The following is a 56,325-nucleotide window of genomic DNA, read 5'->3' as shown; positions in this document are numbered from 1 at the left end:
CGGCCATTGTCGCCTTTTCCTCAGACGAGGTCTATGCGATTGCCGAACTGATCCGCCGTCAGCGCGGCGGCGCGGCCGTGGTGCTCGGCGCGCTGTCGCCGCGCACCCGCAATGCGCAGGTCGAACTCTATCAGAACGGCGATGTCGAATACCTGGTGGCGACGGACGCGATCGGCATGGGGCTGAACCTCGATGTCGATCATGTCGCCTTTGCCCAGGACCGCAAGTTCGACGGACATCAGTATCGCAATCTCAACGCCGGAGAGCTTGGCCAGATCGCCGGTCGCGCCGGCCGCCATATGCGTGACGGCACGTTCGGCGTCACCAGCCGTGTGCCGCCCTTTGACGACGAACTGGTCGAGCGGTTGGAAACTCATCAGTTCGACCCGGTGAAGGTGTTGCAGTGGCGTTCCAAGGCGCTTGATTTCACCTCGCTGCACGCGCTGAAGGCCAGTCTCGATGAGGTGCCGCGCGTTCAGGGGCTGACACGCGCATTGCCGGCCGTCGACCAGCGCGCGCTGGAATTTCTCGCCCGAAGCCACGCCGTCGCCGGAAAGGCTGATCGGCGCGACAGGATCGAGTTGCTGTGGGAAGCCTGTGCGCTGCCCGATTATCGGCGGATCACGCCGGCCCAGCATGCCGACCTGATCGCCTCGCTTTATCTCGATCTGGTCGAGCACGGCACGGTGGACGAGGATTTCCTTGCAAAACAGGTCCGCCATGCCGACCGGACCGATGGTGAAATCGATACGCTTTCCGCGCGTATTGCCCAGATCAGAACATGGACCTATGTGTCGAACCGGCCCGGATGGCTTGCCGATCCGACACACTGGCAGGAAAAGACACGGAAAATAGAGGATCGGCTGTCGGATGCCCTGCATGAGAGGTTGACGAAACGCTTCGTTGACCGCAGGACTTCCGTGCTAATGAAGCGCCTGAGAGAGAATGCGATGCTTGAAGCTGAAGTGAGCGTGAATGGGGATGTCTTTGTCGAAGGACATCATGTGGGGGAACTGGCTGGCTTTCGTTTCAAAGCCGTGTCCGGAGCCGAAGGGCCGGATGCCAAGGCAATCGAGGCGGCGGCGCTGAAGGCGCTGGCGCTCGAATTCGAGGCGCGCGCCGCGCGTCTTCATGCCTCCGGCAATTCCGATCTGGTGCTGGATTCGTCCGGCACGGTGCGCTGGCTCGGCGATCCGGTGGCGCGTCTGGTCTCCACCGACAACATTCTGAGGCCGCGCGCTGTGCTGTTGGCCGACGAACAACTGACCGGTACGGCGCGTGACCATGTTGTCGCCCGCATCGAGCGTTTCGTCGCCCATACGATCCAGACGGTTCTGAAGCCGCTTGATGATCTCGCCAATGCCGACGATATCGAAGGGCTGGCGCGGGGGCTGGCTTTCCAGCTCGTCGAAAATTACGGCGTGTTGTTCCGCCGCGATGTTGCAGCCGAGGTCAAGGCGCTCGACCAGGATGCGCGTGCGTCGCTGCGCCGCTATGGCGTGCGGTTCGGCGCCTATCATGTGTTCATGCCGGCGCTGCTGAAGCCGGCGCCCGCCGAGATGATCACCCTGCTCTGGGCCCTTGCCAATGACGGTCTCGACAAGCCTGGTTATGGCGAACTTATTCCGGTGCTCGCAGCAGGCCGCACATCGGTGGTCACCGATCCCGGCTATGAACGGGCCTTCTACAAGCTGGCCGGCTTCCGCTATCTGGGAAAGCGGGCCGTCAGGATCGACATTCTCGAACGGCTTGCCGATATCATCCGGCCGCTGACCCAGTGGAAGCCGGAAGCGGGCGGTGCGCGTCCAGAAGGTGCCTTTGACGGCCGCCGTTTCGTCACAACACCGGCAATGATGTCGATCCTCGGCGCAACGCCGGACGATATGGAAGAAATCCTGAAGGGTCTCGGCTATCGCGCCGACGTTGCCTCGCCGGAAGATGTCGCCCGGATCGAGGCAGCACAGGCCGAACGGGACGCCGAAAAGGCTGCAAAACAGCATGCCGGCGTGGCCGTTGAAACCGTTGCCCGGCGCGCGGAAAAGCCGGCGGACGGCGAAGCTGGGGCGGGCGAAACGCCGGAGAACCCCGTTGCTGCCGAAACCGCAGTGGCCGAAACCTCGGAAAGACCTGCCGAAGAACAGGCGGCAGCGACCGAAACGGCTGACGACACGACTGCGGACACGGCCGAGACCGCGCCGGCACAGCCTGAAAAGGCTGATGAGGCTGCGGTGAAGGACGAGGCGGCGAAGGAAGAGGAAGAGCCCAAGCCGGTTCTGCTGTGGCGTCCGGGCGGGCGCAGCCAGAACGAGCGGGGCCGCCAGCATCAGGGGCGCGGACCGCGCAATGAGGGCCGCGGCCGCGGACAGCCGAACCGCAAGGGTGGCGACGGCGAGCGGGACCGTGCTGCCGGCAAGCCCGGCGGCAAGGGTCCCAAGGGGCCGCATCGGGCAAAGAAGGACGGCGAGGGCAAGCCACGCGATCAGCGCCGCGAGCGCGACAAGCCCGTCGATCCGGATTCGCCTTTTGCCAAGCTGGCCGCGCTGAAGGCCCAGATGAAGCGGTAGGCGGATGGCTGAAGGCGAAGCACCTGCAGGCCGTCAGCGCGTCGACAAGTGGCTGTTTTTTGCGCGGATCGTCAAATCCCGTTCTCTGGCCCAGAAGCTGGTGCGCGATGGTCATGTGAAGCTCAACGGCTCGCGGATCATCCGCCCGAGTGTCGATGTGACCGCCGGAGACCGGCTGGTGGTTGCGCTTCAGCGGCGTGATGTCCATCTCGTGGTGCGTGCGCCCGGCCATCGGCGCGGGCCGTTTGCCGAGGCGCAGGAGCTTTACGAGGATGTCAGCCCACCACCGGAGGCCCGCGCCAAGCTTTCGGCTTTCGAGCAGGCCCAGCGCGTACCCGGCGCCGGACGGCCGACGAAGAAAGAACGCCGGTCGCTGATGCGTCTGCGTGGCGATGAATGAGGCTTTACGACGGTCTTTGGAAACTTCTACCCGCAGACGGCCGGTTTGTGGAACGAAATAATCTTGCGACAGGGACGGAAAGCCGTTACCTCACGCTTTGACTGCCGCCGGGTGACGCCCGTCGGTATCGGGCCGTCCGGCCCGAAAATGATCTCTGGAGTCTTTCATGACCTATGTCGTGACCGATAACTGCATCAAGTGCAAATATACCGACTGTGTTGAAGTCTGCCCGGTGGACTGTTTCTACGAGGGCGAGAACTTTCTGGTCATTCATCCCGACGAATGCATCGACTGCGGCGTCTGTGAGCCGGAATGTCCGGCCGAGGCGATCAAGCCCGACACCGAGCCTGGGCTCGACAACTGGCTGAAGATCAACGCCGACTACGCCGAAACCTGGCCGAACATCACCATCAAGAAAGACCCGCTGCCCGATGCCGATGACATGGACGGTGTCGAAAACAAGTTCGAGCAGTTCTTCTCCGAGAAGCCGGGAAGCGGCGACTGAGCGCAGGCGGGGCGCAGGTCCCGCCGCCGGCCATGCCGTGGCTTGTCCGGATTTTTGAGTGCTGTTGCAATTTGGGGCTTGGCGTAGCCCGACAATTCGGTTAGGTGTCGGCCAATACTCCCGCACGCCGGCGACGACTTGTCGCGGGTGCATGGCTCATTGATTTCTGCTACTTGTTGTGCTATATAGAGTGCACTGACCCAGAAAACGGCAGATTTGCCTTAAAGCCCAAGAAAGCAATCAACCCTAGCGTCGACAAAATATCATTCGAAGTGCGGATGCCTTTCGAACCAAGGAATGCGTCGCGTCTTTCGTTGTCCGTTTGATGGTTACAGTGGGTGTGGCCCTCCATTCGTCTCACCCTCCGGATCATGCATGTCCGGGACCGGCGCCCGCCGGATGCGTAACAGGGAGTTTTTAAAACTTATGACAGTACAACAGAAAAAGTCTGCCGGCCGCCATGGTTTCAAGACCGGTGAGTCCATCGTCTACCCCGCTCACGGCGTTGGCACGATCAACGCGATCGAAGAGCAGGAAGTGGCCGGCATGAAGCTCGAGCTTTTTGTCATCGATTTCGACAAGGACAAGATGCGCCTGAAGGTGCCGGTTGCCAAAGCCATGAGCATCGGCATGCGCAAACTGTCGGAAACCGATTTCGTCGAGCGCGCTTTGAAAGTTGTGCAGGGCAAGGCCCGCGTCAAGCGCACCATGTGGTCGCGCCGCGCCCAGGAATATGATGCGAAGATCAATTCCGGCGATTTGATTTCGATTGCCGAGGTTGTTCGCGATCTCTTCCGTGCCGACACCCAGCCCGAACAGTCCTACTCCGAACGCCAGCTTTACGAAGCGGCGCTTGACCGCATGGCGCGTGAAATTGCCGCAGTCAACAAGATGTCGGATACCGAGGCCGTCCGTCTGATCGAAACCCACCTTGCCAAGGGTCCCAAGCGCGGCAAGGGTGCGGACGAGGAAGACGACGCCCGCGAAGAGGCCGCCTGAGGCCTTGCGACAGACCGCTCCCGGCGGTCATTGATTGGAAAGGATCCGGCCCCAAGCGGCCGGATTCTTTTTTTACAGAGCCGTTCCACTCTCTGCGTCATCCTCGGGCTCGACCCGAGGATCCAGGGCAACACGGAGTACGCTTGCTTGAAGAGGCTTTCTCCTCAAAGGCTTGTGCGGAATGGATGCTCGGGTCGAACCCGAGCATGAAACCTGTAGAGACGGCTGACAGAGACAACGAGCTGCACATCTGCGGGTTTGTCAGAACTTTGAATCCGGCCCCAAGCGGCCGGATTTTTTCGTTTTGGCGCCTGTTCACATTTTTGTGCCCGAAAACCCGCTGCCGGCATGAACCAAATCGCTATCCCGCGCGTTGAGATAGGCAGGGAGCGCTGTGGGCGTTGCGGCGGAAGCCGGAACGTCAACTTTTCAGCGCTGGATAATGGCCTTGATTGTCTTGCCTTTTAGGGAGTGAGCCATGGATGTCGACGCACAGGATCATCGTATTGCAAGCGCTGCAATGGCGGCGCCCTATCTGACGCGGGAACAGGAAACCGAACTCGCGACGCGCTGGCGCGTCGGCGACGACAGCGACGCGCGCAATGATATTGCAATGGCTCATCTCAGGCTTGTGGTCGCCATGGCCGGCAAATTCCGCGGTTTCGGTCTGCCGAAGTCCGATCTGGTTCAGGAAGGCTATGTCGGTCTTCTGGAAGCGGCGGCCCGTTTTGATCATGAGCGTGGTGTCCGGTTTTCGACCTATGCCAGCTGGTGGGTTCGCGCCGCGATGCAGGATTATGTCCTGCGCAACTGGTCGATCGTGCGCGGGGGTACCAGTTCCAGCCAGAAGGCGCTGTTCTTCAAGCTCCGTCGCCTGCGCGCCAAGATCGCCGCGCGCGACCGCGAGCTGAGCGCCCAGTCGATCTATGAGGAAATCGCCAAGAACCTCGGCGTTGCCGTTTCGGATGTGCAGGTCATGGACGCGCGTCTTTCCGGCAACGATACATCGCTGCAGGCGCCTGTCGGCGGAGACGGGGAAGACGGGACCGAGCGCATCGACCTGCTGGTTTGCGATCAGCCGCTTCCCGAAGAGCAGGTCTCCGGCATGATCGACGGTGAACGTCTCAGCCTCAGGCTCAAACGGGCGCTCTCCAGGCTTTCTCCGCGTGAAAACCGGGTGATCCGCGCCCGCAAACTGGCCGAAGATGGCGCCACGCTTGCCGAACTCGGCATGGAACTCGGCATTTCGAAGGAACGGGTGCGGCAGATCGAAACCCGGGCTCTGGAAAAGCTGAAATCGACCATGACGGCCGATGGCGGCATGATCGCGCTTCCCAGCTGAAGCTTGCGCGTCAGCGCAATTCCTTGAGAAAGAACACTTCCCGCTCCCGCTGGAACGAACCCAGAGCAAGAGTTCCGGCTTCCGTGAAGCCTTGCGCCCTGTGCCAGGCCTGCGGGACCCTCTCGCTTGCGACGCTGGAGCTGACAATCACCTTTTCACCTGTCTGCCGCATCATCGTTTCCCAGCCCTGAAGCAGGCGGCTGCCGATATTCTGCCGCCGAAAGGGCGGCGCAACCATGATCAGCTCCATGAACGGCAGGGTGCCCCAGATGCGACTGAACCGCAGGAAGCCGACGATCTGTCCGTCTTCCGTCTCTGCCACAAGATAGGCCTGAAGCGCGATGAGCTGCCTGATCCGGTCATGTGACAGATGCGTATCGTGAGCGCTCAGCCAGTCGAAATGCCTGTCTGCCGCAATCAGGATTGTCGTCCGGTGCTGCATGGCCGCTCCTTTCGCGGCGTAACCGGCGGCCGGCCGCTATTGCGAGACGATCTTGACCTCTTGTCCGGCCGACAGTGTTGCCCCGGGGCCAAGCGCATTCAGCACCCGGAACAGCGCCAGCTTGCGGCTGGTTCCCATCATCTTCTCCGAAAGGCTTGCCACCGTGTCGCCGGGCTGAACCGTGACGACCCTGATCCTCAGTGGCTTCAGGCTGGAAAGTTCCTGCGCCGACATTTTGTGGAAGGATGAGCGGACGGAAAAGGCGATGTCCTGAAGCTGCCCGCTGCCGCGCGGGGCGGCTGTCAGCAGTCTGTAGATCTCGCCGCCATCGCGGATCACCGTCACGTCGAACGACCAGTCGCCGGCAATCGCTCTTGCCGTTGCCGCGGGCATGCCGTTGACACTGGTGGTTTCGACGGAACCGGGAACAAGGCCGGTCACCCAGCCGCTCTGGATATAGTCTTCAAGATTGCGCCGGCCCTTCGCCTTCACCCCGTCGAAACGGATGGCGACATCGCTGGGTCCGGTTGCCACGACCGCGTTTGCCTTGTCGGTCATCGAGAAGCCTGCCGGCACCGTAAAGGCGATCTGGAGCTTGGGATGATAGAAGTTCCGGTCGCGGATATAGCCTTCATCGGCATTGCTGCCGTAAAGCAGCCCGTTGATGCCGTTCAGGAAATACTCGCGCCCGACCTCTTTCGAGCCGACATTGGCGTAAAGGGCAGCCTGCTCGTCTGCAAGCTGGACACGGCGCGGCGTATTGGGATGGCTGGAGAGAAAGTCGAGGCTCTCGTCCTTCGAACTGGCCGATTCATATTTGGCAAAGGCTGCCATGGAACGCAGGAAACGCGCCGCAGCCGAAGGGTCGTAACCGGCTTCGGCCAGCATGCGGATGCCGATCGCGTCGGCTTCCAGTTCCTGCTGGCGCGAGAATGCGGCCAGCCGCATCTTGCCGCGCGCGGCAATCTGCTTGACCTCCTGGCTATCGGGCAGAACCTCGGCGATCACTTCGCTGGAAATGGCTTCGGCTTCTTCCCGGCGCTGGCGTTCGATGCCGTGATTGGCCGTCACATGCGCCATTTCATGGGAAAGCACGGCCGCGATCTCGGAGGCGTCATTGGCCAGCGCCAGAAGGCCGCGGGTAACGTAGAGGTAGCCGCCGGGCAGCGCAAAGGCATTGATGCTCGGCGAATTGAGGATGGTGATGCGGTAGGTCTGCTGCGGATTTTCCGAAACCGCCGTCAGCGCCCCGGCAATGCGGGCAACAAGCTTTTCAACCTGCGGATCGCGGTATTGCCCGCCATAGGTCTCCAGAATGCGCGGATGTTCGCGCGCGCCCATGGCGGCGTTGGGGTCGTTGCGGGTGAGCGCATCGACGGTCTGCTCGCCGCCTGCCGTTTCCGGCACGATGAAATAGGTGTCCGTCGACTGGCAGGCTGAAAGCGCAAGCATACTGGCAAGGGCAAGAATTGCCCCGTGCCTGCCCCATGCGCGCGTTCCTGACTTCAGGCGGCCGAGGATGGTGTTCATGCTTGTTGCGCCTGTCAAAACGCGACCCTTGTCCGGTATGTCCATGACGGCTGTCAAGCCGTTACTTGAGAGCCATATTTGGCGTTCGCGGCCGCAACGGTCAATAGCGCGCCGAAATCGCTTCATTTTCGATGACAAGGCGATGATCTGCAATCGCCTCCACCTCGTCCGGCTCATGCGAGACGATCATCACGGTATTGCCGGTTTCTGCATGCAGTTCAAGCAGAAGTGTACCCATTTCCCCGCGCATTTCAGGATCGAGCGCGGCAAAGGGTTCATCCAGCAGCAGGATCGGGCGATTGCGCACCAGTGCCCGGGCAAAGGCCGCCCGCTGGCGCTCGCCGCCGGAAAGCGAGGCGGGCATGCGTTTTTCAAAACCCGCAAGACCGACGCGCGCAAGGGCCTCGCTGATTCGCTGCCGACCGTTTTCGTCGAGCCTGAGGCCCGGGTCCACGCCGAGCCCGGTATTGGTGAAGATATCGAGGTGGGCGAAAAGATTGTTTTCCTGAAACACGACCGTGACCGGACGGTTTGCGACATGAAGATCGTTCATCACCTGCCCGCCGATCAGCACGCGGCCGCTGTCGGGCTTTTCGAAGCCGGCAATCAGGTTCAAAAGCGTGGTCTTGCCGGAGCCGGAACGGCCGGTTACCGCCGTCACGCTGCCGCCGGCAATCGTGCCGTTGAACAGGAAATCCTTGCCGCCGAGTTTCAGCGCTGCGTCTTCCAGGGTGATGCCGGGGGCTTTTGACACATCGGCGCCTTTCTCAGTTTTTCGCCGCCGGCGCGCGGGTGCCGGCAATCATCAGGACAAGGCAGAGCGCGCCGAGGATCAGCGCCAGCCCGTTGGCATCCTCCGTGCGATAGCTGCCAAGGCGGCTGTAGAGCAACCAGGGCAGGGTGGTGAGCTGATCGCCGCCGAAAAGGGCAACAGCGCCCAGATCGCCGAGCGACAATGCCATGGCGAAGGACAGCGCCGTCAGTGTTGGTTTTCTCAGGCCCGGCCAGTCGACGATCCGCAATCGGGCAAAGCCGTCAAGGCCGAGGCTGGCCGAGAGCCGGGCGGTGCGGGCGCGGTGGACGGCAACAGCCGGCCGGAGCACGCGCAGCACGAAGGGCAGGGCCATCAGCGCATTGATGCTGGCGACGATTGCCGGCGCGGCGGCATCGGTCAGCCCGAACGGGCGCAGCAGCAGGAACCAGCCGGTGCCAAGCACGATCGGCGGCACCAGCAGTACCAGCGACCCCATGGCCGACATCGATCCGGCAAGGCCGCGTTCAAGCGCGCCGGGCGCGCGCAGCGTTTCGATTGCGCCGGTGGCGGCGATGAAGGAAAGCGCCAGGGCGAGCGAAACCAGAGCCGCCGAAAACGCAATGGCGAGACTGGTGGCCGTGGCCCTGAGGAAGGCGGGTTCGCGCAAGAGCCCGGGCAGGTCTGCGCCCGCGCCCTTCACCACGATCATCGCCAGCGGCAGGGCGAGCCAGACCAGAAACACTGCAATCAACCCGGCATCGATGCCGCGCGAAAGGCGGTGGTCGCCGTCGGGGCGCCGGCTGACATCGCTGCTGGCGCTGGCGCCCGGGTCTTTCGCCTTCGGAAAAAGGGCAAGGGCGGCAAGCACCAGTGCCGTTACGGCAATCTGCATGCCGGAAAGGGCGACGGCGCGTGCGGGATTGAAATCGAAGCGAAGCGCCTGATAGATCGCGACCTCGATCGTGGTCGCCGCCGGCCCGCCGCCCAATATCAGCACCAGCGTGAAAGAGGTGGCGCACAGCATGAAGACCAGTCCGGCAACGCCCGGGATCAGCGGCGCGATCACCGGCCATTCGATGAAGCGAAAGATGCTGCGTTGCGGCATCGACAGCATTGCGGCGGTCTTGAAATATTCCTGCGGCACGCGCTCGATGCCTGCCAGAAACAGGCGGGCGGCCAGCGGCAGGTTGAAATAGACATGGGCAATCAGGATGCCCTGCAGGCCGTAGATCTGCAGCGGGCGGCCAAAGTCCGCAAAAGCCAGCGCATCGTTGAAAAGGCCCTGCCGTCCCCATATGCCGATAATGCCGAGCGCACCGATCAGCACCGGCAGTCCCAGCGGCACGGCCATCAGCCGGACAATCCATATCCGGCCGAAAAAATGCGGCCGCCGCGCCATCGCACGGGCAACGGGAATGGCAAGCGCCACGGACAGCACGGTGGACAGGAAGGCCTGATAGAGCGTGAAACGCAGAATGCGCCAGACATAGGGCTCGTTCATGACCGAGACCGCATCGCCAATCCGCCCGAAGCCGGAAAGGGCGGCCACCGCCACGGCAATGAAGCCGATAACGCCCGCAAGGGACATGATGCCGGCGGAAAGGCTCCGGCGAAACTCTGCCGTGGTCAGATACAAAACCGTCGTCCCGCAGCGCTCACCGCGCGCTCATCGCGTTCAGCCATTCGTCGATCCAGGCCTGCCGGTTTTCAGCCACGACATCCGGGGCGAATTGCAGCGTCCTGTCCGGCGTGACGGCATTCTGGAAGGCATCCGGTAGCGGCTCGGAGGTTGCGGCAGCCGGCATCATCCAGTTGTGGGTCGGGATTGCATCCTGAAAGCCGGGCGTAAGCATGAATGCGAGGAAGGATCTGGCCAGCGCCGGATCGTCCGCCATCGTCGTCATGCCAGCCACCTCGATCTGGATATAGAGCCCGTCCTCGAAGTCTGCGGCCTTGTAGCGGTCGGTTTCCTCGGCAATCTGGTGATAGGCCGGCGAGGTGGTGTAGGAAAGCACCATCGGCGCCTCGCCGCTGGTGAACAGGCCGTAGGCTTCCGACCATCCGGGCGCGACCGTCAGAATGCGGTCCGAAAGCGCTTCCCACTTTGCCGCCGCCTCGTCGCCATAGACGGATTTCATCCACAGCAGCATGCCAAGGCCCGGCGTCGATGTGCGCGGGTCCTCGATCACGATCTTTTCGTCAGCCGGTCCGTTGACCAGTTCGTCAAGCGTGGTCGGCGGAGATGCGATGCTCTCGCTGTCGTAGACGATGTCGAAATAGCCGTAGTCGAAAGGGACGAAAATGTCGTCTTCAAACCCGCCGGGGATGTCGAGATTGTCGGTGGAAACGCCGGAGGCGGCAAAAAGCCCCGTCTCCTTTGCCTCGTGGATCAGATTATTGTCGAGGCCGAGCACGATGTCTGCGGGGCTTGAACGGCCCTCGAGCTTCAGCCGGTTGAGCAGGGCAACGCCATCTTCCGCGCCGACGAATTTGACGGTGCAGCCGCATTCGGCCTCGAAAGCCTGCTTGACCAGCGGGCCCGGGCCCCATTCGGTGTTGAAGCTTTCATAGGTATAGACGGTCAGCACCTTGCCGTCTTCAGCCAGCGCGCCGCCTGCAGCCAGCAGCGCCAGCGCTGCAATCGAAATCGAAAGATGATGGCCGGGCATGACGCCTCCTTCGTGGTGTCTCAATCAACATGGGAAAAGGGCGTCGGATCGTTCACGCGTCTAATCCCTCCGCCGGTGTTAACCGGATCAGGTTCCTCGGGTTGGTTCTTCACCTCTCAGCGGACGACGTCGAAGCCGCGTTCCGCACCCCGTTAGAGCTTTTCAACACCTATCGCGGGCTTCCGTGGAATTCAAGGCCGGACGGATTTGAAAATACACGTGAAAGTGACTAGGTAAGAGGCGCATCCGGTATTTCGGATGTACCCGCCAGTCGTCATGCAGGAAAGTGTGTCGGCTCATCCTCTGGGGCGCTTTCCGGTCGAAGGCCGGAGCCTCAGGAAAAAGAAACGGCGCCTGGGCCTGAGGCCGGTTTGAGCCGGTGCTGTGCCGATGCGCTCAGTGTTCAAAGGAAGGAGCACACCAATGACAGAAGCCAAGAGCGGGGACACCGTTCGTATTCACTATACAGGAACCCTCAATGACGGTTCGACCTTCGATTCTTCCGAAGGCCGTCAGCCGCTTGAGTTTACCGTCGGTGCCGGCCAGATCATCCCGGGGCTCGATCGCGAGATCGCCGGTATGAATGTCGGCGACAGCCGCCAGGTGCAGGTGCCGTCGGAAGAGGCCTATGGGCCGCATGATCCGCAGAAGGTTCAGGTCGTGCCGAAGTCGGCCATGCCGGCCGAGGTTGAAGTGGAACCGGGCATGCAGCTTCAGGCGCGCACGCCCACCGGTGAAACCGTGCCGCTGGTCGTGACCAAGGTCGAGGAAGAGCAGGTAACCGTGGATGCCAACCATCCGCTTGCCGGGCAGGATCTGAATTTCGCCGTCGAGCTCGTTGAAATCGTCAACGCGGCTTGAAAAGAAAGCATATTTTGTTGGCGCAGCCATTCCGACAGCTCGACAGTGAGTTTGTAGATATTGCGGCGCGAAAAAGGCGTATTGCCATGATCTTGCCATTCTTTGGTTGAATGGCTGCCCTAAAAAAGGGGCTGGAATGCTGTATGGCGTCCCAGCCCCTTTTGATGCCCGGCTCTCCGGGCAGACCCTGTTTGCGACCGGATGGATACCGATGTCTGTTTTTTGCGTCAGTGTGGAACCGAAACGGGCTTGCGCCGTTTCCGAAGTGTCTGCGCTTACCGCCGAGACGGTTTTCGCGCGATCTTGCCCGAGAGCGAATACATTCAAAAAACGCAATTCCGGCGCCGGTTTTGGTGCAATGCAACATTTTCGGCCTCCCCTTTTCAACCGACGGGAATTTGAATGAAGAGACGAGTTTTTCTGGCGCAAACGGCCGCGGGAGCGCTGGCTTTCTCCGGTTTGGGAAGCAAGGCATTTGCTCAAGGCGCCGCGGTGGAACCCGGCAAGGTACCGGATCAGAATGCGGAAGTGGAAGCGCAGGCACCGGCCCCCGACGCGTTTACCTTCGATACGCTGACGGCCCGGATGAAGGAAAAGGCGGCGCAGCCCTATGAGGCACCGCCGCAGGATGTTGCCGAACCCTTCAATTCGCTCCACTATGATGATTACCGGGCAATCCGCTACGATCCCAACAAGGCGATCTGGCGGGACCAGTCGAATTTCCAGCTTCAGGCCTTTTCGCTCGGCTGGCTGTTCAAGACGCCGGTGGAGATTTACGAAGTCGCCAATGGCGATGCCGAAAAGCTGGTGTTTTCCGCCGACGACTTCATCTATCGCTCGCCGCTCGATATCGCGCAGTTCAGGGATGCTGAATTTCCCGGCGTTGCCGGTTTCCGCATCAACTATCCGCTGAACCGGCCCGATGTTTCCGACGAGCTGATTTCCTTCCTGGGCTCTTCCTATTTCCGTGCGCTCGGTCAGGGCAATCTTTACGGGTTGTCGGCCCGCGGCCTGGCGGTCAACACCGCCACGGACCAGGGCGAGGAGTTTCCGCGGTTTTCCGCGTTCTACATCGTTCGCCCCGTTGCGGAAGGCGAAAAGATCACCGTTTTTGCCGCGCTCGACGGTCCGAGCGTCACCGGCGCCTACCGGTTCGTGATCACGCCCGGCAAGAATACGCGCATGGATGTGACCGCGCGATTGTTTTTCCGGAACGATATCGCCCGTCTCGGCGTTGCACCTATGACTTCGATGTTCCTGTTCGGGCCGGCCAACCATCATGCGTTTGACGACTATCGGGAACGTGTTCACGACAGCGAAGGGCTGAAGATCGTGCGTGCCGATGGTACAGAGTTGTGGCGCAACCTGCAGAACGCGAAGAAGCTTGCGAATTCCTTCTTCACCGAAACCGATCCGCGCGCCTTCGGGCTTTACCAGCGCCATCGGGAATTCGAGGACTATCAGGACGCCGAAGCCCATTACGAACGTCGGCCCTCGCTCCTCGTCGAGCCGCTCGGCACCTGGGGCAAGGGTTCGATCTCGCTGGTCGAAATCCCGACCGACAAGGAAGTCAACGACAATGTCGTGTGCTTCTGGCAGCCTGAAGCCCCGGCCAAGGCCGGAGAATCGGCCGAATATTCGTACCGCCTGACATGGGGTGCGATCGAGGAAGATCAGGTGCGGCTTGCGCGCGTGGTCGACATCAGAAGCGGTGAAGGCGGCGTCTCGGGCGCACAGGCTGACGATGATGTCCGCAAGATCGTGGTCGACTTTGCCGGCGGCCCGCTGGCAGATTTTGGCGCAGGGTCGGAACTTAAGGAGCGGCTCCACGTTACCAATGGCGAGATTGTTCATTCGACGGTTTCAGCAATCATGGGCGAAGACGTCTGGCGGCTTGCAATCGATGTCCGTCCGGCAGGCGATGCGCCGGTCGAACTGCTCGCTGCTCTGACCGACGGCAACCGCGATTTGAGTGAAGTATGGCTTTATCAATGGAGAAAAGGCGATGACCAACCAGACTGACGGAAACAAGGATTTTACCCGGTTTCTCCCGGCGACAGCCCCGCTGCCAATGCCGGACCAGTTGATCGAACGCCCCCGCCATCAGGGTCTGATTGCGACGATACTGTCACCGGTGTCTGTCCTGCAGCGTCCGCGTGCTGTTCGTTTCTGGTCCAGAGGATAATTCCGGTCGATAAAAGCCAGCACGGTCTTTTGGTGCCGGCGTCAATTTCAGGGAAGCATGATGCTGGCTCTCAGGCGAACCATTTCCATTCTGTTTGCAGTCTTCGTGGCGGTGCTCGCCTCGCGGCTGGCCATGGACGTGTTTTTCGCAGATGGCGTGGACTGGGTCGATTTTGTGCGGATTGCGCTTTGCGCAGCCACTGCCGCCTGGATCGCCTGGGGCGCGTCGCTGGCGCTTGGCGGGCTGATCGGCGCACGGATCAAGATCCCGCCGCGCTCGCAGCTTTCCGACAGCGGCCGCGCGGCGCGCACCGCGATCCTGATCCCGGTTTATAACGAGGATCCGCGCGCGACCTTTTCCTCCGCCGCCGCGATGGCCGAAAGTCTGCAAAAGACCGGTCATGCCGAACTGTTCGATATCGCGATCCTGTCGGATACCCGCGATCCAGACGTTGCGGCGCAGGAGGAAGAATGGTTCCTGCGGCTGCATGCCGAGGTGCCTGCGCCGATTGAGGTGTTCTACCGCCGCCGCACGGACAATTCCGGCAAGAAAGCCGGCAATATCGGCGATTTCGTCCGCCGCCACGGCGGGCGCTACCCTTACATGCTGATCCTCGATGCCGACAGCCTGATGGACGGCGAAACCATCGTCGAGATGCTGCGGCGCATGGAAGCCGAACCGAGACTTGGCCTGTTGCAGACGCTGCCGAAGATCGTTGCCGCGCGGTCGTGGTTTGCGCGCGCGCTTCAGTTTTCCGCCGGTCTGTTTTCCCCGATTTTTACCCGCGGGCTGGCCCGCATGCAGGGGCAGGAAGGTCCGTTCTGGGGCCATAACGCCATGGTGCGCACCACCGCCTTTGCCGAAAGCTGTGGCTTGCCCGCGCTGACCGGTGCGCCGCCGTTTGGCGGGCATATCCTCAGTCACGACTATGTCGAGGCCGCGCTTCTGGCGCGCAATGGCTGGATCGTGCGTGTCGACGCCGATCTGGAAGGCTCCTTCGAGGAAGGCCCGCAGAACGTGATCGACTACGCCAAGCGTGACCGGCGCTGGTGTCAGGGCAATCTCCAGCATATCCGTCTCATCCATGGGCCGGGGCTGAAGGGCTGGAACCGGTTTACCTTCGTGCAGGGCGTGATGGCCTATGTCAGCTCGCCGCTGTGGATGATCTTCATCGCCGCCTCGATTGTCGCGCCGCTTTTCGCGCCGCCGCCTGAATATTTTCCTAGCCCCTATCTGCCGGCGATCTTTCCGCGCGCCGAAACGGCACTCGCCGTCACGTTGCTTGTCGGCGTCGGCGGACTTCTGATCGGGCCGAAACTGCTGATCGCGCTGCGCTCCGGCGTCACCGGCGAAGCGCGTCGTTTCGGCGGGTTTATCGCGGCATTTGCCTCGACGCTGGTCGAAATCATCTGGTCATCGATCCTGGCGCCGATCACGCTGATGTATCAGAGCCGCTCGGTGCTGCAGATCATTTTCGGCATGGATGGCGGCTGGCCGTCTTCCGATCGCGAGGGCCAGACGATCGGGCTGGGCGAGGCCTTCAGGGCCAGTTGGTGGATCGTGTTGACCGGCATCGTCATGCTGACGGGTGCATGGGTTCTGGCGCCGGCGCTGTTCTGGTGGCTGACGCCGATTGCCGTGCCGCAGATGCTGTCGCCGTTCCTGGTCGCGGCAAGCTCATCGCCGGCAAGCGGACGCATTGCCGCGCGCTGTGGCCTGCTTTTGACGCCGGAAGAGCTTGATCGCCCGGCGATCATGCGGGTGCGCGATGCGGTTCTGGAGCGCTGGTCGCAGCCTTCCGTCGATGACGGAAACACACCGGAGACCGCAGACAATATCGCGGAGGATCCGCAAACGGGCGAGGCCGAGCCCGCTTATTCGGCCGTGCAGGGATAACGCAGTTGGAGCAGGGAGGCGCGCGCGTCGCAGCGCGGACACCGGCGGATAAGAGTCGCCGCGATCCGCGTCTTGACGTTTTGAGAGGCCTGGCGCTGATTATGATCTTCATCGATCATGTGCCGGAAAACCTCTATTCGTTCTATACGATCCGGATGATCGGTTTTTCCGACGCCGCCGAAGCCTTTGTGCTGATTTCCGGCATCTCGGCCGGGCTTGCCTACAGCCACCGTTTTTCCGGCGCCATGATGGCAACCGCACAGGCGATCTGGAAGCGTGCGCTGACGATTTACGGCGCCCATGTGTTTTCCACCATCATGGCCCTGATGATAACCGTACCGGCGGTCTTTGCCTTCGGTCTGATGGAATTTGCCGAGATCAACGGGGTCGACTGGGTCTGGCGCCGGCCTCTGGCTTCCATCACCGGCATCTTCACAATGACCTATCAGGTCAGCTATTTCAATATTCTGCCGCTCTATGTCGTGCTGTTTGCAGCGGTGCCGGGGCTGTTGTGGCTGGGGCGCAAAAGCATTGCCCTGATGCTCTCGGTGTCGGCGGTGATCTGGCTTGTCGGGCGCTGGAGCGAGTTGAAAATGCCGGCCTATCCGGGCGACTGGGCCTGGTATTTCAATCCTCTCTGTTGGCTGTTGCTGTTTGCGATCGGGTTGGCCGCCGGCATGGCCGCGCGCCGCGGCAACAGGCTGGTGCCGTTTTCGCCGCTGCTTTATGCGGCGGCTGTGGCGTTCGTGATCTATGCCGCCTGGTGGCGGCTGAGCGGGCATTTTGCCTTTCCCTGGCCGGAAACGCTGACGCCGGCCGTGATTGCCGATACCAGCAAGGAAAGGCTCGGCCTGCCGCGCATCGCCCACATTCTGGCACTGGCCTATATCGTCGCCTATCTGCCCGGATTTCGCCGGTTCCTCGAGCATCCGGTGTTTCATCCGGTCAACATCATGGGCCGGGCAAGCCTCGTCACCTTCGTCACCGGATCGCTGATCGCCTTTACTCTGCAGATCGTGCGAACGGTTTATCCGACGGGGCTGCCGGAAGATACGCTCCTGCTGGCCATCGGGCTTGTCGCGCAATATCTGGCCGCCCGCTATGCGCTCGATCGCGCCGGTCGTCTGACCACCACTCCGCCGCCCGAACCGTTGCGGGAGGAGAGCAGCAATCCCATCGACAGGCTGGTTGCCCCGCCGCCGGAAAAGATCGGCCGGTAATGCCCTTTCAGGCCGGCACCTTGGCGGCGCCGGAGGAGCGGCTGCCGAGCGCGACCGGCTTCAGGCTGAGGGCCGCCGCAAGGCCGGTAAAGGCAACAAACGCGGCAAAGGCGAAGATCATCGTGAAGGTTTCGGAATAGCCGGCGATTGCGACCTGATGGGCCTGTCCCGCCAGGTCGTCGATTGCAGTCGGTGTCAGATCGGCAAGCGGCCCGGCGCCGGGAACGGCGGGCGCGGTGTCGAGCCCGTGGGCGAGAAGGGCGCCATAGATCGAAATCGCGGTGGCCGCGCCGATCATGCGCGAAAGCGTGACCGCGCCGGTAGCAGCACCGACATCGCCGGCGCGTGCTGCATTCTGCACACCGAGCACCGGCACCTGCTGGCCGAGACCAACGCCGATACCCTGTATTGCCAGAAGGACGGCGACAACCGCAAGCGGCGCGCCGTTGCCCAAAAGCGCAAGCAGGGTGAAACAGGTGGTGGAAAATGCAAGCCCGATGATGGCATAGGGCTTGTAGCGTCCGGTGATCGACATCAGCCGCCCGCTGCTGAGCGAGCCGACGACGATGCCGGTGGTGATCGGGATGAAGAACAGGCCGGCCGAAGTCGGCGACAGGCCGTAGACCGTCTGCAGGTAAAGGGCGAGATAATTGACCATGCCGATCGCCACCGCGCCGCTGGTGACCGACACCACGATGAGCAGCGCCACCGTCTTGTTGGCAAGCAGCGTTAACGGAATGATCGGCTCGGGAGCACGCCGTTCCGCAAGCACCCAGGCCATCCCGCAGACAAGCGCGATTGCGATCACGCCAAGGCTCGGCGTGGCAAACAGAGAGCCGAAAATCTCGCTTGAATCACTCCACAGCACGATGCCCGTCACCGAGACGGCAAGCAGGATCGCGCCGGCAAAGTCGATCTTGGGCTGGCGGTTCGGCTTCCGGTTGGGCAAGAGGAAGAACACCCCGCACAACACGATGAGGGCGAGCGGCAGATTGATCAGGAAGATCGAGCGCCAGCCGAAGGCGGCCGTCATGGTGCCGCCGAGAAGCGGACCGAGCGCGCCTGAGGTCATGATCACGAGACTGGCGTAGCTTTGATATTTCGGCAGTTCGCGCGGCGGGAACAGGTCGGCATTAAGCGCGAAAATCGAAACCATCAGGCCGCCGCCGCCCAGTCCCTGAAGAACCCGCGCGGCGATCAGCGTGTTCATCGAGATGGCAAGCCCGCAGGTCAGCGAACCGATCAGAAAAATGGCGATTGCCGTCATCAGCACATATTTTCGCCCGATAAGGTCGCCAAGCTTGCCATAGAGCGGCATCACGGCGCATGAAGCGAGCAGATAGGCCGATGCAACCCAGCCGAAACGTTCCACTGCGCCAAACTCACCGACGATTGTCGGCAGTGCGGTCGATACGATCTGGTTGTCGAGCGTTGCCAGGAACATCGCCATCAGAAGAAACAGGAAGGCGAGAATGCGCAGACGCGGGTGTTCGACCAGCGAGATGAAAGGCTGGTGCGCGGAAGACGAATTTGTTGTCATCGTGCAAATCTGTGATAAAGGCAAGTATATGTCAATAGCATTAATGTGATCTTGGCAGGTTTTGAGTCTGCGCGGAATCTGATATAGAAAAAGACATGATGACCAAGAAAACCCCAGCACGTGAAAACCCCGAAAACGCGGCCATCGAACGCATTTCGGGCGCAATGACGCGCAATCGGCTGATGACCCGACGCCGCATTCTCGGACGGCTTGCCATCGCCCGGGTCGCGCCGGCACTGGAAATCACCCATCTCGATGTGCTCGACGTCGTCGCCCGCGTGGAAGCGCCGGACAAGGCCACCATCGGCGCGGTCGCCGAGGGCATGCGGATCGATCCCTCGCGGGCAAGCCGTATCGTTGCCGAACTGGTGGCCCAGGATGTTCTGGAACGGCGCGTTTGCCAGAGCGACGCGCGCCGCTCGATCCTGGTGATCACCAAAAAGGGCGGCAAGCTTCGGGAAGAAATCCGGGCCTTCAAATGGGCAATGCTGGAAAGCGTGACGGAAGACTGGACGCCGGAGGAACGTGAAATGTTTTCCCGTCTTTATGAACGCTTCGTTTGCGGTATCGAAGACTATACCCGCGCACATGCGGGCATGGAGCCGCCTGCAGACGGGGAGCAGCCGGTCCGTTCGGCCGGCTGAAACGCCACCTTTCGCGGGAAACCGCTTTTGTTTGGCCGTGACATTCGTTATGGCCTTAGCGCATGAGACAATCTGAAACCTTCACTCTTCTTCTGGGCGGTGCGCTCGTCGTGGACGATCGCGTCAGGCGGCTGGTCGACGGCAGCCGTGTGATTGCCGCCGATGGCGGCATGGTGCATGCCGAGGCGCTCGGTGTGGTGCCGGAAGTGTGGGTCGGCGATTTCGATTCCACCGATGCCGCGCTTCTGAAACGGTTTCCGGATATTGCGCGCAAGGATTTTCCGCCGGCCAAGAATGCGACGGACGGGGCGATCGCGGCCGAAGAGGCGATTGAGCGCGGGGCGAAACGGATCGTCATGGCCGGGGCGCTGCAGGGCGAACGCACCGACCACGGCATGATGAACATGCTGCTTGCCGTCCGCCTGGCCGAAGCCGGATACGATATGGTGCTGACCTCGGGCGCGGAAGAAGCCCGGCCGCTTCTGCCCGGTGCAACGGAGATCGGGATGCCGGCAGGCGCGCTGTTTTCGGTGCTCGGCTTTTCCGATCTTTCCGGTCTTTCGATCGAAAACGCCGTCTATCCGCTCGACGGTTTCGAAGCCCCGTTCGGGTTGCCGCGCACGGTTTCCAACAAGGCGGGCGATGGTGACGGACCGGTGCGCTTCGGGTTGAAAAGCGGCCGCGGCATTGTCATCTTCCGCCCGCATGATTTTTCGGGAGTTTGAGGCATGGCGCCTCCGATATTGAAGCTTGACGACATTCATTTGAGTTTTGGCGGCACGCCGCTGCTCGCCGGCGCCGGCCTGCAGGTCGAACCGGGCGATCGCATCTGCCTTGTCGGCCGCAACGGGTCGGGCAAATCGACATTGCTGAAGATCGCCGCGGGGCTTGTGGAACCGCAGTCCGGCGAAATCTTCCGCCACCCTTCCGTCACGGTGCGCTATCTCGAACAGGCCCCGGATTTCAAGGGCTATGCGACGGTGGAAGCCTATGTGGCCGACGGTCTGGCGCCCGGCGATGAACATTACCGCGCCGATTACATGATGGAGCATCTGGGCGTCGATCCGAAAGCCGATCCTCACACCCTGTCCGGTGGCGAGGCGCGGCGTGCGGCCCTTGCACGGGTTCTGGCACCCGAGCCCGATATCCTGCTTCTGGACGAGCCGACCAACCATCTCGATCTCAACACCATCGAATGGCTGGAAGGCGAGCTTGCCGGCACCCGTTCGGCGCTGGTGCTGATCTCGCATGACCGCCGGTTTCTGGAAAATATCTCGACGGCGACCGTGTGGCTCGACCGCGGCACGGCACGGCGCATGGATGCAGGCTTTGCCGGCTTCGAGGCGTGGCGCGACAAGGTGCTGGAAGAAGAGGAAGTCGAGCAGCACAAGCTGGCGCGCGCCATTGTGCGCGAGGAGCACTGGCTGCGCTACGGTGTGACCGCACGGCGCAAGCGCAACATGCGCCGGCTTGGCGAACTTCACGACATGCGCGCCCGCCATCGCGATCATCGCGGGCCGCAGGGCACGGTCAATGCCACGGTCACGGAGGCGAAGGACAGCGGCAAGCTCGTCATCGAGGCGGAAGACATCACCAAATCCTTTGGCGAACGCGAGATCGTCAAGCCGTTTTCACTGCGGGTGGCGCGTGGCGACAGGATCGGCCTTGTCGGCCCGAACGGAGCGGGCAAGACCACGCTTTTGAAGCTTCTGACCGGCCAGCTTGAACCCGACAGCGGCTTCGTCCGGCTTGGCGTCAACCTCGAAATCGCCGTTATCGACCAGAAACGCGAGGATCTCGACCCCGACGATACGCTGGCGCATTACCTCACCGATGGACGCGGCGATACGCTGCTGGTCAACGGCGAACAGCGCCATGTCACCGGCTATATGAAGGATTTCCTGTTCCAGCCCGAACAGGCGCGCACGCCGATCCGCAATCTGTCCGGCGGCGAACGCGCGCGGCTGATGCTGGCGCGCATTCTGGCAAGGCCGTCGAACCTGCTGATCCTCGACGAGCCGACCAACGACCTCGATATCGAGACGCTCGATCTGCTGCAGGAGATCGTGGCCGGTTTCAAGGGCAGTGTCATTCTGGTTTCGCATGACCGTGATTTTCTCGACCGGACCGTGACGTCGACGATTGCGCCGGCCAATCCGCTGGCACCCGACGGCGCCTGGCTTGAATATGCCGGCGGCTATTCCGACATGCTGGCCCAGCGCAAGGAAACGGCGGCTGCGGCCAAAGCGGCGGAAAAGCGGGAGAAACAGGCCGCGCAGGAGGACAAGCCATCGGGCGACCGGCCGGCAAGGAACAAGGGCAAGCTTTCCTACAAGCAGAAATTCGCGCTCGAAAACCTGCCGAAGGAAATGGAAAAGATCGAAGCCGAAGTCGCCGCGCTGGAACAGAAAATGGCCGATCCCTCCTTCTTTCAGCGCGACCCGGAAGGGTTCAATACGCTGGCCGGCAAACTGGAAAGCCTGCGGGTAAGCCTTGCCGACAAGGAAGAGGAATGGCTGGAGCTGGAAGTGCTCAGGGAGGAACTGGAAGGCTGATGCCGCAAAGGCTGAATTATTTCGCCTATGGCTCCAACATGCTGACGGAGCGGCTTTTCCGCCGCTGCCCTTCCGCGCGCGCGCTCGGTGGCGCTTTTCTTGAACACCACACGCTCGATTTCGCCAAGCCAGGCCATGACGGTTCCGGCAAGGCGACGATCGTGCCGGCGGCCGATGCACGGGTTTTCGGTGTCCTGTTCACGCTCGAACCTGGCGATTGCGGCCTGCTCGACGGTTTCGAGGGGCGCGGCAGGGGCTATGACAGGCTGGACGATGTCACCGTGTGCCGGATGCCCGACGACCGCGCCGTGTCCGCATTCACCTATATGGCGCCGCCGGCCTTCCGTGATCCGGCGTTTCCGCCCTACGACTGGTATCATGGCCTTGTCATTGCCGGTGCGCATGAGCACGGACTGCCGGAAGACTATATCGCCGGGCTTCTGGAGACCCCCGTTGTTGAAGACCCCGAGGCCGACCGCGCCACCCGCAGGGAAGCGCTCGATATCCTTGCCGGTCACACTTTGACCAGCCGGTCTGTGAGCACTTGAATGCGGGACCGGGAGTACCATAGTTTAAGACGCCGCGTCATTTGACAGCCGGCCGTCATCCATCGTGAAAGCGAAAGCATTAATGCCGGAAGCACCGCACAAGGACCACAAAATGCAACGCTGGATCGGCCAGGCCGCCGCAGGGCGCGCGCCGCTGATCCCGTCAGTCACCGCCGCGCGCTGGCTGCTTCTGGGCGTGGCGCTGGCCGCCGTTTATTTCTTTCACGGCTTTCTGGTGCCGGTGCTGGCGGCCCTCATCATCGCCTTTGCCTCGCAGCCGGTGTTTCGGGATCTAAACCGCAGACTCGGCAACCGGCGCACGCTGGCCGCCACCATCGCCATCTTCCTGATCCTGCTGTTTCTGATCCTGCCGATCGTGTTCGCAGTGATCTACATGTCGCGCGAACTGGAAGCCTGGATTTCCTGGGCGGCGGAGGCCAACCGGGTCGGCGCGCCGGTTCCGGACTGGATTTTCAACCTGCCGGTGATCGGCGCATGGATTGCCGAAAAATGGCGGGATTATCTTGGCCAGCCCGGCGATATCGGCCAGCTTATTCAGGCCGTCAGCGGCGAGAATATCGGCAGCATCTACCGCACCGCGCTGTTTGTCGGCGGGCGGGTGTTCGGCCTGGTCCTGTCGGCACTGTTCATGCTGATCGCGCTGTTCTTTCTCTACAAGGACGGTGACAAGTTCGCCGCGCAGCTCGATATCCTCGGCGAGCGGCTGTTTCCCGATCGCTGGTATCGGATTTCGCGCGTCGTTCCGGCCACGATCTCGTCCACCGTCACCGGCATGACGCTGATCGCCATGGGCGAGGGCATCGTGCTGGGGACCGCCTATTATTTTGCCGGTGTTCCGAATTTCGTGTCCTTCGGTCTGGTCACCGCGGTCATGGCCATGGTGCCGGGCGGCGCACCGCTGACCTTCACCCTGATTTCCGGCTATCTGATTGCCCGCGGCACGCCCGTCCACGGGATCGGACTGCTGATATGGGGCACGATCGAACTGTTCATCGTCGACAAGACGTTGCGCCCACGCCTTGTCGGCGGCCCGATCAAGCTGCCCTTCCTGCCGACCTTTTTCGGCCTTGTCGGCGGTGTGAAGACGATGGGGCTGATCGGCCTGTTCGTCGGCCCGGTGCTGATGGCGCTGATCGTGGCGATCTGGCGCGAATGGGTGCTGGAAGCCGCCGGAACCGCGGAAGCGGCCAATCCGAATGCCAATGTCGCCCCGCCTGCCGGTGGACCGCCGCTGAAGGAGGCCGAACACGTGCCGAAGTCGGGCGCCTATGCCGGCGCGGCGGAGGCGGCCAACCTGCCGGAAAGCGCGCCGCATAGCTGAGGCTCAGGCAAGAACCACAAGCCGTGTGCCGCGCCTGAGATGCGGCAGCAAGACCCGCATGGCCGATGGCGCTATGGCGACACAGCCCGCTGTCGGCGCAAAGTCCGGCCGGGCAAGGTGGAAGAATACCGCCGAGCCCCGGCCACGGACCCGCGAACTGAGGTTCCAGTCCAGAACGATGACGATGTCGTAGATCCCGTCATCGCGCAGCAGCTTTTCGTGGCTGGCGCTAAACGGCAGGCGGACCGGCCGGTTGTAGTTCGGGTCCGAAGGCGCGTCGCACCAGCCGTCTGCCGCTGTGATCCGGCGAAGACGAAGCGGGCTTGCCGGCAGGATCGGCAGGCGGCGCGGCACAAACCCGCCGGTCAGCGTCATGACGCCCGGCGGCGTGGCGCCATCGCCTTCCCGCTTTCGCGCCGAGATGCCGCTGCGGCCGATTGCAGCCTGAAAGCGCAACGGCCCGAAACCGAGAATGGCGCGGTGCCGTGCGCCCGGTGCGCGATGCACGGTAATGGTCGCCGGCTTTCTTGTTCGAATGGTCTTGCGCGTTTTCTTCACATTTTTTTGCTTTGTGCGTGAAATCATATAGTTTCATAGCATTACGCCCGGAGATAGCCTGTCGCAATGGCGATATGCGCGCCAAGCACCAAGCGGGAGACTTTATGGCGAACGATAATAACGCAAGAGGGCCGAGTGTATGACGGAGAGGACGATACTTCTGGTCGATGACGATCAGGATCTGCGCGAGACGCTTGTCGAGCAGCTTGAGCTTTACGACGAATTTGTCATCCTTCCGGCCGACAGTGCCGCAAGTTCGCTGAAAATGCTCAAGGAAGAGCAGGTCGACCTCCTGATCATGGATGTCGGACTTCCCGACATGGACGGGCGCGAGGCCGTGAAGATGGCCCGCAAGAACGGCTACAAGGCGCCGATCATCATGCTGACCGGCCATGATACCGACAGCGATACGATCCTCGGGCTTGAGGCGGGCGCCAATGATTATGTCACCAAGCCTTTCCGCTTCGCCGTGCTGCTTGCCCGCATCCGCGCGCAGCTGCGCCAGCACGAACAGAGCGAGGACGCCACCTTCAATGTCGGGCCTTACGTGTTCAAGCCGGGACAGAAACTGTTTACCGGAGAGGGCAACAAGAAGATCCGGCTGACCGAAAAGGAAGCGGCGATCATCCGCTATCTTTACCGGGCGGGCCAGAAAGTGGTAACCCGCGACATGCTTCTGGAAGAAGTCTGGGGTTATAATTCCGGCGTCACCACCCATACGCTGGAAACCCATGTCTACAGGCTGCGCCAGAAGATCGAGGAAGACCCGTCGAATGCGCGCATTCTCGTGACCGAAAACGGCGGTTACAAGCTGGTGCCGTAACCGGCGGCAAGGCCTTGGGGCAAGGCACGGCAGGGGGCAGAAACATGGCATTGTCGGGTGACATCGTGACACTTCGCCGGACCGATCTTTTTTCCGGCTTTTCCGACGAACAGCTGCGCCTGATCGCCTTCACCGTCACGCGGCTGTCGCTGCAGGAGGGCGAAATGCTCTTTGGCGAGGACACGGACAGCCTCGGCGCCTATCTCGTTGAAAGCGGAACGCTGACGCTTGAGGCGGCCGGTCGTTCCGCCGGGATTGCCGGTGCGGGAAGCCTGCTGGCCGAAGCGGCCCTGATCAGCCCTGTGCCGCACCGTGTCTCGGCGGTTGCTTCAGAACCCGCCGTCCTTCTCCTGATCCGCCGCGACCAGTTCTTGCGCCTGATCGAGGAGTATCCCGATATCGCACAGGAAATGGACCGGCGCCTGCGCCGCAATTTTTCCGAAATGGTCAGCGCGCTTTCCGCCGTGAAAACCCGGCTATCGGATTTTTAGGCGGACGCGTTCATCTGTCTGAAAGCCAGCGTGCGGGCGATCGCTTTCACGCACCCAGATGCCGCTCGCCGCGTTTCCTGGCCAGTGCGATCTGGTGCTGGCGTTCGCGGAAGCGGGCGCGGTCGGCGTCGGAATAGCTGTCGGCGCAATGTGGGCAGGAAACGCCTTCCTCATAATCGGCGGAAAGCTTGTCTTCCGGCGTTACCGGATGGCGGCAGGCGTGGCAGAGTTCGTGCTCGCCTTCCTTCAGGCCGTGGGTGACGGAAACACGCTCGTCGAAGACGAAGCAGGCACCGTCCCAGAGGCTTTCGTTCTCGGGCACTTCCTCGAGATATTTCAGGATGCCGCCTTTCAGGTGATAGACCTCGTCGAAGCCCTGCGCCTTCATATAGGCGGTTGCCTTTTCGCAGCGGATGCCGCCGGTGCAGTACATCGCGATCTTCGGCTTGTTGTGCAGGCCCCTGTTTTCCTCCACCCAGCGCGGAAATTCGCGGAAGGTCCTGGTGTGCGGGTCGACCGCCCCGCGGAACAGGCCGATGGCCGTCTCGTAATCATTGCGGGTGTCGATCACGATCGTTTCGGGGTCTGAAATCAGATCGTTCCAGTCCTTCGGCTCGACATAGGTGCCGACCGTCTTCAACGGATCGATATCCTCGATGCCCATGGTCACGATTTCCTTCTTCAACCGCACCTTGAGACGGTTGAAGGGCATTTTCGAGGCGTGGCTTTCCTTGTGCTCGAGAGCGGAAAATTCCGGCCGCGCGCGAATGAAGGCCAGCACGTTGGCAATGCCCTCGTGACTGCCGGCAATGGTGCCGTTAATGCCTTCATGGGCCAGCAGCAGCGTGCCGCGCACGCCGTTTTCCTCACAGCAGGCGAAAAGCGGCGCGCGAAACGCCTGAAAATCGGCAAACCGCGTGAAGTGGTACAGGGCTGCGACCAGATAGGACCGTTCCATGGTCTCTCTCCGCTTTCTTCAAACTTGAGCTTTTGCAGTTGTTGCGCTGGGCAATACACGGATCGGCCGATTTTGGCAATTACCGGCCATCTTCGGCCCGCACCCGTTTGCGCCACAATGTCCTGATGATTTTCGCTTCCACATCGGCCTCATCGCCAAAGGCCTTGCGCGCCATCTTGATCACGCGCCGGCGCAATTGCGTGCGGGCCTTAAGCGCGGCGGAGCGGCAGGCGGCAAGCGTCACCGGGTCGAGTGGCAGCGCCTCCGGCCCGTCCAGAAGGGCAAGCAGCATGCTGAGATCATGTTCGTGGCCGAGCGCATCGGCCAGCGCCTTGGCATCGCTGCGCTTGCCCTTCAGCGCCGATGGCCAGACCGGCGACAGCAGCGCGCAGAACATCCAGTAGGTCTGGCTTTTCTTGCGTAGCTCGTGAAAATCGTTGTCGTCGCCCTCGGCCTGGGCGGTCATCAGCGCGACCTGGGCGTTGGCGAGCTGTTTTTTCCAGCCTTTGGCAAGGTATTTGGCTGCCGTCTTGCGGTCTGCGTGGAGGTCGATCTTTTCAATTGCGGCAATGGCGTCGTGGCAGTCGTGGATTGCGGCCTTCGCCTTTTTCTTCAAATCCGCCTCGGTGGCGGCAATGGTCTCGCGGCGCTCGCGAAGCGCGGTTTCCAGCCGTGCCAGCGCCATGTCGCGCGCGCCGTCTCCGGCAAGGCCGCGCAGATAGGTCGCGCATTCGATCAGCGCGGTCGCATCGCGTTCGCCGGAAAGCCCGGCGGCGATCGCGCGGATGCGCTCATTCTCCTGTCTTGCGAAATCCGGTGCGGCAGGGCGGATCAGCTTTAAAAGACCGCGCACGCGCTTGAATTTCTTGCGGGCGTCGTGAACGGCCTCGTGCAGGCCGCGCGGCTGTTTCTTCAGCGCCTTGATCGCATCCTCAAGCTGGGAAGTCGCTGCCTTTTTGGCGGCCGCGTCGAACGGTCTGTCGGGGTCGAGCGCGAAAGCCATGTCAGCCGTTCTCCTCGGGGATGGCGCCGGTTTCGGCGAGTGCCTGGTTGATGTAGCGCCGGTCGCCGGTCACCTCGCGTCCGAGCCAGTCGGGAAGCCGCGGGGTTGCCGTCTCGTCCGGCAGTTCCACTTCGGCTACCACAAGCCCCGCGTGATCGCCATGGTAGACATCCACTTCCCAGACGAAATTCCCGTCGGGAACCCGGTAACGCGTCTTGTCGATCACCGAGCCGAGCGCGTGGGTCATCATTTCCAGCGCGTCCTCCAGCGGGATGTCGTATTCGAATTCGTCGCGGCTCATCGCGCTGCCGCCGAATTTCAGCGTGATGCGGGCGCGGCTGTCGTCAAATACGCGGACACGGGCGGAGCGATCCGCTGCGCCCAGAAGATAGGCCTGCTTCAGCCGCACGCCCTTTTCCGCGCCGTCTTTCCAGTCATCGCCGTCAACAAGGAATTTCCGTTCGATTTCTCTGGCCATGTCAGCCCTCTCTCCGTTCTTCGCCGGAACGGAAACTGTTAATCGAGATCAAACCCGAACGACCGAAATACGTTCATAAGACGGCCACTGTCGCAGGCAATGACTCAAGATCGAATATAATCCCTGACGGTCTCGACTTGATGCCTGTGCCGGGGTATTTCAAACTCAGCTTGAGCAAAAATTCAAAAGGCCAGTGCGACCATGGATGCAAAAACCCAAAATCTTCTAGATGCCCTCACCGCCCAGCCCGTCGTTCCGGTGCTGATTGTTGAGTCCGTAGAACATGCCGTACCGCTGGCGCGGGCGCTTGTCGAGGGCGGATTGAAAGCGCTGGAAATCACGCTGCGCACCGACGCCGCGCTCGATGTGATCAAGGCCATGTCCGAGGAAATCGAGGGCGCGGTCATCGGCGCCGGCACCATCCTGTCTGCCCGCGATTATGCCGCGGCTGAAAAGGCCGGTGCCAAGTTCATCGTTTCACCCGGCATTAACGGCGATATTCTCGACGCCGCCGATGACAGTGAAGTGCCGCTTCTGCCGGGCACGGCAACGGCCAGCGAAGTGCTGTCGCTGCGCGAGGAAGGCTATCGCGTGATGAAGTTCTTCCCTGCGGAACAGGCCGGCGGCGCGCCCTATCTGAAGGCGCTGTCCTCCCCGCTTTCCGACATCAAGTTCTGCCCGACCGGCGGTGTTTCGCTCGCCAATGCACCCGATTACCTGAAGCTGCCGAACGTTGTCTGCGTCGGCGGTTCCTGGGTTGCGCCGAAGGATCTGGTTGCCAAGGGCGACTGGGACGGCATCAAGAAGCTGGCCGAGGATGCCTGCGCAACGCTCGGCAAATACTAAACCCTGCGACAGTGACACCCGTCGGCAATGACGGGTGTCACCGTTTGATAACCCGGCATTTTGCCGGTTTTTCTGGGAGGCCGTCTTGTCCGATCTTTCCGGTTTTTCGCCACGGCTCCGGCCGCAGCCCGTGCATCAGCGCGGCGTGCATGTCACGGTCGAGCCCTATGACCAGGGTGAACATGGCGCAGCGCTCTGGGATGCGCTTGGCGGCACGGCCGAGGCGGTCAACACGCTGCTGCGCTTCTTCCCCCAGCCCGATTTTTCCGGTCCTAACGACTTTTATGCCTGGCTCGAGGCGCAGAATGCTTCGGGAAACTGGGTGACGCGTGTCTTTCAGCAGGCCGGAACCGGCACGGTTGTCGGCATGGCGAGCTATATGCGCATCGACGAAAACAATGGTTCCATCGAGATCGGTTCTGTTGCCCACGGCCCGGCGATGCAGCGCTCGCCGATGGCGACCGAGGTGCAGTATCTGATGGCGCGCCATGTGTTCGACGACCTCGGCTACCGGCGCTACGAATGGAAATGCAACAGCGAGCATGTGGTCAGCCGGGCGGCGGCCGCGCGGCTGGGCTTCACCTTTGAAGGCGTTTTCCGCAATCACATGGTGGCCAAGGGCAAGAACCGCGATACCGCGTGGTTCTCGATGATCGACAGCGAATGGCCGTCGATCCGGTCCGCGTTCGAAGCCTGGCTTGCGCCGGAGAATTTCGACGCCGATGGCCGGCAGGTCAGGGGACTGGGCGAAATCAGGTCCGGGAGCGCAAAATGAGCGAGGAAAGTCCGGGCAATCGTTCGACCCTCATCGCAGCGGCGATCATCTTTGCCGGCCTGCTGATCGGCGGTTACTTCCTGCCCGACGTGATCAATTATGTGGCGCTGTTTTCACCATGGCTTGCGATCGGAGTCGGCGTTTTGTTCGTGCTCGCCGTGTTTCTGGTTTTCTGGCTGAGGGGACGCTATCAGCGCCGCCACGGGCGATAGCGCCGCAGGGCCTGCCCGCAGGGAGATACGGAAATGACCGAGATCACGCCCGCATGGGCAAAAGCGCATATGCCGCGTGTGGCCCGCGCCGTAGAAAACCTGCCGGATATGACCGGCATACGGCTTGCCATGAGCATGCATCTCGACATGAAGATGCTGCCGCTGGTGGAAGGGCTTACCGGGCGTGGTGCCGCCCTTTTCATCACCACCTGCAATCCGGCGACCGTGCGCAATGAGGTGGTCGATGCCATGCGGGCTGTCGGAGCGCGGGTCGATGCGTTCAAGGACATGCCGGAGGATGACTGGCAAAGGGCGATTGAAAACGGGATTGACTGGGCCCCGACCCATCTTTGCGAAATGGGATCGGACTATACCCATTTTCTGCTCTCGCGCGGTCTGGAATTGCCCGATGTGAAGGCCGGGCTGGAGGCGACGGGGTCCGGCATCAACCGGCTGCAGGGCACGCTGCCGCCCTGGCCGATCTTCAACTGGGACGATCTGCCGGTCAAGGAAGGTCTGCACAATCGCCATATGGTGGGGCTGACCACCTGGAACGCCTTCTTCACCCGCACGCTTTTGAGCCTGCATGAAAAGACCGTGCTGGTGGTCGGTTATGGCTCGGTCGGGCAGGGGCTTGCAGCCAGCGCCCGGGCCTTCGGCGGCACGGTGATGGTGGCGGAAATCGATCCCGCCCGCCGCCTGCAGGCGCGTTATGACGGCTGGCGCACCGGCAGTGTCGCCGAACTTGCGCCGGAAGCCGATGTCATCGTCACGGGCACTGGCGGCCATCATGTCGTGCCGTTTTCGGTCATCGAGGGACTGAAGGACGGGTGCTTCCTTCTCAATTCCGGCCACCGCATTGACGAGATCGAGCTTGAGCCGCTTCTGGCGCTGCCGGCGGAACAGGCGCTTCCCGCGGTCACGACGCACAGCCTGCCATCCGGCAACCGGGTGCATCTCTTCGTCGGTGGCGCCATGGCCAATCTGACCGGCGGCGAGGGGGACAGCCTCAATGCCTTCGACATGACGCTGGCGGTGATGGCCGAGGGGATCGGCCATATCGTCGGTGAGGGAGAGAAGGCCGCCTCGGGTGTTCATCTGCTGCCGCGCGCTGTCTGGGAACGGGCCTGCCCGGACCCGATGTAGAGCGCAGCCAGGCGCTTGCGGTCTTCCTGTTTCTTCATCTGCCCCGATATTGACGGTTCCGACAAACCACGTTGCCTTTTGCCGGCGAATTGGCAATGGTGTGCGGCCCCTGCGTCGAAAGGGTGAAGCGCAGGCCGGGCAAATATGTGTCGGGTATCGGTGATGCGTGCGTCATCCCGGCAAAACAGAAGTAAAACAGGGGGTCATGTTGATGATGTGTGCTTTTGCGGGGGTGCGAAGCCGCCTCGTTCGTTTTGGGGCATCTGCTCTTTTTCTGCCGGTTCTGGCTCTGGCTGCGCCTGCCGGCGCCTTTGATCTTCCGGCCTATCTGGAAGACGTGCGCACGGAATACGGCCTTCCCGCTCTCGCGGCCGCGGTGGTCAGGGACGGCGAAACGATTGCCGCTGCCGCTGTCGGGACCAGGGTCATGGGCGAAGATATCCCGGTCACCGTCGAAGACCGGTTTCACCTGGGCTCCAATACCAAGGCAATGACGGCAACGCTTGCCGGCATGATGGTCGATGAGGGCAAGCTCACATGGGAAACGACCGTCGGCGATGTGCTGGGCGCGGATTTTCCGGGCATGAGCGACACTCTTTCGGCAGCAACGCTTGAGCAGCTTCTCTCCCATTCCAGCGGCGTTCCGGCCGATACGGAAGAACTCATCGACCTTTATTTCAGCGTCGATGCCTTCGACTACAATCCCTGGGACCGTCGCCATCGTCTGCTCGATGCCTGGAAGGCCAACGAGATCACGATCCCGGAAGGTTCGCCCTTCCAGTATTCCAATCTGGGCTACGTGATTGCCGGTATGATGATCGAGACCGTTGCCGGCGAGCACTGGGAAACGCTGATGAACGAGCGGATCTTTGCGCCGCTTGACCTGCAGACGGCGGGGCTTGGACCGCAGACCACATTCGGCCTCGTTGATGCGCCGGTCAGCCACCGGATCGATGAAGACGGCAATGTGACGCCGATGTACTGGGGGCCGGCTTCCGACGTTCCGCCGGTCATGGGGCCGGCCGGAAATGCCCACATGTCTGTCGGTGACTACGCCAGGTGGGCGGCGTGGAATGCCGGCGAGGGCAAGCACGGCCCGGCGCTGGTTCAGCCCGAAACGCTCAGATATCTCCATACCGCAAAGGTTCAGACCCCTGTGCGTGAAAACCCGCCGCCCGGCACGCCGACAACGGGTGAATATGCGCTGGGCTGGGGTCTGGTGCAGTTCGACTGGTCCGACCGGCCGCTTCTGACCCATAACGGCTCCAACGGCATGAACCTTGCCCGCATCGTTCTCGACCCGGAAGAAGACCTCGGCATCGTCGTGCTGACGAATTTCCCGGGCCGGACGGCCGATCAGGCGGCCGGTGCGGTGCTTGCCGGGCTTTATGCGGAATTCTCGACAGACGAGTGATCCGTCGCCCGAATTTGAACCATGGTTAATCAGCCGGGGGTTGATTTTCGCTCCGTCCGACCGCAAATCCGTGCGGTCGGGCGTCATTCCCTTGAGGATCGTCCGGGAGGCGCGTAATGCCGCCAGCGTAAATAAGGTACCTTGTAAGCCTCAAATGAAGCTCAGGACAGCCAAATTGGCGTGCAATTGCTACCATAAGCATGGTTGAGCGCCTTGCAGAGGCATTTGGTGCTCATTATATAGCGCTCACAACGGCGTTATCGCCGCGAAAATCAAATCAAGACCATAGCTCAAGGGGCCGTCACGGAATGCCTGAAGGGTTCTGATGGCCTGCTTAAAAGGAGACAAGCGAAAATGGCTAAAGTAATCGGTATTGACCTCGGTACGACGAACTCCTGCATCGCCATCATGGATGGTAAGGATGCCAAGGTGATCGAAAACGCCGAAGGCGCGCGCACGACGCCGTCGATGGTTGCGTTTACAGATGACGGCGAGCGCCTCGTCGGCCAGCCGGCCAAGCGCCAGGCCGTGACCAACCCCACCAACACCCTCTTCGCGGTGAAGCGCCTGATCGGCCGCCGCTTCGAAGACCCGACCGTGACCAAGGACAAGGGCCTGGTTCCCTACGGCATCGTCAAGGGTGACAATGGTGATGCATGGGTAGAGGCCGCCGGCAATTCCTATTCGCCTTCGCAGATCTCCGCGATGGTTCTCCAGAAGATGAAGGAAACCGCCGAAGGTTACCTCGGTGAAAAGGTCGAGCAGGCCGTCATCACGGTTCCGGCCTACTTCAACGACGCCCAGCGCCAGGCCACCAAGGACGCCGGCAAGATCGCCGGTCTGGAAGTGCTGCGCATCATCAACGAGCCGACGGCGGCAGCCCTTGCCTACGGCCTCGACAAGAATGAAGGCAAGACCATTGCCGTTTACGACCTTGGCGGCGGTACCTTCGACGTTTCGATCCTCGAAATCGGCGACGGCGTCTTCGAAGTGAAGTCGACCAATGGCGACACCTTCCTCGGTGGTGAAGACTTCGACATGCGTCTGGTCGAATATCTCGCCGACGAGTTCAAGAAGGAAAACGGCATTGACCTGAAGGCCGACAAACTGGCCCTGCAGCGTCTGAAGGAAGCCGCCGAAAAGGCCAAGATCGAGCTGTCGTCCGCGCAGCAGACCGAAGTCAACCTGCCGTTCATCACGGCCGATGCGACCGGTCCGAAGCACCTGACGCTGAAGCTGACCCGCGCCAAGTTCGAAACCCTGGTTGCCGATCTCGTCAAGCGCACGGTCGGTCCCTGCCAGGCCGCGCTCAAGGATGCCGGCGTTTCGGCCAGCGAGATTGACGAAGTCGTTCTCGTCGGCGGCATGAGCCGCATGCCCAAGGTTCAGGAAACCGTCAAGCAGCTGTTCGGCAAGGACCCGCACAAGGGCGTTAACCCGGATGAGGTTGTTGCTCTCGGTGCCGCCATTCAGGGCGGTGTTCTGCAGGGCGACGTCAAGGACGTTCTGCTGCTCGACGTGACGCCCCTTTCGCTCGGTATCGAAACGCTCGGCGGTGTGTTCACCCGTCTGATCGATCGCAACACCACGATCCCGACGAAGAAGAGCCAGACCTTCTCTACGGCTGAAGACAACCAGTCCGCCGTGACCATCCGCGTTGCCCAGGGCGAGCGCGAAATGGCGGCCGACAACAAGATGCTCGGCCAGTTCGACCTCGTCGGCATTCCGCCGGCGCCGCGCGGCGTGCCGCAGATCGAAGTCACCTTCGACATCGACGCCAACGGCATTGTCAACGTCTCGGCCAAGGACAAGGGCACCGGCAAGGAACACCAGATCCGCATTCAGGCTTCCGGTGGTCTCTCCGACAGCGACATCGAACAGATGGTCAAGGATGCCGAAAGCCACGCCGAGGAAGACAAGAAGCGTCGTGCCGGGGTTGAAGCGAAGAACCAGGCTGAAAGCCTGATCCACTCGACCGAAAGCTCGCTTGAAGAGCATGGCGACAAGGTTTCCGAAGAAGACCGCACCGCCATCAAGACCGCGATCGAAGAGCTGAAGACGGCCGTTGCTGCCGAAGAGCCGGATGGCGATGACATCCAGGCCAAGACGCAGACGCTGATGGAAGTCTCCATGAAGCTTGGTCAGGCCGTCTACGAGGCCCAGCAGGCCGAAGAGAGTGAAGCCGCCTCCGCGGATGCCGCCAAGGATGCCGAATCCGATGTTGTCGATGCTGACTTCGAAGACGTCAGCGATGACGACGACAACAAGAAATCGGCTTGATTTGAGCGTCGCTCTTACTCAATCCTGACATCAAACATCCGGCCGTCGCCAAGGCGGCCGGAAAAACCTGTTCAAGAGGTTGGCAGACTCCATGGCAAAAGCGGACTATTACGAGACACTCGGCGTTGGCCGTTCGGCTGACGAAAAGGAGCTGAAAAGCGCCTTCCGCAAGCTTGCGATGAAGTACCATCCGGACAAGAATCCGGATAACGCCGACGCCGAAAAGAAATTCAAGGAAATCAACGAAGCCTATGAGACGCTCAAGGACCCGCAGAAGCGGGCAGCCTATGACCGTTTCGGCCATGCCGCGTTTGAAAACGGCGGCGGCGGGCCAGGTGCCGGCGGCTTCGGGGCCGCAGGCTTCGGCGGCGCCGGCGGCTTCTCCGATATTTTCGAGGACATTTTTGGCGAAATGATGGGCGGCGCCCGTGGACGCCGTTCCTCCGGCGGACGCGAACGTGGCGCGGACCTGCGCTACAATATGGAAATCACGCTCGAGGAAAGCTTCGAGGGCAAGACGGCCCAGATCCGGGTTCCGACCTCGGTCGTGTGCGACGAATGCACGGGCTCGGGCGCAAAGCCGGGCTCGACGCCCAACACCTGCGCCACCTGTCATGGGTCCGGTCGTGTGCGCGCGGCCCAGGGGTTCTTCTCCGTGGAACGCACCTGCCCGACCTGTCACGGTCGCGGCGAGACGATTTCCGATCCCTGTCCGAAATGCCGTGGCGAAGGCCGCACGGTCGAGGAGCGTTCGCTCTCGGTCAATATTCCCGCCGGTATCGAGGATGGTACCCGCATCCGCCTTCAGGGCGAGGGGGAAGCCGGGCTTCGCGGCGGACCGTCGGGCGATCTTTACATCTTCCTTTCGGTCAAGCCGCATCCGTTCTTCCAGCGCGACGGCGCGGATCTGCACTGCACCGTGCCGATCTCGATGACCCAGGCGGCCCTTGGTGGCAAGTTCGAGGTCACCACGCTGGATGGCACCAAATCGCGGGTTGCCGTGCCCGAGGGCACCCAAACCGGCAAGCAGTTCCGCCTGAAGGGCAAGGGCATGCCGGTGCTCCGCTCCTCCCACAAGGGCGATCTCTACATTCAGGTCCGCATCGAAACCCCGCAGAAGCTGACCAAGCGCCAGCGCGAACTGTTGCAGGAATTCGATGAATTGTCCTCCAACGAAAACAACCCCGAATCCAACGGCTTCTTCGCCCGGATGAAGGAATTTTTCGGGACCGAGTGAATGTTCCGTACTGTTTTTGAGATATCGAGGCGTCGGCTTTTTTGCCGGCGCCTTTTTTGTTTTACCGTCCTTCCCTTTTCTCCGTCACGCCGGTGGTAGTGAAGGACGTGTCGCGCTGCATGGCCGTATGCGCCTCCGCGCCCGGCGCATGTCTTCCGCTGACCGGTTGGCGGCATGAAGACGCAACGGCCTTTCGCCGGCAGCGCTTTTGGCCCATAAGGGGCGGACCGATTTGAACAGAAACCCGCTCTATGTTGCCTTCGATTTTCCTCACCGCGCTGAAGCTTACCGATTTCCGCAATTATCCTCAGGCGGGGCTCGCGCTTGACGGGCGGCATGTGGTGCTGACGGGCGACAATGGTTCCGGCAAGACCAATCTTCTGGAAGCGGTGTCCTTTCTCTCGCCCGGCCGTGGCATGCGCCGCGCGGCTTACGGGCAGGTGGTGCGCAAGGGCGCGCCTGCCGGCTTTACCGTGTTTGCCGAACTTGAAGGCATGGAAGGCAGTGTCGGTATCGGAACGGGAACGGATGGGGTGGACGGCGTGGGCCGCAAGGTGCGCATCAACGGCACGCAGGCGGCATCCGGCGATGAACTTCTCGATCATGTCCGGGTGATCTGGCTGACGCCATCCATGGACGGGCTTTTTACCGGGCCGGCCGGCGACCGCCGGCGGTTTCTCGACCGGATGGTGCTGTCGATCGACCCGGCCCATGGCCGCCGGGTTGCCGATTTCGAACGGGCCATGCGGTCGCGCAACCGGCTTCTGTCCGAGCGGCGGATGGAACCCGCCTGGCTTTCCGGTCTTGAGGAGCAGATGGCGGGGCTGGGTGTTGCGATGGCGCTGGCGCGGCGCGAATTGCTGTCGCTTCTGACCGGACTGATCGGCGAGAGCGCGGCGGGTTCGCCCTTTCCCGCACCGGATATCGCGCTGACCGGTTTTTTTGCCGACGAGACGGAAGCGCCGGCGATTGATCTTGAAGACCGCTACCGGGCGCTTCTGGAAGAAGAACGCTACCGCGATGCCGCCGCCGGGCGCACGCTTGACGGGCCGCACCGCAGCGAGATGGCCGTGCGGCACCAGCAGAAGGACATGGACGCCGCATTGTGTTCCACCGGGGAGCAGAAGGCGTTGCTGCTCGGCCTCGTGCTGGCCCATGCCGGCCTGACACGGCGGATCAGCGGTCATCCGCCGGTGATGCTGTTCGACGAGGTCGCCGCCCATCTCGATGAAGGGCGGCGCGCGGCGCTGTTTTCGCGCATTGGCGAAATCGGTGGCCAGTCGTTCATGACCGGAACCGACCGTTCGCTGTTTGCGGCGCTCGGCGAAGACGGCCAGTTCTTCAACGTGTCGGACGGAAAAATCCGCTCCGACTGAGCGTGCTTTCAGTAATGCGGCGGCTTGGTGACGGCGGGGCGCTCGCCGGCTTGTTCCTCAAGCTCCAGAAAACGGTCCGAGAGCAGAACCATCTGCTTCTTGAGCCGGTCGATCTCCCGCCATTGCTCGGCCACCTGCTCGGAAAGCTCGTCAATGGTCTTGCTCTGGTAGGCGACAGTTTCTTCAAGACGGACAATACGCTCTTCAGTCATATCAGCCTCCATGGATCTGTGGTGTCGAGGGACGCGTGCTGGCCTCTGCGCACATGAGAAAATTTCGGTAGGCTCGCATCAATTTCAAGAGCCCCGGATCGTGTCTCCTGCTATAGTGCCGCCATGACTGACAGTGAAGCCTTTTCCGCCGAAGAAATCGAACGTTATGCCCGCCACATCGTGTTGCCGGAAATCGGCGGCGCGGGGCAGCAGGCCTTGAAGCGGGCACGGGTGCTGGTAATCGGCGCCGGCGGGCTCGGCAGTCCGGTTCTTGCCTATCTGGCGGCTGCCGGTGTCGGCACGCTCGGCATCGCCGATGATGACGGGGTCAGCCTCTCCAACCTGCAACGCCAGGTCATCCACGACAGCGGCACGGTCGGCGCGGAAAAGACGGAAAGTGCGGCCAGAGCGATTGCGCGTATCAACCCGCATGTGATCTGCCGCCGCTACCAGGAACGCCTCGACGCCGCCACCACCGGCGATATCCTGAGCGGTTTCGATCTTCTCGTCGACGGTTCCGACAATTTCGATACGCGCTATATGGCTGCTGACGCCGCCGAGCGCGCCGAGGTGCCGTTGGTGACCGGCGCTGTCGGCCGGTTCGACGGATCAGTGACGGTGCTGAAGCCCTATGCGTTTGACGGTGACGGGCGGCAGAACCCGCGCTACCGCGATCTCTACCCGGCGCCGCCGCCGCCCGGCCTGGTGCCCTCCTGCGCCGAGGCCGGTATTGTCGGCCCGGTTACCGGTGTCATCGGCACGTTGATGGCGATGGAGGTGATCAAGCTGATAACCGGCGCGGGCGAGCCGCTGGTGGGCCGGTTGCTGCTTTATGACGGGCTTTCCGCCCGTTTCGAGACCATCGCCTATGTGCGCAAAGCCTGATCCTTGGTCGAGATAGTCTATCCTGCCTGCAGGGCAAGATTGTAGAGGCCGACACAGCGCCCGCCGGATGCACAGAAGGCGAGCACCGGACCTTCCGTTTCGTTCAGGATCTTTTTCAGCTTCGGCGCCTGCGTGATCGGCTGGTGCGCACCGCCGACCGGCACATAGTAACAGGCAAGCCGGGCGGCTTTTGCCGCCGCTTCGATCTCGGTGAATTTCGGCTGAAAAAAGCCCTCGCCGTCCGGGCGCATGCAGATGACGGCGGCAAAGCCGGCCTCTGCCACCTCCGTCATGTCTTTGGCCTTGAGCTGGCCGGTAACGTGATACTGGCTGTTGATGGCGCGCGTTCGCATATTGTCTTTCCTGATGTCTGGCCTGATGTCTGGATGGTCTCTGGGTGTCAGAGCGTGTTGATCGGGACTTTCAGCATCGGCCGTCCATCCTTGTCCTTCGGTATGTCGCCTGCGCGCATGTTGACCTGCAGGGAGGGCAGGATCAGGCGCGGCATGGACAGCGTGGCGTCGCGCTTTTCGCGCATCGCGACAAACGCGTCCTCACTGATGCCGTCATGGAGGTGGATGTTGTAGCGGCGTTCCTCGCCGACGCTGGTTTCCCATTTTATGTCGCGGCCATTGGGGCCGTAGTCATGGCACATGAACAGGCGCGTTTGTTCCGGCAGCGAAAGCACACGTTTGGTCGAGCGGTAGAGCGTGCGGGCGTCGCCGCCGGGAAAATCGGCCCGCGCAGACCCGCCATCCGGCATGAACAGCGTGTCGCCGACGAAGGCGGCATCGCCGATCACATGGGTCATGCAGGCCGGCGTATGGCCCGGGGTATGCATCACATGGGCTGTCATGCCGCCGATCTGATAGCTGTCGCCATCGGTAAACAGCCGGTCGAACTGCGAACCGTCGCGCTGGAATTCCGTGCCTTCGTTGAACACCTTGCCGAAGGTTTCCTGCACGATCACGATATTTTCGCCGATGCCGAGCCGGCCGCCCAGCGTTTCCTGGATATAGGGCGCTGCGGAAAGGTGGTCGGCATGAACATGGGTTTCGATCAGCCATTCAAGCTGCCAGCCATTGTCCATGACCATCGCGATCATCCGGTCGGCGCTTTCATGCGAAAGGCGCCCGGCGGCGTAATCGATATCCATCACGCTGTCGATGATCGCGCAGGCGTTTGAAGCGGGATCGCGCACAATATAGGAGATTGTATTGGTTGCGGGGTCGAAAAAGCCGTGGACCTCCGGTTTCAGTGCGGGATCGGGCGAAAATGGCAGGGGCATGCGCGGTCTCCCTCGGACATGTTATACGAATATTTTATTTTTATAATACGTATATACGAAAACATGAAATAAATATGGCAAAAACCATATGTCGGCAAGCCGGCCGCTGTTGCTTTGCTCGATTTTTCGCGCGGGGGGCGCGGCGGCAGGGCGAGGGCGTGCCGCCGCAGGTCGTCTCTTACGTCTTGTTGGTGATCCACCGGCACTGATACGGCGCGAAGGTGATCTTGGCATCGCTGACCGGCTCACCGGAGATCAGGTCGACCCAGTTTTCGCCGCCGATCAGGTTCAGGGCCATGGCGGGAATTTCGAGTGTCTCGTCGGTAACGTTGTTGATTGCGAAAATACTCTGGGTGCGATCAACGCTCTGGCGCCAGAAACCGAACAGCTTTTCCCCGAGATGCAGGGTAAACTGCGTGGCATTGGGGTGGAAGGCAGGCTGCCGGGTGCGCACCGAGATCAGCGCGCGCATGGCATTGAAAACCTGCGCATGCTGCGTGGTTTCGTCGGCCAGCGCTTCCTGCAGCGCGTCGTAGTTCCAGCGGTGGCGGTTGATGGCGCGATTGTGCCCGGACTTTTCGACCCCCTCATAATCATTGCTGGTGGCCAGCAGCGAGTGGATGTAAAACGCCGGAATCCCCTCGAGCGCCATGGCAATCGTCTGGCTGCAGAGGAAGCGGGCGATGTTGTGATCGTCCTCGCCGCGGACCGTGCCTTTCAGGGCGTCGAACAGCGACACATTCATCTCGTAAGGCCGCATCGAGCCATCGGAAAGCTGGCGCATGGAAACCCGGCCGCCAAACCCTTTGACGGTTTCGACCATCTGGCTGATCGCCTCCTCGGAAAGCAGGCTTTCGGCAGGCCTGAGGCCGATGCCGTCATGCGAGGCGGTGAAGTTGAAATAGGCGCAGCCCATCTGTGCCGGCGGCATGGCCATCTGCCAGGCGTTGAGGAACTGCGAGGTTCCCGTCAGCAGCGCATGCACGATCAGCGGCGGTAGCGAGAAATTATAGATCATGTGCGCTTCGTTGCGATTGCCGAAATAGCTCAGGTTTTCGACATTCGGCACATTCGTCTCGGTGATGAGAACGATGCTTTCCTCGCTGAAATCGGCCAGAAGCCGCATCAGCCGGATAATCTCGTGGGTCTCAGGCAGGTGGATGCAGGAGGTGCTGATCTCCTTCCAGATGAAGGCACAGGCATCCAGCCGGATGGTGCGCACGCCGCGATTGATATGAAAGCGCATGATCCGCAGGAATTCGAGCAGCACGTCCGGATTGGAGAAGTCGAAATCCACCTGGTCGTGGCTGAAGGTGCACCAGACATATTTTTCGCCGTCGGCGGTTTCGACCTTGCGCAGCAGCGGATGGGCGCGCGGGCGAACCACAGAGGAAAGATCATCCTCGGGCGATGCGGTAAAGAAGAAATCCTTGTAGGGCTCATGGCCCATGCGGAACTCGTTGAACCAGCTGCTCTGGCTGGAACAGTGGTTGAGCACCAGATCCGACATCAGCCGGAATTCGCGGCTGATGCGTTCGATATCCTCCCAGCCGCCAAGGCCGCTGTCGATGGCGCGATAATCGGTGATCGCGAAGCCGTCATCGGAGGTATAGGGGAAATAAGGCAGGATGTGCACGCCCTTGATCACGCCCTTCAGGTTCTCGGTGACGAAATCCTGGAGCAGCGACAGCGGTTTGTGCTCGCCATCGATGATCGAGTTGCCGTAGGTGATCACATAGGTGTTGTCGGCGCTCCACATGTTGTTGCCGGCGACGCGCCCGCGCTTGCGCGGAACCGCGCCGTCGCCCCAGAAGGCTTCGAGGACCTGGCGCGTCAGCGCGCGCGAGTCTTTGTCCGGATAGATGCTCTCGAGATGGAGCCTGATGCTTTCCCGCAGTCGCCTGGAAATCACCATGCTTTTTTGCGGCGTCTCAGAAACTGTCGTCATTCTTGTCCTTCTTTCCCCACACGCCAAGGTTAGCATGTCGGTTTCGATTGGCAATTGCCTATCCGGGCCAATCGCCAGCTTTGCAGAGAGATTTTGCTGCACCGCCGCATCGCGGGGCCCTTGACGTCGTACCCGGTTGTTCTCCGCCCGCGGGATGGGACGCACGCCTGAAATCCATCTGTTTTCGGCGGCAACCAACGGCGATGGCGCCACTTTGTTTGTGCATGCCTGAACCCCTTGCTGTCTCGTCTGCCCGCAGCCGCATGTCGGCTGCTTCATGAATGCTTTTTTATGTTCAGCTTCTTTCCAGAAAAACCGTGGTGTGCTAGCAAATCCGGAACGGGATATTGTAAGTATTTATTTAGTCTAATTTAGAATTATCTTAATTTTAGACATAAAATAGTAAAGGCTTCCCAATGAATTCTTCTGATGAGTGCGTGCTGACATTTGTGCGGCGCGATGAACCTGACGCGCGGCTGGTGGCCATGGCTGGCGCGCTCTCCTCGCTTGCCCGGCAGGAGGGGGTGCAGGTCGCCAAGGCCCTGCAGGCGGGAAGACATACGCGTCTGGATCTTTGCCGCATTACCGGACTTTCGGTATTCCAGGTCGCTTCCGCAACGGCGTCTCTGGTAAACCACGGACTGGTTTCCGCCTGGCGGCGTGATGCCGAGACCGTCTACGAGCTCGTCCACCCGCGCCTCGGCGACGTTATTCATCTTGCCGAAGAGCTTGCCGGCCCGCAGTCACTGCAGGTGGTTTCGTAAGGCTGTTCGCCGCGCCGCGCCGCTGTGACCGTCCGGTCGGCAAAGACCTGTAAATTTTCTTGAAAAACGGAAAATTGGCGCTGGACTTGAAAAAACAAAATGCTATAAACGCGCTCATTCGCGGGCCTGCCCCGGCAGCCGCGAAGGTGCTCTTGTGTCTCAAGGCGCCTGCCCAGATAGCTCAGTTGGTAGAGCAGCGGATTGAAAATCCGCGTGTCCGTGGTTCGAATCCGCGTCTGGGCACCACTTATCTACAAAAACGTATGCTTTTCAGGTGAGTAAGCTTTGCTTTGTCCCACCCTGATTGTCTTTGCTATGTTCTCCTGAAATACGCTTGACGGCGCTCTCAGCCCGCGTTTTATGAATCGCTATCCGGGTGTATCTCGTAACCTCTTTGGAGGTCGTATGACCGGTAATGGCAATGATTTCAAATTCCGTGCAACCGAATTCGGCCATCCGTCTGCACGATGGCGGTCATGCCTGAAAGAATTTCATGGATGCGTTTCATCGATCGCGTCGGGCCGACATAGTAGACAACCAGTGGCGGACGGTTACCGCCGAATGAGCGGTCGTCACGATGAAGGGCGTACAGATAAACCTGGCGGGTTCTGACCCGACCCGGATCGAGCTCCTTCATGGGGCTTTTGTCCATGAACAGCCGCAAGCTTTCGGACCGTGCTTCGCGCTCGATCCGTTGCCACATGGGAAGGAGAGCGCCGAGTGCCACCGCCGTTGCCCAGCGCATCAGCGTGGAACGCGGATAATTTATGCCACAAGCCTCGAAAAGCCGCTCCTGCCTGTACCAGGGGAGATACCAGTCAAACCGCATGGCGATCGAATGCGCCAGGAGGCCATTGCTGAAGGTGGTTTCTCTGATCAGCGCGGGTTCAAAGGGCGTGCCGACCATCTTGCCCTGAAGGCAACGATATTTCGGGTATTTGCGAACAGCGACATAATATTTCGCGGGGATAACCCCCAGCGTCTCTTTGAGATCGTAGTCGCGGATTGTTCCGCCACAACCGCAGGGACAGAGACCATCTTTGGTGCCCATGTAGAATTCGCGCCGCTCGAGATTGGGCGGCCAGTCGCGCGTGCCGCGCCCGGACTGGTTTCGCGGCTTTTTCTCCGAGGTTGTTGTGCCTTTGGCCTGCGCGGTCTGCCCGGCGAACCCATCGGTGCCTTCGGCAGGTTTGCCCTCTCCAGTCTCTGGCTGACCATAGGAACCCGTGCCGGACTTGTCTCTATCTTTGCCTTTCCGGGGATTGGTATCGGCGCTCGGGCCGAATTTCATCTTGTTGAGCTTGGCAATCTGTCCGCCAAGCCCTTTGATCTCGTTCTCGAGCACACGTATTGTCGCCTTCAGCCTCAGATTCTCGGCCTGCAGGTCGTCATTGTCGGAGATCACGGTGCGCCAAAGCTCGTCGAGCCGGCGAGCGATCAAAGCCCCGTCGGCAATGGCAGCGTCCAGAATATCCTGCTTTATGTTTTCGATCGTATCGAGCATGGCGCCATGCACGACAAAGAGCACGTCCGATCCCGGTGTTCAGATAAGGTTCATTCGTTCACGCCTACCGAGCGGTGGCATTCAACTTGACTTGTTCCGTGGTGCGTGGAATGAGAAGACCAATCGTGGCACACGATTTATATAGGGTCTGGAGGACTGCAATCTTCCGGGGCTCAGCCTTTTTCAGCCCTGATACTCAAGTCAGCGCATTTCAACTCTCGTATTTCTCATGCCCCTCCGCCATCAATAACGATGGGCGAAGCAGATGTTTGACGACTGATTCGCAGTCTTTTTATCGCCTGCGATTCTCCTCGACGAGTCATGCGATTATTAATTTTACAGTTAATACTCTTTCTGAACTGATACTATTTTAAATTTACGGGATTATACATTATTTTCTCGTATCCTGTGCACGCACTATTCTTTTATTTTCCGGCTTGTCTCATTCCCGATTTCAGCACGCGCCCAGCGTGATGTCCCGTCCGCAATCGAGCAAAAGTCTGGCGTGACAGCCGATCCGGGTTGACAGCGTCGCATTCGCCTTGCTGGCTTCTGTCCCTGCCGGATAGATTTTCGCATGCGCCAGAGAAACCGCGTTTCATTTTTCGCATTTCTCGCGGAAGCACTGCCGTGTCAGAAGAATGTCCGGCGGCGGCTGTTTCTTCTCATGCAACGCTGATGCCGGCTTCTCCTCGGAAAAGCGGAGGGGAGTGACGCGCCATGATAGCGGCCAGACCGACCATCCCAAACGCGCGCTGAAGAGCCGCGTCGGCACCATCCGACGGTCGAGAAGTCGGAACATAATAAGAGATGATTCGGACTTTTCAGGATCTCTGAATCGAAGAATTCCGGTTTATGTAAGTCATACACAACCCATACCATGTAACAAGCCACTGATTTGAAACGAATATTTCCGTACTCAATGGTGCTGGCCAAAAATGGCTAGACTTGGCCATTTTTGGCCGAACCGAATTCACTATTCTGTATCAATGGGTTACGACGGATTTTGGCGTTATGTCCGTACTTTTGCCGGCCATTTTTGGCCGAAGTTTATTGAATTTATTTACATAAATACTCGCATCATATGGATGCGTTGCTGCTATATATGGTAAAATATCCGTTTAATATCAATATATTATCGGATTTGTGCTTAGGAAATTCATCTCTGGCACAGTTTATGCCAGATAATATTTGCCCGCCGCTGTTTGACGCCGACGGGTCTGAATACGTCGACGGCATGGTGCCGCGGCATTTGAGAACACGGAAACGAAAGACGCCTGCCGGATCTTGCATGTTTGGCGACAGGCGCAATGGCAGGAAAAGTGGAAACCGGTTTTCCGTCCGTCCATTGCGCGAGGCAAAAACCCGGCAGACGTCCTCACAACAGGCAGGAGTAACCCATGCCCACACCCGCTTATATCACGATCGAGGGCGCAACGCAGGGCCCGATCACGCAAGGCGCCTTTACCGAGGATTCGGTCGGCAATGTCTGGCAGGAAGGCCATGAGGACGAGGTCATGGTCCAGGCCATCGACCATACCGTCGTCATCCCCCGCGACCCGCAGTCGGGGCAGCCGGCCGGCCAGCGTGTGCATACGCCGTTCAAGTTCACCTGCACGCTGAACAAGGCCGTGCCGCTGCTCTATAACGCACTGTGCACCGGCGAGATGCTGACCAAATGCGATGTTAAATGGTATCGCACCAACACCGCCGGCAAGCAGGAGCACTTCTTTACCACCACGCTGGAAGATGCGCTGGTGACCGACATGGACTGCACCCTGCCGCACTGCCAGAATCCGAAGAATGCCGATTTCACCCAGCTGGTGAAGATCGAGCTTTCCTACCGCAAGATCACCTGGGAACACACGGCCTCGGGTACATCCGGCTCCGACGACTGGCGCGCGCCGGCCGCCTGATCGGGCAAGGCATAAGCACCTCCGGAGCCATTCCGCCCCGGAGGTGTGTCCATAACCTCAATCATTAATTGAGAAATATTATTGAGTGCCCTTTTTGGATGCAAATCCGCGAGAGGCTGTGCACCGCAATGGGAGTTCGTCATGAACGCCATCATCGACATGCCGGTCCTGTATCAGGATCAGGACATCGCCTTCACCTTCGAGGCGCCGGCCCTGAAGGATGCGAAGCTTCTCGTTCATGGCTTCGCGGCGGAGGAAAAACTGTTCGATCTTACGCAGGTCGATATCGAACTGGTCTCCGACGATCCGCGCATCGACCTCAACGCGCTGCTTGATACCCCGGCGACGCTGACCATCCATCACAAATATGCCGGCATCCGGCATTTGTCCGGCGTCATCGCCGGTATCGACCGCGAAGACGAGGGCTTCCGCCGCACTTTCTACAAGATCACGCTTCTGCCGATGCTCTCCCGGCTTGAGCATGGCTCCGATTGTCGCATCTTCCAGCAGAAGGCCGTGCCGGACATCATCAGGGAGGTGCTGAAGGAATGCGGCATCGAGGATGTCCAGTGGCATCTCGCCGGCGAACATCTGGCCCGCGAATTCTGCGTGCAATATCGCGAGACGCATCTGGCGTTCATCAAACGCATCGCCGCCGACGAGGGCATCTGGTTTTATTTCACCTATGGCGAAAACGGCCAACACACGGCTCATTTCATCGACACGCCGCAGATCGTCGCCCAATTACCCGACATGCCGGAACTGGAATACAACGCCAATCCGGGCGGCGCGGTGAAGGGCGTTTATTGCAACCGTTTCTCGGTCCGGGAAAAGCTGCGCTCCACCTCCTATACCCAGCGCGATTATACCTTCAAGCGCCCCGGCTATAGCCAGGAACATCGCGCCGACCGGCAGGAGGACAACGGTTCCAAGAGGAATTACGACCTTTACAGCTATCCGGGCCGTTACAAGCAGGATGCCGCCGGCAAGCCGTCCACGCAATACCGGATGGAGGCGGTTCGCGTCGAGGCGACGACAGCCAACGGCCAGACCAATGCCATCCACCTGTCGCCGGGCTTCAAGACGGCTCTCACCGATCACCTCAACGACGACTGCAATATCGAATGGCACCTTCTGTCGGTCTCCCATAAGGGCGAGCAGCCGCAGGCGCTGAAGGAGGAAGCCGGCTTAGGCTCCACCACTTATTCCAACCGGTTCACGGCCATGCCGGCGCGACTGCCATACCGTCCGCAGGAAATCGTCCCGCCCCTGATCGGAGACCAGACCGCCGTCGTTACGGGGCCTGAGGGCGAGGAGATTTACACTGACAAGGCCGGCAGGGTCATCCTCCAGTTCAAGTGGGACAGATACGGCGAAAGCGACGAACGGTCCTCATGCTGGGTGCGGGTCTCCGACGGATATGCCGGCGCGATGGAAGGCCAGGTCATTCTGCCGCGCGTCGGCGATGAAGTGATCGTCTCTTTCCTGCAGCATGAGCCGGACCAGCCGGTCGTCACCGGTCGTGTCTATAACGAACGAAACCGTCTGCCCTATGCGCTGCCCGACAACAAAACCAGATCGGTTCTGCGCTCTGACACCCACAAGGGCAAGGGCTATAACGAGCTTTCCTTCGAGAATGAAAACGGCCAGCAGAATGTGTTCCTCCATGCCCAGAAGGATCACACCGTCCGCGTCCTGAACAACCACGCCACCCGCGTCGAAAACAACCAGGTCGAAAGCGTCGGCAGCAACAGAAACACCGATATCGGCGCCAACCATCACGAAAAGATCGGCGGCTCGAAGACGCTTGCCATCGGCGGTTCCGGCGCGGCCCTCACCGCCATTTTGGGAACGGCCATCGCGAGAGGGGCAACAGACTGCCTGCTTGGCGCCTCCTCTACCGGCATGGGTGCGATTGGTGAATTTGCCCAGACCCTTGCGGCAGGGAGCTCCATGGTGGAAAGCGCCGTTTTCGGCGGCAACACCGCCTTCAGTGCCTCGGGCAATCATTTTACGAAGGCGGGTGGCGAGCAGCAGGCAACGGCTGCGGAGCTTGGCGGCATTCTCTCCTCGGTCATGCCGCTTTCCGGCATCTACTCGACCCTGATCGAACGGTTTCAGACCACTACCGTCGGCATCGCCTCAACAGAGCAGATCGGTGCCTACAAGAATACAACTGTTGGGCATACGCAGACAGTCAATGTCGGCGAGAAATTCATCATCAAGGTTGGCGACGAGCTCAGCATCACTGTCGGCAAATCTCGCCTGATCATGGACAAGGAAGGCAACGTCACAATTTCCGGAACGAAATTCAACTTCACCGCTTCCGGCCATGTTCAAATCAACGGCAAGCTCATCGATCTGAATTGAGGGAAGACCATGCTGGACAAAAACACGACCGGCTTTGCCGCTATCGGTTACGAGCAACTCCACCGCGACGGCGCGCGAATGGCTGTGGTCAGCGTTCGCGGTCGTTTCAATCTTGATCCCGCCGGCAATCTTAGCCTCGACGAAGAGCAAAGCCTCGTTCTTGACGACACTTATGCGGGGCCCGATCCGCAAAAGTCGCCGCTGACAAAAGTGTCCGATCTCGTTCCGTTCAAACCGAATGCCGATGTAACCGTGCTGATGCGCTCCTATCCTCGTGAGCGGAACACGAAGACGGGCTGGAAAACCGGGGTTAAGGTCGGGAACCATGGCTATGTTGTCGACGTGACGGGATTGCGCACATGGTCATGGTCCGGCGAGGCATGGCAGCTCGGAGATCCGATCACGCTCGAAAGCACATTGGTTGATTACCGTGTTGCATCCAGCAATCTCGTTGCAGGGGCTCCGCCGATGGAGGCCGTTCCGAACAACCCTCTCGGTATCGCCACTCTCAATGAACGTTTTCTCGACAGAGAGAAGACCTATCGCCACCCTATGCTGTTTTCGGAAGACGATCGCGCCGACCGCACGAAAATGGGCGTTGCCCATGAGGTTGCTGGTTTCGCGCCGATCCCGCCCTTCTGGCGCGCGCGCCAGCAATATGCCGGCACCTATGACAAGGACTGGCTGGATACCCGCCACCCGCGGCTTCCTTCCGATTTCGACTACGCGTTCTACCAGTCCGCCAATCCACGACTGATCCAGAAAGGCCACCTGCGCGGAGACGAAGAGGTGTTTGTGGCGGCTGCTCTTCCGGGCGGCAAAAACCTGATCTTCAACCTGCCCGGCATTCAGCCGGTGGCCCACTACCAGTGGATCGACGACCGCGAGGTGTTTGTCCGGCTGAACTGCGACGGCGTCCATATCGATATCCGCGAGGAGCCTTTCACCGTCGACATCACCTGGCGGTCCTGGCTGCCGATCTGCCCGCAATTCTTCAAGATCGATCTCTTTTCCGGATCGTTGGAAGACACGCAAAAGTACCCGGCCTCAACTCTCGACGGGCTTGAGGACACGCAAGAGGCATGACCGCAGAAGCCATTCGAAGACAATTGAGAGCGAGGAGGCCACAGCATGCCATCTTACAAGGAAGCAAGCCGTGACACGAACATGGGTCTGATCGTCAGCGTCACGCCGGATGTCTGCCTGACGCCCGCCGGCTCCGGCTATGTTCCGATCCCCTATTCGATTTCCGCTATTCAGGGCGATGACGCCAATACGGTCGCGACTGTCCGTTTCACCCGTAACAGGGCGCACAATACCGCTTCGCTCGTCACCCAATGTTCCGGCGATGCGCCGGGAACCGGCAAGGGGGTCAAATCGGGCACGGTCGGCTCGGTCTGCGAGCCGAAAACCTTTTCGGATACGGTGCGGGTCAATGGGAAGCCGGCCGTCCGTCATGGTGACGAATGGTGGATGAATAACCGCAACACCATCGGCAAGCTCACCTTTATCGTCAGCTCCGAACGATCCACCACGACGCCGGCAATCGACAATATCGCAAGGGGATGGCCTGGCATGCTTCCCGACAATGCTTCCGGAGACGCGGAATGACCGGGGAAGCGACAATCGGCACTATTGTCGGTAACTACATAAAATATATTCAGCAGGCGAATGCGCTTGAATTTGCCCTCGCCGACATGCTGAGGACCATGGGAAGAGAAATTCCGCTTGTCGCGAGAGCAACGGCAATCCCAGCCTTCCTGCTCGAGAATCCGCCCGAGATATACGCGCCGGATTCCGAAATGGCACAGGTGAGGAAGCTCCTGTCCGAACCGTCGGCGCAGGAAATCATCGTCAGCCAGCATCTTCTCTGGGGGCGGGACAAGACCAACGTCTTCCACAAGAGTTTCTGGCAGAGCATGGCGCCGGCGGAATACGGGATCAAGTTCGAGGCCGACGAATTGATCCCGGCGCTTTCCGATGTTCTGAGCGTTGCCGCGGGCCATACCGTTGATGCAGGCACGCTGACGCCGCAACAGGCGCAGGCGATCCTGGATACCTACGCCCAGAAAAAGGCGGAGGAGAAAAGCGGCACGCAATCGGGTGTGCGCATTGTGGCCGCGGGCGCGAAGGCCAGCGGCAAGAACCCCTGCGACGAGATCTGCGAGATCGCCTGCGACTGCATGAACGACCGGCAGGGCGCACAGACCTTGACCCGATGTGTGGAAAACGAGCTACGCAAACGCTATTACGACCCGGAAAACGGAACATTTCCCGACGGTACCGCCCGCTATCCCTCAACGCCTGAGTCTGACGGCCCGCGCCCGGAAGTCAGCTATGATCCGAATGTACCGAATGGTTATATTCCAAGAAACAGCTCCAGAAATCCCGGTATGCCGTCGAGCCATTATCCTTATACCGGCATGCCGCGGCCTGACATTTCCTGGTGGAAGGATGGAAAACTCTGGAAGATATTCGAGCTCAAGTTTCCGAGAGCCGGTGGTGGTGTGGATGGACAGACCAAGATGCAACGGAATGGCGAATATAGAAAAATCGCAAAGAAACAGGGTCTTAACCCCAAAAAAGATGTGATCGAACTTGATATCGCTGAAGATTGTACCTGCTTCAAAAACGGCGGCGGCGAGTCGAAGAGCGATAAATGCGAAGGCCTCAAAACCTGAGTGGAGGTAAGATATGGAAATACCGACAGATCTGAAACTCGATCCGAAAGATATAGAGACGCGTGGCATTTTACGTAGCCAAAATGCTAAAAAGATCAAATCTCGCGTCGGCATCCTCGTGTCGATCTATTTCCTTGAAGGATGGAAACCCGAGAAACGGAGTGGTCTTTTTCAATGCGCCAATGACTATATGACGCTGTTTACCGAAGATATCAGCTATTATCACTATGGCGACCAAGAGCGTGCCAAGAAATGGAAAACGGGGGCTAATCCAGAAGATTTGAAAGAGCATGTGACAGCGTCATCGGAAAGCGATGATGTCTATTTCGATCTTTTTCAATTTGACAAGGCCGAAGACAGTGATCCCGGCTTCTGCCGGTTCATGGCGTTCGCATTTCCAAAAGAGAAAACGTGGCACACGCTTTCAGGTATCAAAGCGCATTTCCCTCCAAGCTTCGTATTCTCCTCTCCTGATCGCTTTGTCGAGATCATCCGTCAATGGAGCGAGAGGGTTGGCGCCATCCATGGCTCCGCGGGTCTCGGCGCGCTCTCAATGCCGGGAAGTGAAACGTCGGTCACGGAAGCCTATTACTACCCCTGGCTGATGCAGTATCCAGCGTTGGAATATGACGCCATGGGCGATTATTGGGATGAATGTGAGGAGGTTGGAGAAAGCGACAAACCCCGCTCCTCCAACTGGCTGACGATCCTCGGCAGACCGAACCTCGACAGACTGGGCGGCTATGTGGCCGTCGAAAGCCAGTTGACCAAGGGCATGACCATGTATTATTTCGAGGGCGGCGCTCTGATCCGGGCCTCGGAGCTTCCCGCCCTTGGCGACGAGGCCACCGGCGGCATTCCCGAAGGCTATCGCACCGCCGCCCGCATCATCAAGCCGATCCGCTTCGAAGGTTACAAATACGGCGTCATCCTCGAACCTTTCGATGTTGACGGACCTGAGATCACGCTTGAATGGATACGAAGGTTCGATTGAGCGAGATGGATATTCCGACCGACCTGAAACTCGATCCGAAAGATATCGAAACCCGTGGCATCTATCGAGATGATAGCGTTGAAAAAATTCGCTCTCGTGTCGGCATCCTTGTATCGATTTACTTCCTTGATGGCTGGACGGCCGAGAAACGGCAAGGGCTGTTCGAATGTGCAAAGGACTATATGACGCTGTTTCCCGAAGAAATAACATACTATCACTTTGATGATCTTCCACGCGGGAAAGAATGGAAGGTCGGTGTTGTTCCAGAAGACCTGAAAGACCATGTTACGGCTTCGGCTGAGGGCGACGAGGTTTATTTCGATCTTTTTCATTTCGACGAGGCCGAAGACAGTGATCCCAGCTTCTGCCGGTTCATGGCGTTCGCATTTCCAAAAGAGAAAACGTGGCACACGCTTTCAGGTATCAAAGCGCATTTCCCTCCAAGCTTCGTATTCTCCTCTCCTGATCGCTTTGTCGAGATCATCCGTCAATGGAGCGAGAAGCTCGGTGCCATCCACGGCTCGGCTGGGCTTGGTGCACTTTCCTTGCCGGGCAATGAGACATCGGCCACCGAAGCCTATTACTATCCGTGGCTGATGCAGTACCCGGCGCTGGAATATGATGCCATGGGGCGATATTGGAACGAGTGCGAGAGGAATGGCGAATGCGACCAGCCCCGCTCCTCAAACTGGCTGTCGATCCTGGGGAGACCGAACCTCGACAGGCTGGGCGGCTATGTGGCCGTCGAAAGCCAGATGACCAAGGGCATGACCATGTATTATTTCGAGGGCGGCGCGCTGATCCGGGCCTCGGAGCTTCCCGCCCTTGGCGACGAGGCCACCGGCGGTATTCCCGAAGGCTATCGCACCGCTGCCCGTATCATCAAGCCGATCCGTTTCGAGGGTTACAAGTTCAGTGTCATCAAGCTTCCCAAACACCTGAACACCGGCCGCGAGGCCCGGCTGGCCGAAACGCTGAAATGGATAAGGCGGTTCGATTGAGCGACATGAGAATCCCGACAGATCTGAAACTCAATCCGAAAGATATAGAGACGCGTGGCATCTACAGAGATGATAGCATTGAAAAAATCCGCTCTCGCGTCGGCATCCTCGTGTCAGTCTATTTTTTAATGGCTGGGCGGCCGAGAAACGGCGAGGACTTTTCGAATGCGCCATGGACTATATGACGCTGTTTCCCGAAGACATCGAATATTGCATCTATAGCGGTCAGGAGAGTGGAAAGAAATGGAAACCGGATGTCACTCCGGAGGACTTGACGTAAGCGTTACATCCAGCCCCTTTTTTAGTGTCTTCCCATGGCGGGGTGGGTGCCGGTATATTGGCGCGTAGCGTCAATATAGAGACGGCTTCTCTGCGAGAGCCGCTTTTTGAATCCTGTCAATCAATTGATTTAAAACGATTTTTATGTCAACAAGCACTCATTTCAACTGACTGGGGGCGCCGTTAGTTCGCCGTATGCGTCAGCCGCAGGGTTTTGCGCCGGTCACGCCGGTCTGGCGTTTCCGCCAGCAATATGCCGGCACCTATGACGAAAGCTGGCTTGAAACACGCCATCCGTTCCTGCCGTTCGATTTCGACTATCGCTTCTACAATTGCGCCCATCCGGACATGATCTTCTCGCCCTTCCTGAAAGGCGGCGAACGGGTGGAACTCGTCAACCTGCATCCGGAGCAGAAACGCATCGTTTTGAAACTGCCGACACTATCGCCAACGGCCATCGCCACGCGCGAAAACGGCACAGAGACACACGCCGGGCTCAACCTCGACGGCGTTCACTTCAACCTCGTGGCCAAACCGCCGACGTTGCGGCTGACTTGGCGGCGCGCCTTCATGTGGCAGGACGGCATCAGCCGGATCACGCTTGCCGATGCGCATGGGCAGGACGGCAAGACGACCCCGGCCATTCCCGCCAATCCCGACGGTGAAGAAACGGAGGCCGCATCATGAGCCTGCCGCCCGATCCCGACTGGACCGATACGCCGCGCGAGGCAATCCGGGATAATGCCAAGCCGAAAATCCTGTCCTTGACGCCGGATGTCTGCAAGACGCCGATCGGCAGTTCCACCCCGCCGATCCCCTATTGCATCGTCGGTTATCCCGACGAGGCGGCGGACAATTACACATCTTCCGTGTTCTTCACCGGCCAGAAGGCCATGGTGCTGCGCTCCAGCACCACCTGCTGCCACGGCGACGAGCCGGGCACGGCCAAGGGCGTCAAATCCGGCACGGTGGGCGATATCTGCGAACCGCTCGACCATTCCGCTACCGTGCGCACCGAAGGCTCCCCCGTCATCCGTAATCTCGACAAATATTATATGAACTGCAGCAATACATTCGGCTGCGTCTACTGGAGCGAGGATACCGAGACCTATGGCGACACATATCCCGATGACAAGGCAGCGCCCGTGGGACAACAACTGGCGTTTCTCTCGCCAGTGGCGGTAGCGGCAATCGAAGCAGCAGGATCAGCGGGCGGCGCAGCAGCGGCAGCAGAAGGCGTAGCCGCAACCGGGCTCGGCACAGTCGCCGTAGGGGCGCTTGCCATTGTGACCCTTGAAGGCATTCTGGCTCCAACCAAGATGAATTTCTCCGACGAGGTACCGCGGGATAACTACGAAACGGCGCTTCTCAAAAGCGCTCAGGATGAAATCAATGCTCTCCTCTTCTGGGACAGCGGCGGGGATATCCGCAACCAAACCAAGGCAAAGCTCAAAAGGCATCGCGAGGCGGTTAAAAGCCAGATCCCAAGCCTGTCGCCCCGGTTCCGCCCAATCCCAATGGCTGGGTGTCAGGTGAAGATGACAAGGACAAGTGCCTTGTCGGGGCGTATGAGAAAATTGATTCGGCCTGTAAATTGCGTAAGGGAAAAACCCATCACGTTGTTCCGGATATGGGCCTCTTCGAGGGCACGGATAGGCGGCTGCGATACCGGCGTAATCGATCAGCTTGTCGCAACGCTTCAGATCGAAGATCGTGCTGTTCTCGTCATCGGATGCATCGCAATGCCAGACAGCGGCCGACAAAACACTGGAAACGTTTGGCCGGGTCGATATTCTGGTCAATGTTGGCGGTACATTCGGCGTGTGTGGCAAAGCCGGACTGCTGGCTTATTCCGCCTCAAAGTGGAGGCTGCGCGGCATCACCAAAAGCTCTGCGCTGGAAGCCGGCGAGCGCAACATCAACGTCAATAGCACTTCTCGTTCAGCAAAAGTGCGTCGGAGCTAATTCTCGGTGGAAACGCCGGGTCAGTTCTCAGTGGCAATCAACAGCGATATCGCTTCCCGGAGGACTGCTCTGCTTAAGTTGCAGGCATTTCCGAAATGATTTTCGTTTGCTACAAAGCTTGGATGGGCAATTGGCAACAAGCGGATTTCTTTCAGGAAAGCTGAAGCAGCAGCATTGAGAACAGTCAGAACAAGCAAGGACGCAAGGCCCGGCAGGATCGAGGAAAAACTGCCGGGTATGAGCTCTGCGGACATTTCCGATCACAACACCCGTGCCGTCCTCGCCGCATTGCGCGAGAACGGTGCTCTGACGCGGCGTGCACTCGCCGGGGCATTGGGACTAACTGAGACTGCGATTGCAAGCATTGTCCGGCGCATGGTGGAGTCGCATTTTTTGAAGCAGCATTCACCCGCAGGTGGCGGGCAGGGCGCAACTTTTTCAATCATTGAGGATGCAGGGATAGGTATCGGTGTCTACCTGTACAAGAAAAAAGCCCGTATTGCCGTTGTCAGCTTAGCAGGAGCGGTGGTTGATGAGCGGGAATTCGGCAGCTGCGGAGACGTGTTGGAATGGATCGACGATATCGTTGAGGCGCCATCACCCCGCAGGATCCCGGATATTGCCGTTGCCAGCGACCCAGCGTCTGCTGATCTTCTCGTAGCTTTATTGCAGCAGCGAGATGGACAAAAATGTAAGATGTTTCAGGTTCGCGATACCGAGGCTGCGCTGAGCAGCCTGCGATTGACGCCCGGTGTTAATACCGACATCGGTATGGGCGTCATCCTCATTGATGAAACGGTGAGGGCCGGCACCATGTTCTCCGACCGTTTTTTCTACGGAGCGCGCGGATGTGCAGGTCAAATCGGGGCGATGCGTCCTGCTCCGGACGCCCCGACGCTGAACGAAACCGCAGGGCTCTTGTCCT

At 60.3% G+C, this 56,325-nt stretch carries 52 protein-coding genes, 1 tRNA gene, 1 pseudogene and 1 riboswitch (2 of these 55 only partly in view); of the genes and pseudogenes, 38 read left to right on the top strand and 16 right to left on the bottom strand.

Annotated features, from left to right (window positions below; all coding sequences use genetic code 11):
* From ACHZCU_RS07305 to ACHZCU_RS07285, 5 genes are all read left to right on the top strand, one after another.
* Positions 1 to 2,564, top strand: partial view of a helicase-related protein gene (locus ACHZCU_RS07305; RefSeq protein ID WP_319519759.1) — the 3' portion only. Its footprint begins 499 nt before the window's first position; 2,564 of the gene's 3,063 nt are visible here — the last part of the coding sequence; its start codon lies beyond the left edge, outside the window; the stop codon is at positions 2,562 to 2,564.
* 4 nt (positions 2,565 to 2,568) lie between these two features.
* Positions 2,569 to 2,964, top strand: coding sequence for an RNA-binding S4 domain-containing protein (locus ACHZCU_RS07300; protein WP_106307048.1), 396 nt, complete (start codon positions 2,569 to 2,571; stop codon positions 2,962 to 2,964).
* 166 nt (positions 2,965 to 3,130) lie between these two features.
* On the top strand, positions 3,131 to 3,469 hold the full coding sequence (gene fdxA, locus ACHZCU_RS07295; protein ID WP_106307051.1) for a ferredoxin FdxA: 339 nt from the start codon (positions 3,131 to 3,133) through the stop codon (positions 3,467 to 3,469).
* Positions 3,470 to 3,895: 426 nt separating this feature from the next.
* Positions 3,896 to 4,468 carry a CarD family transcriptional regulator gene (locus ACHZCU_RS07290; RefSeq protein WP_106307054.1) on the top strand — a complete coding sequence of 191 codons (573 nt, stop codon included), beginning with the start codon at positions 3,896 to 3,898 and terminating at the stop codon, positions 4,466 to 4,468.
* 478 nt (positions 4,469 to 4,946) lie between these two features.
* Entirely contained in the window at positions 4,947 to 5,810 is an 864-nt protein-coding gene (locus ACHZCU_RS07285) for an RNA polymerase factor sigma-32 (RefSeq protein WP_319518246.1), read from the top strand.
* A 10-nt stretch (positions 5,811 to 5,820) separates the two neighbouring features.
* On the opposite strand, the gene ACHZCU_RS07280 is transcribed toward ACHZCU_RS07285, so the two are convergent.
* The 5 genes from ACHZCU_RS07280 to thiB all read right to left on the bottom strand — a co-directional run bounded on the left by ACHZCU_RS07280 (position 5,821) and on the right by thiB (position 11,205).
* Positions 5,821 to 6,252, bottom strand: a complete 432-nt coding sequence (locus ACHZCU_RS07280; RefSeq protein WP_319518245.1) for a GNAT family N-acetyltransferase — start codon at positions 6,250 to 6,252, stop codon at positions 5,821 to 5,823.
* A 36-nt stretch (positions 6,253 to 6,288) separates the two neighbouring features.
* The gene (locus ACHZCU_RS07275; RefSeq protein WP_319518244.1) at positions 6,289 to 7,782 is read right to left on the bottom strand and encodes a M48 family metalloprotease; all 1,494 of its coding nucleotides are present in this window, start codon (positions 7,780 to 7,782) and stop codon (positions 6,289 to 6,291) included.
* A gap of 100 nt (positions 7,783 to 7,882) precedes the next feature.
* Positions 7,883 to 8,536, bottom strand: coding sequence for an ATP-binding cassette domain-containing protein (locus ACHZCU_RS07270; RefSeq protein ID WP_319518243.1), 654 nt, complete (start codon positions 8,534 to 8,536; stop codon positions 7,883 to 7,885).
* Between the two features lie 13 nt (positions 8,537 to 8,549).
* On the bottom strand, positions 8,550 to 10,172 hold the full coding sequence (gene thiP / locus ACHZCU_RS07265; RefSeq protein ID WP_319518242.1) for a thiamine/thiamine pyrophosphate ABC transporter permease: 1,623 nt from the start codon (positions 10,170 to 10,172) through the stop codon (positions 8,550 to 8,552).
* A 19-nt stretch (positions 10,173 to 10,191) separates the two neighbouring features.
* On the bottom strand, positions 10,192 to 11,205 hold the full coding sequence (gene thiB, locus ACHZCU_RS07260) for a thiamine ABC transporter substrate binding subunit (protein ID WP_319518241.1): 1,014 nt from the start codon (positions 11,203 to 11,205) through the stop codon (positions 10,192 to 10,194).
* 47 nt (positions 11,206 to 11,252) lie between these two features.
* Positions 11,253 to 11,367: riboswitch (TPP riboswitch) on the bottom strand.
* Between the two features lie 261 nt (positions 11,368 to 11,628).
* Here thiB and ACHZCU_RS07255 point away from each other — a divergent pair.
* The 4 genes from ACHZCU_RS07255 to ACHZCU_RS07240 all read left to right on the top strand — a co-directional run bounded on the left by ACHZCU_RS07255 (position 11,629) and on the right by ACHZCU_RS07240 (position 17,367).
* Positions 11,629 to 12,066 carry a peptidylprolyl isomerase gene (locus tag ACHZCU_RS07255; RefSeq protein ID WP_106307070.1) on the top strand — a complete coding sequence of 146 codons (438 nt, stop codon included), beginning with the start codon at positions 11,629 to 11,631 and terminating at the stop codon, positions 12,064 to 12,066.
* 402 nt (positions 12,067 to 12,468) lie between these two features.
* Positions 12,469 to 14,088, top strand: a complete 1,620-nt coding sequence (locus tag ACHZCU_RS07250) for a glucan biosynthesis protein G (RefSeq protein WP_319518240.1) — start codon at positions 12,469 to 12,471, stop codon at positions 14,086 to 14,088.
* 223 nt (positions 14,089 to 14,311) lie between these two features.
* Positions 14,312 to 16,147, top strand: coding sequence for a glucans biosynthesis glucosyltransferase MdoH (gene mdoH, locus ACHZCU_RS07245; RefSeq protein WP_319518239.1), 1,836 nt, complete (start codon positions 14,312 to 14,314; stop codon positions 16,145 to 16,147).
* A 5-nt stretch (positions 16,148 to 16,152) separates the two neighbouring features.
* Positions 16,153 to 17,367, top strand: coding sequence for an OpgC domain-containing protein (locus tag ACHZCU_RS07240; RefSeq protein WP_319518238.1), 1,215 nt, complete (start codon positions 16,153 to 16,155; stop codon positions 17,365 to 17,367).
* A gap of 7 nt (positions 17,368 to 17,374) precedes the next feature.
* On the opposite strand, the gene ACHZCU_RS07235 is transcribed toward ACHZCU_RS07240, so the two are convergent.
* A complete protein-coding gene (locus ACHZCU_RS07235) occupies positions 17,375 to 18,907 on the bottom strand; it encodes an MDR family MFS transporter (RefSeq protein WP_319518237.1) in 1,533 nt (510 codons plus the stop codon).
* Positions 18,908 to 19,005: 98 nt separating this feature from the next.
* Here ACHZCU_RS07235 and ACHZCU_RS07230 point away from each other — a divergent pair, with 98 nt between their 5' ends.
* The 5 genes from ACHZCU_RS07230 to ACHZCU_RS07210 all read left to right on the top strand — a co-directional run bounded on the left by ACHZCU_RS07230 (position 19,006) and on the right by ACHZCU_RS07210 (position 23,996).
* On the top strand, positions 19,006 to 19,551 hold the full coding sequence (locus ACHZCU_RS07230; protein WP_319518236.1) for a MarR family winged helix-turn-helix transcriptional regulator: 546 nt from the start codon (positions 19,006 to 19,008) through the stop codon (positions 19,549 to 19,551).
* 62 nt (positions 19,552 to 19,613) lie between these two features.
* Positions 19,614 to 20,276 carry a thiamine diphosphokinase gene (locus ACHZCU_RS07225; RefSeq protein WP_106307085.1) on the top strand — a complete coding sequence of 221 codons (663 nt, stop codon included), beginning with the start codon at positions 19,614 to 19,616 and terminating at the stop codon, positions 20,274 to 20,276.
* A 3-nt stretch (positions 20,277 to 20,279) separates the two neighbouring features.
* Positions 20,280 to 22,106 carry an ATP-binding cassette domain-containing protein gene (locus tag ACHZCU_RS07220; protein ID WP_319518235.1) on the top strand — a complete coding sequence of 609 codons (1,827 nt, stop codon included), beginning with the start codon at positions 20,280 to 20,282 and terminating at the stop codon, positions 22,104 to 22,106.
* Positions 22,106 to 22,654: a gamma-glutamylcyclotransferase family protein gene (locus tag ACHZCU_RS07215; protein ID WP_319518234.1), complete on the top strand. Its 549-nt coding sequence runs from the start codon at positions 22,106 to 22,108 to the stop codon at positions 22,652 to 22,654. The genes ACHZCU_RS07220 and ACHZCU_RS07215 overlap by 1 nt, the downstream gene beginning before the upstream one ends.
* Before the next feature lie 82 nt (positions 22,655 to 22,736).
* Positions 22,737 to 23,996: an AI-2E family transporter gene (locus ACHZCU_RS07210; RefSeq protein WP_394706035.1), complete on the top strand. Its 1,260-nt coding sequence runs from the start codon at positions 22,737 to 22,739 to the stop codon at positions 23,994 to 23,996.
* Positions 23,997 to 23,999: 3 nt separating this feature from the next.
* Here ACHZCU_RS07210 and ACHZCU_RS07205 read toward each other — a convergent pair whose 3' ends face one another.
* Positions 24,000 to 24,554: a L,D-transpeptidase gene (locus ACHZCU_RS07205; RefSeq protein WP_394706034.1), complete on the bottom strand. Its 555-nt coding sequence runs from the start codon at positions 24,552 to 24,554 to the stop codon at positions 24,000 to 24,002.
* A gap of 139 nt (positions 24,555 to 24,693) precedes the next feature.
* Here ACHZCU_RS07205 and ACHZCU_RS07200 point away from each other — a divergent pair, with 139 nt between their 5' ends.
* Both ACHZCU_RS07200 and ACHZCU_RS07195 read left to right on the top strand, forming a co-directional pair.
* The gene (locus tag ACHZCU_RS07200; RefSeq protein ID WP_106307100.1) at positions 24,694 to 25,377 is read left to right on the top strand and encodes a response regulator transcription factor; all 684 of its coding nucleotides are present in this window, start codon (positions 24,694 to 24,696) and stop codon (positions 25,375 to 25,377) included.
* Positions 25,378 to 25,421: 44 nt separating this feature from the next.
* A complete protein-coding gene (locus ACHZCU_RS07195) occupies positions 25,422 to 25,868 on the top strand; it encodes a Crp/Fnr family transcriptional regulator (RefSeq protein WP_319518231.1) in 447 nt (148 codons plus the stop codon).
* 46 nt (positions 25,869 to 25,914) lie between these two features.
* On the opposite strand, the gene ACHZCU_RS07190 is transcribed toward ACHZCU_RS07195, so the two are convergent.
* The 3 genes from ACHZCU_RS07190 to ACHZCU_RS07180 form a co-directional block, all read right to left on the bottom strand.
* Positions 25,915 to 26,826, bottom strand: a complete 912-nt coding sequence (locus ACHZCU_RS07190; RefSeq protein ID WP_319518230.1) for a rhodanese-related sulfurtransferase — start codon at positions 26,824 to 26,826, stop codon at positions 25,915 to 25,917.
* Between the two features lie 79 nt (positions 26,827 to 26,905).
* Entirely contained in the window at positions 26,906 to 27,829 is a 924-nt protein-coding gene (locus ACHZCU_RS07185; protein ID WP_319518229.1) for a CHAD domain-containing protein, read from the bottom strand.
* A 1-nt stretch (position 27,830) separates the two neighbouring features.
* Complete coding sequence (locus ACHZCU_RS07180) at positions 27,831 to 28,307, bottom strand: CYTH domain-containing protein (RefSeq protein WP_106307112.1); 477 nt, start codon at positions 28,305 to 28,307, stop codon at positions 27,831 to 27,833.
* Between the two features lie 201 nt (positions 28,308 to 28,508).
* Between ACHZCU_RS07180 and ACHZCU_RS07175 the strand changes: the two genes are divergently transcribed.
* The 8 genes from ACHZCU_RS07175 (at position 28,509) to recF (ending at position 37,593) form a co-directional block, all read left to right on the top strand.
* A complete protein-coding gene (locus ACHZCU_RS07175; protein ID WP_106307115.1) occupies positions 28,509 to 29,153 on the top strand; it encodes a 2-dehydro-3-deoxy-phosphogluconate aldolase in 645 nt (214 codons plus the stop codon).
* A gap of 85 nt (positions 29,154 to 29,238) precedes the next feature.
* The gene (locus ACHZCU_RS07170; RefSeq protein WP_319518228.1) at positions 29,239 to 29,928 is read left to right on the top strand and encodes a GNAT family protein; all 690 of its coding nucleotides are present in this window, start codon (positions 29,239 to 29,241) and stop codon (positions 29,926 to 29,928) included.
* Positions 29,925 to 30,140 carry a hypothetical protein gene (locus ACHZCU_RS07165; protein ID WP_106307121.1) on the top strand — a complete coding sequence of 72 codons (216 nt, stop codon included), beginning with the start codon at positions 29,925 to 29,927 and terminating at the stop codon, positions 30,138 to 30,140. The genes ACHZCU_RS07170 and ACHZCU_RS07165 overlap by 4 nt, the downstream gene beginning before the upstream one ends.
* A 33-nt stretch (positions 30,141 to 30,173) precedes the next feature.
* Positions 30,174 to 31,286 (top strand): NAD(P)-dependent oxidoreductase, encoded by a 1,113-nt coding sequence (locus ACHZCU_RS07160; protein ID WP_319518227.1) that lies wholly within the window; start codon positions 30,174 to 30,176, stop codon positions 31,284 to 31,286.
* A 211-nt stretch (positions 31,287 to 31,497) separates the two neighbouring features.
* Positions 31,498 to 32,700, top strand: coding sequence for a serine hydrolase domain-containing protein (locus tag ACHZCU_RS07155; protein ID WP_319518226.1), 1,203 nt, complete (start codon positions 31,498 to 31,500; stop codon positions 32,698 to 32,700).
* Positions 32,701 to 33,054: 354 nt separating this feature from the next.
* Positions 33,055 to 34,980 carry a molecular chaperone DnaK gene (gene dnaK, locus ACHZCU_RS07150; RefSeq protein ID WP_319518225.1) on the top strand — a complete coding sequence of 642 codons (1,926 nt, stop codon included), beginning with the start codon at positions 33,055 to 33,057 and terminating at the stop codon, positions 34,978 to 34,980.
* A gap of 91 nt (positions 34,981 to 35,071) precedes the next feature.
* Positions 35,072 to 36,217: a molecular chaperone DnaJ gene (gene dnaJ, locus ACHZCU_RS07145; protein ID WP_106307130.1), complete on the top strand. Its 1,146-nt coding sequence runs from the start codon at positions 35,072 to 35,074 to the stop codon at positions 36,215 to 36,217.
* A gap of 251 nt (positions 36,218 to 36,468) precedes the next feature.
* Positions 36,469 to 37,593: a DNA replication/repair protein RecF gene (gene recF / locus ACHZCU_RS07140; protein ID WP_319518224.1), complete on the top strand. Its 1,125-nt coding sequence runs from the start codon at positions 36,469 to 36,471 to the stop codon at positions 37,591 to 37,593.
* Positions 37,594 to 37,601: 8 nt separating this feature from the next.
* On the opposite strand, the gene ACHZCU_RS07135 is transcribed toward recF, so the two are convergent.
* The gene (locus ACHZCU_RS07135) at positions 37,602 to 37,805 is read right to left on the bottom strand and encodes a SlyX family protein (protein WP_106307367.1); all 204 of its coding nucleotides are present in this window, start codon (positions 37,803 to 37,805) and stop codon (positions 37,602 to 37,604) included.
* A 123-nt stretch (positions 37,806 to 37,928) separates the two neighbouring features.
* On the opposite strand from ACHZCU_RS07135, the gene moeB reads away from it, so the two are divergent.
* The gene (gene moeB, locus ACHZCU_RS07130; protein WP_319518223.1) at positions 37,929 to 38,690 is read left to right on the top strand and encodes a molybdopterin-synthase adenylyltransferase MoeB; all 762 of its coding nucleotides are present in this window, start codon (positions 37,929 to 37,931) and stop codon (positions 38,688 to 38,690) included.
* Positions 38,691 to 38,707: 17 nt separating this feature from the next.
* On the opposite strand, the gene ACHZCU_RS07125 is transcribed toward moeB, so the two are convergent.
* From ACHZCU_RS07125 to ACHZCU_RS07115, 3 genes are all read right to left on the bottom strand, one after another.
* Positions 38,708 to 39,043, bottom strand: coding sequence for a beta-lactamase hydrolase domain-containing protein (locus ACHZCU_RS07125; RefSeq protein ID WP_106307139.1), 336 nt, complete (start codon positions 39,041 to 39,043; stop codon positions 38,708 to 38,710).
* A gap of 47 nt (positions 39,044 to 39,090) precedes the next feature.
* A complete protein-coding gene (locus tag ACHZCU_RS07120) occupies positions 39,091 to 39,978 on the bottom strand; it encodes an MBL fold metallo-hydrolase (RefSeq protein ID WP_319518222.1) in 888 nt (295 codons plus the stop codon).
* A gap of 178 nt (positions 39,979 to 40,156) precedes the next feature.
* The gene (locus ACHZCU_RS07115; RefSeq protein ID WP_319518221.1) at positions 40,157 to 41,926 is read right to left on the bottom strand and encodes a sugar phosphorylase; all 1,770 of its coding nucleotides are present in this window, start codon (positions 41,924 to 41,926) and stop codon (positions 40,157 to 40,159) included.
* Between the two features lie 416 nt (positions 41,927 to 42,342).
* Here ACHZCU_RS07115 and ACHZCU_RS07110 point away from each other — a divergent pair, with 416 nt between their 5' ends.
* Positions 42,343 to 42,690: a hypothetical protein gene (locus tag ACHZCU_RS07110; protein ID WP_319518220.1), complete on the top strand. Its 348-nt coding sequence runs from the start codon at positions 42,343 to 42,345 to the stop codon at positions 42,688 to 42,690.
* Between the two features lie 170 nt (positions 42,691 to 42,860).
* Positions 42,861 to 42,936 (top strand) — tRNA-Phe (locus ACHZCU_RS07105).
* Positions 42,937 to 43,117: 181 nt separating this feature from the next.
* Here ACHZCU_RS07105 and ACHZCU_RS07100 read toward each other — a convergent pair.
* A complete protein-coding gene (locus tag ACHZCU_RS07100) occupies positions 43,118 to 44,095 on the bottom strand; it encodes a transposase (protein ID WP_319518219.1) in 978 nt (325 codons plus the stop codon).
* A gap of 1,499 nt (positions 44,096 to 45,594) precedes the next feature.
* Between ACHZCU_RS07100 and ACHZCU_RS07095 the strand changes: the two genes are divergently transcribed.
* From ACHZCU_RS07095 to ACHZCU_RS07050, 10 genes and pseudogenes are all read left to right on the top strand, one after another.
* Positions 45,595 to 46,110 (top strand): Hcp family type VI secretion system effector, encoded by a 516-nt coding sequence (locus ACHZCU_RS07095; RefSeq protein WP_319518218.1) that lies wholly within the window; start codon positions 45,595 to 45,597, stop codon positions 46,108 to 46,110.
* Between the two features lie 141 nt (positions 46,111 to 46,251).
* A complete protein-coding gene (gene tssI / locus ACHZCU_RS07090) occupies positions 46,252 to 48,480 on the top strand; it encodes a type VI secretion system tip protein TssI/VgrG (RefSeq protein ID WP_319518217.1) in 2,229 nt (742 codons plus the stop codon).
* Between the two features lie 9 nt (positions 48,481 to 48,489).
* A complete protein-coding gene (locus tag ACHZCU_RS07085; protein ID WP_319518216.1) occupies positions 48,490 to 49,566 on the top strand; it encodes a DUF2169 domain-containing protein in 1,077 nt (358 codons plus the stop codon).
* Positions 49,567 to 49,611: 45 nt separating this feature from the next.
* Positions 49,612 to 50,091 carry a DUF4150 domain-containing protein gene (locus ACHZCU_RS07080; RefSeq protein ID WP_319518215.1) on the top strand — a complete coding sequence of 160 codons (480 nt, stop codon included), beginning with the start codon at positions 49,612 to 49,614 and terminating at the stop codon, positions 50,089 to 50,091.
* Positions 50,088 to 51,161, top strand: coding sequence for a hypothetical protein (locus ACHZCU_RS07075; RefSeq protein WP_319518214.1), 1,074 nt, complete (start codon positions 50,088 to 50,090; stop codon positions 51,159 to 51,161). Before ACHZCU_RS07080 ends, ACHZCU_RS07075 begins: the two co-directional genes overlap by 4 nt.
* A gap of 13 nt (positions 51,162 to 51,174) precedes the next feature.
* A complete protein-coding gene (locus ACHZCU_RS07070) occupies positions 51,175 to 52,155 on the top strand; it encodes a type VI immunity family protein (RefSeq protein WP_319518213.1) in 981 nt (326 codons plus the stop codon).
* On the top strand, positions 52,134 to 53,156 hold the full coding sequence (locus ACHZCU_RS07065; RefSeq protein WP_319518212.1) for a type VI immunity family protein: 1,023 nt from the start codon (positions 52,134 to 52,136) through the stop codon (positions 53,154 to 53,156). The genes ACHZCU_RS07070 and ACHZCU_RS07065 overlap by 22 nt, the downstream gene beginning before the upstream one ends.
* A gap of 474 nt (positions 53,157 to 53,630) precedes the next feature.
* Positions 53,631 to 54,122 carry a DUF2169 domain-containing protein gene (locus tag ACHZCU_RS07060; protein ID WP_319518211.1) on the top strand — a complete coding sequence of 164 codons (492 nt, stop codon included), beginning with the start codon at positions 53,631 to 53,633 and terminating at the stop codon, positions 54,120 to 54,122.
* Positions 54,119 to 54,502: pseudogene (locus ACHZCU_RS07055) on the top strand (DUF4150 domain-containing protein); the annotation flags it as partial. The gene ACHZCU_RS07060 and the pseudogene ACHZCU_RS07055, both read left to right, overlap by 4 nt.
* Positions 54,503 to 55,148: 646 nt before the next feature.
* Positions 55,149 to 55,400, top strand: coding sequence for an SDR family NAD(P)-dependent oxidoreductase (locus tag ACHZCU_RS07050; RefSeq protein ID WP_319518210.1), 252 nt, complete (start codon positions 55,149 to 55,151; stop codon positions 55,398 to 55,400).
* A gap of 20 nt (positions 55,401 to 55,420) precedes the next feature.
* Here ACHZCU_RS07050 and ACHZCU_RS07045 read toward each other — a convergent pair whose 3' ends face one another.
* The gene (locus tag ACHZCU_RS07045) at positions 55,421 to 55,654 is read right to left on the bottom strand and encodes a hypothetical protein (RefSeq protein WP_319518209.1); all 234 of its coding nucleotides are present in this window, start codon (positions 55,652 to 55,654) and stop codon (positions 55,421 to 55,423) included.
* Between ACHZCU_RS07045 and ACHZCU_RS07040 the strand changes: the two genes are divergently transcribed.
* Positions 55,638 to 56,325 carry the 5' portion of a winged helix-turn-helix domain-containing protein gene (locus ACHZCU_RS07040; protein ID WP_319518208.1) on the top strand. 323 nt of this gene lie beyond the right edge of the window, so 688 of the gene's 1,011 nt are visible here — the first part of the coding sequence; its start codon is at positions 55,638 to 55,640; the stop codon falls past the right edge of the window. The genes ACHZCU_RS07045 and ACHZCU_RS07040 overlap by 17 nt on opposite strands.

The organism is uncultured Martelella sp. (genome assembly GCF_963677965.2).
In the GTDB taxonomy this organism is placed as follows: domain Bacteria; phylum Pseudomonadota; class Alphaproteobacteria; order Rhizobiales; family Rhizobiaceae; genus Martelella; species Martelella mangrovi.
This window is presented reverse-complemented; position numbering and strand designations above follow the sequence as displayed.

Coding starts and splice junctions, on each gene's coding strand:
- ACHZCU_RS07115 (WP_319518221.1), bottom strand. CDS start 41,926: ATGACGACAGTTTCTGAGACGCCGCAAAAAAGCATGGTGATTTCCAGG.
- ACHZCU_RS07255 (WP_106307070.1), top strand. CDS start 11,629: ATGACAGAAGCCAAGAGCGGGGACACCGTTCGTATTCACTATACAGGA.
- dnaJ (WP_106307130.1), top strand. CDS start 35,072: ATGGCAAAAGCGGACTATTACGAGACACTCGGCGTTGGCCGTTCGGCT.
- ACHZCU_RS07060 (WP_319518211.1), top strand. CDS start 53,631: ATGCGTCAGCCGCAGGGTTTTGCGCCGGTCACGCCGGTCTGGCGTTTC.
- ACHZCU_RS07300 (WP_106307048.1), top strand. CDS start 2,569: ATGGCTGAAGGCGAAGCACCTGCAGGCCGTCAGCGCGTCGACAAGTGG.
- dnaK (WP_319518225.1), top strand. CDS start 33,055: ATGGCTAAAGTAATCGGTATTGACCTCGGTACGACGAACTCCTGCATC.
- ACHZCU_RS07215 (WP_319518234.1), top strand. CDS start 22,106: ATGCCGCAAAGGCTGAATTATTTCGCCTATGGCTCCAACATGCTGACG.
- recF (WP_319518224.1), top strand. CDS start 36,469: ATGTTGCCTTCGATTTTCCTCACCGCGCTGAAGCTTACCGATTTCCGC.
- ACHZCU_RS07160 (WP_319518227.1), top strand. CDS start 30,174: ATGACCGAGATCACGCCCGCATGGGCAAAAGCGCATATGCCGCGTGTG.
- ACHZCU_RS07120 (WP_319518222.1), bottom strand. CDS start 39,978: ATGCCCCTGCCATTTTCGCCCGATCCCGCACTGAAACCGGAGGTCCAC.
- ACHZCU_RS07080 (WP_319518215.1), top strand. CDS start 49,612: ATGCCATCTTACAAGGAAGCAAGCCGTGACACGAACATGGGTCTGATC.
- ACHZCU_RS07195 (WP_319518231.1), top strand. CDS start 25,422: ATGGCATTGTCGGGTGACATCGTGACACTTCGCCGGACCGATCTTTTT.
- mdoH (WP_319518239.1), top strand. CDS start 14,312: ATGCTGGCTCTCAGGCGAACCATTTCCATTCTGTTTGCAGTCTTCGTG.
- ACHZCU_RS07225 (WP_106307085.1), top strand. CDS start 19,614: ATGAGACAATCTGAAACCTTCACTCTTCTTCTGGGCGGTGCGCTCGTC.
- ACHZCU_RS07200 (WP_106307100.1), top strand. CDS start 24,694: ATGACGGAGAGGACGATACTTCTGGTCGATGACGATCAGGATCTGCGC.
- thiB (WP_319518241.1), bottom strand. CDS start 11,205: ATGCCCGGCCATCATCTTTCGATTTCGATTGCAGCGCTGGCGCTGCTG.
- ACHZCU_RS07155 (WP_319518226.1), top strand. CDS start 31,498: ATGATGTGTGCTTTTGCGGGGGTGCGAAGCCGCCTCGTTCGTTTTGGG.
- ACHZCU_RS07075 (WP_319518214.1), top strand. CDS start 50,088: ATGACCGGGGAAGCGACAATCGGCACTATTGTCGGTAACTACATAAAA.
- ACHZCU_RS07210 (WP_394706035.1), top strand. CDS start 22,737: ATGCCGGAAGCACCGCACAAGGACCACAAAATGCAACGCTGGATCGGC.
- ACHZCU_RS07190 (WP_319518230.1), bottom strand. CDS start 26,826: ATGGAACGGTCCTATCTGGTCGCAGCCCTGTACCACTTCACGCGGTTT.
- ACHZCU_RS07175 (WP_106307115.1), top strand. CDS start 28,509: ATGGATGCAAAAACCCAAAATCTTCTAGATGCCCTCACCGCCCAGCCC.
- ACHZCU_RS07275 (WP_319518244.1), bottom strand. CDS start 7,782: ATGAACACCATCCTCGGCCGCCTGAAGTCAGGAACGCGCGCATGGGGC.
- ACHZCU_RS07250 (WP_319518240.1), top strand. CDS start 12,469: ATGAAGAGACGAGTTTTTCTGGCGCAAACGGCCGCGGGAGCGCTGGCT.
- ACHZCU_RS07065 (WP_319518212.1), top strand. CDS start 52,134: ATGGATACGAAGGTTCGATTGAGCGAGATGGATATTCCGACCGACCTG.
- ACHZCU_RS07280 (WP_319518245.1), bottom strand. CDS start 6,252: ATGCAGCACCGGACGACAATCCTGATTGCGGCAGACAGGCATTTCGAC.
- moeB (WP_319518223.1), top strand. CDS start 37,929: ATGACTGACAGTGAAGCCTTTTCCGCCGAAGAAATCGAACGTTATGCC.
- tssI (WP_319518217.1), top strand. CDS start 46,252: ATGAACGCCATCATCGACATGCCGGTCCTGTATCAGGATCAGGACATC.
- ACHZCU_RS07220 (WP_319518235.1), top strand. CDS start 20,280: ATGGCGCCTCCGATATTGAAGCTTGACGACATTCATTTGAGTTTTGGC.
- ACHZCU_RS07230 (WP_319518236.1), top strand. CDS start 19,006: ATGACCAAGAAAACCCCAGCACGTGAAAACCCCGAAAACGCGGCCATC.
- ACHZCU_RS07095 (WP_319518218.1), top strand. CDS start 45,595: ATGCCCACACCCGCTTATATCACGATCGAGGGCGCAACGCAGGGCCCG.
- ACHZCU_RS07045 (WP_319518209.1), bottom strand. CDS start 55,654: ATGTCCGCAGAGCTCATACCCGGCAGTTTTTCCTCGATCCTGCCGGGC.
- ACHZCU_RS07085 (WP_319518216.1), top strand. CDS start 48,490: ATGCTGGACAAAAACACGACCGGCTTTGCCGCTATCGGTTACGAGCAA.
- fdxA (WP_106307051.1), top strand. CDS start 3,131: ATGACCTATGTCGTGACCGATAACTGCATCAAGTGCAAATATACCGAC.
- ACHZCU_RS07110 (WP_319518220.1), top strand. CDS start 42,343: ATGAATTCTTCTGATGAGTGCGTGCTGACATTTGTGCGGCGCGATGAA.
- ACHZCU_RS07165 (WP_106307121.1), top strand. CDS start 29,925: ATGAGCGAGGAAAGTCCGGGCAATCGTTCGACCCTCATCGCAGCGGCG.
- ACHZCU_RS07180 (WP_106307112.1), bottom strand. CDS start 28,307: ATGGCCAGAGAAATCGAACGGAAATTCCTTGTTGACGGCGATGACTGG.
- ACHZCU_RS07290 (WP_106307054.1), top strand. CDS start 3,896: ATGACAGTACAACAGAAAAAGTCTGCCGGCCGCCATGGTTTCAAGACC.
- ACHZCU_RS07235 (WP_319518237.1), bottom strand. CDS start 18,907: ATGACAACAAATTCGTCTTCCGCGCACCAGCCTTTCATCTCGCTGGTC.
- ACHZCU_RS07135 (WP_106307367.1), bottom strand. CDS start 37,805: ATGACTGAAGAGCGTATTGTCCGTCTTGAAGAAACTGTCGCCTACCAG.
- ACHZCU_RS07285 (WP_319518246.1), top strand. CDS start 4,947: ATGGATGTCGACGCACAGGATCATCGTATTGCAAGCGCTGCAATGGCG.
- ACHZCU_RS07070 (WP_319518213.1), top strand. CDS start 51,175: ATGGAAATACCGACAGATCTGAAACTCGATCCGAAAGATATAGAGACG.
- ACHZCU_RS07185 (WP_319518229.1), bottom strand. CDS start 27,829: ATGGCTTTCGCGCTCGACCCCGACAGACCGTTCGACGCGGCCGCCAAA.
- ACHZCU_RS07125 (WP_106307139.1), bottom strand. CDS start 39,043: ATGCGAACGCGCGCCATCAACAGCCAGTATCACGTTACCGGCCAGCTC.